65 protein-coding genes (1 of these 65 only partly in view) are annotated in these 53,910 nt (G+C 68.2%); 31 read left to right on the top strand and 34 right to left on the bottom strand.

The annotated features are described in order from the left end of the window. Nucleotides 1-667, top strand: partial view of an NAD(P)/FAD-dependent oxidoreductase gene (locus tag V6M45_RS00355; RefSeq protein ID WP_332653207.1) — the 3' portion only. The gene continues 446 nt to the left of window position 1, outside the view; only the last 667 of its 1,113 coding nucleotides appear in the window; its start codon lies off the left edge, out of view; it ends in the stop codon at nt 665-667. Continuing rightward, nucleotides 660-1,205, top strand: a complete 546-nt coding sequence (locus tag V6M45_RS00350; protein ID WP_332653206.1) for a GNAT family N-acetyltransferase — start codon at nt 660-662, stop codon at nt 1,203-1,205. The genes V6M45_RS00355 and V6M45_RS00350 overlap by 8 nt, the downstream gene beginning before the upstream one ends. 85 nt (nt 1,206-1,290) lie before the next feature. Here V6M45_RS00350 and V6M45_RS00345 read toward each other — a convergent pair whose 3' ends face one another. From V6M45_RS00345 to V6M45_RS00330, 4 genes are all read right to left on the bottom strand, one after another. Then, on the bottom strand, nt 1,291-1,785 hold the full coding sequence (locus tag V6M45_RS00345; RefSeq protein ID WP_332653205.1) for a hypothetical protein: 495 nt from the start codon (nt 1,783-1,785) through the stop codon (nt 1,291-1,293). Between the two features lie 180 nt (nt 1,786-1,965). After that, a complete protein-coding gene (locus tag V6M45_RS00340) occupies nt 1,966-2,298 on the bottom strand; it encodes a hypothetical protein (RefSeq protein ID WP_332653204.1) in 333 nt (110 codons plus the stop codon). Nucleotides 2,299-2,329: 31 nt separating this feature from the next. Then, on the bottom strand, nt 2,330-2,989 hold the full coding sequence (locus V6M45_RS00335; protein WP_332653203.1) for a Panacea domain-containing protein: 660 nt from the start codon (nt 2,987-2,989) through the stop codon (nt 2,330-2,332). Between the two features lie 88 nt (nt 2,990-3,077). Then, nucleotides 3,078-4,022, bottom strand: a complete 945-nt coding sequence (locus V6M45_RS00330) for an IS1595 family transposase (protein WP_332653202.1) — start codon at nt 4,020-4,022, stop codon at nt 3,078-3,080. Between the two features lie 89 nt (nt 4,023-4,111). Here V6M45_RS00330 and V6M45_RS00325 point away from each other — a divergent pair, with 89 nt between their 5' ends. The 11 genes from V6M45_RS00325 (at nt 4,112) to V6M45_RS00275 (ending at nt 13,674) form a co-directional block, all read left to right on the top strand. Next, nucleotides 4,112-4,627 (top strand): GNAT family N-acetyltransferase, encoded by a 516-nt coding sequence (locus V6M45_RS00325; protein ID WP_332653201.1) that lies wholly within the window; start codon nt 4,112-4,114, stop codon nt 4,625-4,627. 125 nt (nt 4,628-4,752) lie between these two features. Continuing rightward, nucleotides 4,753-4,935, top strand: a complete 183-nt coding sequence (gene rpmF / locus V6M45_RS00320; protein WP_332653200.1) for a 50S ribosomal protein L32 — start codon at nt 4,753-4,755, stop codon at nt 4,933-4,935. A gap of 96 nt (nt 4,936-5,031) precedes the next feature. Continuing rightward, nucleotides 5,032-5,631, top strand: coding sequence for a hypothetical protein (locus V6M45_RS00315; protein ID WP_332653199.1), 600 nt, complete (start codon nt 5,032-5,034; stop codon nt 5,629-5,631). An 81-nt stretch (nt 5,632-5,712) separates the two neighbouring features. Next, nucleotides 5,713-6,990, top strand: a complete 1,278-nt coding sequence (eno, locus tag V6M45_RS00310) for a phosphopyruvate hydratase (protein WP_332653198.1) — start codon at nt 5,713-5,715, stop codon at nt 6,988-6,990. A 104-nt stretch (nt 6,991-7,094) separates the two neighbouring features. Beyond that, complete coding sequence (locus V6M45_RS00305; protein ID WP_442880504.1) at nt 7,095-7,412, top strand: FtsB family cell division protein; 318 nt, start codon at nt 7,095-7,097, stop codon at nt 7,410-7,412. A 113-nt stretch (nt 7,413-7,525) separates the two neighbouring features. Then, entirely contained in the window at nt 7,526-8,554 is a 1,029-nt protein-coding gene (pdhA, locus tag V6M45_RS00300) for a pyruvate dehydrogenase (acetyl-transferring) E1 component subunit alpha (RefSeq protein ID WP_324775568.1), read from the top strand. 3 nt (nt 8,555-8,557) lie between these two features. Then, nucleotides 8,558-9,925, top strand: coding sequence for a pyruvate dehydrogenase complex E1 component subunit beta (locus V6M45_RS00295; protein WP_332653196.1), 1,368 nt, complete (start codon nt 8,558-8,560; stop codon nt 9,923-9,925). Further along, nucleotides 9,922-10,239, top strand: a complete 318-nt coding sequence (locus V6M45_RS00290; protein ID WP_332653195.1) for a DUF5076 domain-containing protein — start codon at nt 9,922-9,924, stop codon at nt 10,237-10,239. Before V6M45_RS00295 ends, V6M45_RS00290 begins: the two co-directional genes overlap by 4 nt. Then, on the top strand, nt 10,236-11,516 hold the full coding sequence (locus V6M45_RS00285) for a pyruvate dehydrogenase complex dihydrolipoamide acetyltransferase (protein ID WP_332653194.1): 1,281 nt from the start codon (nt 10,236-10,238) through the stop codon (nt 11,514-11,516). Before V6M45_RS00290 ends, V6M45_RS00285 begins: the two co-directional genes overlap by 4 nt. 10 nt (nt 11,517-11,526) lie before the next feature. Beyond that, nucleotides 11,527-12,930 (top strand): dihydrolipoyl dehydrogenase, encoded by a 1,404-nt coding sequence (gene lpdA / locus V6M45_RS00280; protein ID WP_332653193.1) that lies wholly within the window; start codon nt 11,527-11,529, stop codon nt 12,928-12,930. A 51-nt stretch (nt 12,931-12,981) separates the two neighbouring features. Further along, nucleotides 12,982-13,674: a VIT1/CCC1 transporter family protein gene (locus V6M45_RS00275; RefSeq protein WP_332653192.1), complete on the top strand. Its 693-nt coding sequence runs from the start codon at nt 12,982-12,984 to the stop codon at nt 13,672-13,674. Here the strand turns inward: V6M45_RS00275 and V6M45_RS00270 are convergent. The 4 genes from V6M45_RS00270 to V6M45_RS00255 form a co-directional block, all read right to left on the bottom strand. Continuing rightward, nucleotides 13,671-13,853, bottom strand: a complete 183-nt coding sequence (locus V6M45_RS00270) for a DUF3606 domain-containing protein (RefSeq protein ID WP_013269402.1) — start codon at nt 13,851-13,853, stop codon at nt 13,671-13,673. The genes V6M45_RS00275 and V6M45_RS00270 overlap by 4 nt on opposite strands. 104 nt (nt 13,854-13,957) lie before the next feature. Further along, nucleotides 13,958-14,722, bottom strand: a complete 765-nt coding sequence (locus tag V6M45_RS00265) for a hypothetical protein (protein WP_332653191.1) — start codon at nt 14,720-14,722, stop codon at nt 13,958-13,960. 2 nt (nt 14,723-14,724) lie between these two features. Next, on the bottom strand, nt 14,725-15,594 hold the full coding sequence (locus tag V6M45_RS00260; protein WP_332653190.1) for an NAD(P)-dependent oxidoreductase: 870 nt from the start codon (nt 15,592-15,594) through the stop codon (nt 14,725-14,727). A gap of 8 nt (nt 15,595-15,602) precedes the next feature. Next, the gene (locus V6M45_RS00255; RefSeq protein WP_332653189.1) at nt 15,603-16,103 is read right to left on the bottom strand and encodes a flavin reductase family protein; all 501 of its coding nucleotides are present in this window, start codon (nt 16,101-16,103) and stop codon (nt 15,603-15,605) included. Nucleotides 16,104-16,246: 143 nt separating this feature from the next. Between V6M45_RS00255 and V6M45_RS00250 the strand changes: the two genes are divergently transcribed. Beyond that, the gene (locus tag V6M45_RS00250) at nt 16,247-17,149 is read left to right on the top strand and encodes a flagellar motor protein MotB (RefSeq protein ID WP_332653188.1); all 903 of its coding nucleotides are present in this window, start codon (nt 16,247-16,249) and stop codon (nt 17,147-17,149) included. Between the two features lie 120 nt (nt 17,150-17,269). Then, nucleotides 17,270-18,004 (top strand): arginyltransferase, encoded by a 735-nt coding sequence (locus V6M45_RS00245; protein ID WP_442880503.1) that lies wholly within the window; start codon nt 17,270-17,272, stop codon nt 18,002-18,004. Here V6M45_RS00245 and V6M45_RS14300 read toward each other — a convergent pair. From V6M45_RS14300 to V6M45_RS00210, 7 genes are all read right to left on the bottom strand, one after another. Continuing rightward, nucleotides 18,001-19,026: a M48 family metallopeptidase gene (locus V6M45_RS14300; protein ID WP_442880501.1), complete on the bottom strand. Its 1,026-nt coding sequence runs from the start codon at nt 19,024-19,026 to the stop codon at nt 18,001-18,003. The genes V6M45_RS00245 and V6M45_RS14300 overlap by 4 nt on opposite strands. Nucleotides 19,027-19,029: 3 nt before the next feature. Further along, nucleotides 19,030-19,608 carry a LemA family protein gene (locus V6M45_RS00235; RefSeq protein ID WP_332653187.1) on the bottom strand — a complete coding sequence of 193 codons (579 nt, stop codon included), beginning with the start codon at nt 19,606-19,608 and terminating at the stop codon, nt 19,030-19,032. An 88-nt stretch (nt 19,609-19,696) separates the two neighbouring features. After that, nucleotides 19,697-21,898: a DNA topoisomerase IV subunit A gene (parC, locus tag V6M45_RS00230; RefSeq protein ID WP_332653186.1), complete on the bottom strand. Its 2,202-nt coding sequence runs from the start codon at nt 21,896-21,898 to the stop codon at nt 19,697-19,699. A 172-nt stretch (nt 21,899-22,070) separates the two neighbouring features. Beyond that, on the bottom strand, nt 22,071-22,367 hold the full coding sequence (locus V6M45_RS00225) for a hypothetical protein (protein WP_332653185.1): 297 nt from the start codon (nt 22,365-22,367) through the stop codon (nt 22,071-22,073). 267 nt (nt 22,368-22,634) lie between these two features. Then, nucleotides 22,635-23,366 (bottom strand): DNA repair protein RecO, encoded by a 732-nt coding sequence (gene recO, locus V6M45_RS00220; RefSeq protein WP_332653184.1) that lies wholly within the window; start codon nt 23,364-23,366, stop codon nt 22,635-22,637. Between the two features lie 43 nt (nt 23,367-23,409). Continuing rightward, nucleotides 23,410-23,871 carry a nuclear transport factor 2 family protein gene (locus V6M45_RS00215; protein ID WP_332653183.1) on the bottom strand — a complete coding sequence of 154 codons (462 nt, stop codon included), beginning with the start codon at nt 23,869-23,871 and terminating at the stop codon, nt 23,410-23,412. 61 nt (nt 23,872-23,932) lie between these two features. Next, nucleotides 23,933-24,544 carry a flavodoxin family protein gene (locus V6M45_RS00210; protein WP_332653182.1) on the bottom strand — a complete coding sequence of 204 codons (612 nt, stop codon included), beginning with the start codon at nt 24,542-24,544 and terminating at the stop codon, nt 23,933-23,935. 126 nt (nt 24,545-24,670) lie between these two features. On the opposite strand from V6M45_RS00210, the gene V6M45_RS00205 reads away from it, so the two are divergent. From V6M45_RS00205 to V6M45_RS00175, 7 genes are all read left to right on the top strand, one after another. Continuing rightward, nucleotides 24,671-25,018, top strand: coding sequence for an ArsR/SmtB family transcription factor (locus V6M45_RS00205; protein ID WP_332653180.1), 348 nt, complete (start codon nt 24,671-24,673; stop codon nt 25,016-25,018). After that, the gene (locus V6M45_RS00200; RefSeq protein WP_332653179.1) at nt 25,002-25,505 is read left to right on the top strand and encodes an SRPBCC family protein; all 504 of its coding nucleotides are present in this window, start codon (nt 25,002-25,004) and stop codon (nt 25,503-25,505) included. The genes V6M45_RS00205 and V6M45_RS00200 overlap by 17 nt, the downstream gene beginning before the upstream one ends. Nucleotides 25,506-25,545: 40 nt before the next feature. Further along, a complete protein-coding gene (locus V6M45_RS00195) occupies nt 25,546-26,025 on the top strand; it encodes an SRPBCC family protein (protein WP_332653178.1) in 480 nt (159 codons plus the stop codon). Nucleotides 26,026-26,100: 75 nt separating this feature from the next. Then, on the top strand, nt 26,101-26,544 hold the full coding sequence (locus V6M45_RS00190; RefSeq protein ID WP_332653177.1) for a VOC family protein: 444 nt from the start codon (nt 26,101-26,103) through the stop codon (nt 26,542-26,544). Continuing rightward, on the top strand, nt 26,541-27,470 hold the full coding sequence (locus V6M45_RS00185) for an alpha/beta fold hydrolase (protein WP_332653176.1): 930 nt from the start codon (nt 26,541-26,543) through the stop codon (nt 27,468-27,470). Before V6M45_RS00190 ends, V6M45_RS00185 begins: the two co-directional genes overlap by 4 nt. Nucleotides 27,471-27,493: 23 nt before the next feature. Continuing rightward, nucleotides 27,494-28,186 carry a dihydrofolate reductase family protein gene (locus V6M45_RS00180; protein ID WP_332653175.1) on the top strand — a complete coding sequence of 231 codons (693 nt, stop codon included), beginning with the start codon at nt 27,494-27,496 and terminating at the stop codon, nt 28,184-28,186. Then, nucleotides 28,183-28,584, top strand: coding sequence for a YybH family protein (locus tag V6M45_RS00175; RefSeq protein ID WP_332653174.1), 402 nt, complete (start codon nt 28,183-28,185; stop codon nt 28,582-28,584). Before V6M45_RS00180 ends, V6M45_RS00175 begins: the two co-directional genes overlap by 4 nt. 49 nt (nt 28,585-28,633) lie before the next feature. Here V6M45_RS00175 and V6M45_RS00170 read toward each other — a convergent pair whose 3' ends face one another. From V6M45_RS00170 to lepB, 4 genes are read right to left on the bottom strand one after another with little or no spacing between them, the layout of a single operon-like run. After that, nucleotides 28,634-29,863: a serine hydrolase domain-containing protein gene (locus tag V6M45_RS00170; RefSeq protein WP_332653173.1), complete on the bottom strand. Its 1,230-nt coding sequence runs from the start codon at nt 29,861-29,863 to the stop codon at nt 28,634-28,636. 4 nt (nt 29,864-29,867) lie between these two features. After that, on the bottom strand, nt 29,868-30,815 hold the full coding sequence (gene era, locus V6M45_RS00165) for a GTPase Era (RefSeq protein WP_332653172.1): 948 nt from the start codon (nt 30,813-30,815) through the stop codon (nt 29,868-29,870). Continuing rightward, nucleotides 30,812-31,531, bottom strand: a complete 720-nt coding sequence (rnc, locus tag V6M45_RS00160) for a ribonuclease III (protein ID WP_332653171.1) — start codon at nt 31,529-31,531, stop codon at nt 30,812-30,814. Before rnc ends, era begins: the two co-directional genes overlap by 4 nt. Then, nucleotides 31,531-32,415, bottom strand: coding sequence for a signal peptidase I (lepB, locus tag V6M45_RS00155; RefSeq protein WP_332653170.1), 885 nt, complete (start codon nt 32,413-32,415; stop codon nt 31,531-31,533). Before lepB ends, rnc begins: the two co-directional genes overlap by 1 nt. Here lepB and V6M45_RS00150 point away from each other — a divergent pair, their 5' ends adjacent. Beyond that, nucleotides 32,416-32,748, top strand: a complete 333-nt coding sequence (locus V6M45_RS00150; RefSeq protein ID WP_332653169.1) for a hypothetical protein — start codon at nt 32,416-32,418, stop codon at nt 32,746-32,748. A gap of 5 nt (nt 32,749-32,753) precedes the next feature. Here the strand turns inward: V6M45_RS00150 and acpS are convergent, their stop codons facing one another. From acpS to folK, 7 genes are all read right to left on the bottom strand, one after another. After that, entirely contained in the window at nt 32,754-33,155 is a 402-nt protein-coding gene (gene acpS / locus V6M45_RS00145; RefSeq protein ID WP_332653168.1) for a holo-ACP synthase, read from the bottom strand. Then, nucleotides 33,152-33,889 (bottom strand): pyridoxine 5'-phosphate synthase, encoded by a 738-nt coding sequence (locus tag V6M45_RS00140; RefSeq protein WP_332653167.1) that lies wholly within the window; start codon nt 33,887-33,889, stop codon nt 33,152-33,154. Before V6M45_RS00140 ends, acpS begins: the two co-directional genes overlap by 4 nt. A 9-nt stretch (nt 33,890-33,898) precedes the next feature. Continuing rightward, entirely contained in the window at nt 33,899-34,483 is a 585-nt protein-coding gene (gene pyrE, locus V6M45_RS00135; RefSeq protein WP_332653166.1) for an orotate phosphoribosyltransferase, read from the bottom strand. Nucleotides 34,484-34,532: 49 nt separating this feature from the next. Next, nucleotides 34,533-35,312, bottom strand: a complete 780-nt coding sequence (locus V6M45_RS00130) for an LOG family protein (protein ID WP_332653165.1) — start codon at nt 35,310-35,312, stop codon at nt 34,533-34,535. Further along, nucleotides 35,309-37,465: a RelA/SpoT family protein gene (locus tag V6M45_RS00125; RefSeq protein WP_332653164.1), complete on the bottom strand. Its 2,157-nt coding sequence runs from the start codon at nt 37,463-37,465 to the stop codon at nt 35,309-35,311. The genes V6M45_RS00130 and V6M45_RS00125 overlap by 4 nt, the downstream gene beginning before the upstream one ends. 137 nt (nt 37,466-37,602) lie before the next feature. Continuing rightward, entirely contained in the window at nt 37,603-37,962 is a 360-nt protein-coding gene (gene rpoZ, locus V6M45_RS00120; protein WP_324810146.1) for a DNA-directed RNA polymerase subunit omega, read from the bottom strand. 85 nt (nt 37,963-38,047) lie between these two features. After that, nucleotides 38,048-38,605: a 2-amino-4-hydroxy-6-hydroxymethyldihydropteridine diphosphokinase gene (gene folK, locus V6M45_RS00115; protein WP_332653163.1), complete on the bottom strand. Its 558-nt coding sequence runs from the start codon at nt 38,603-38,605 to the stop codon at nt 38,048-38,050. On the opposite strand from folK, the gene V6M45_RS00110 reads away from it, so the two are divergent. From V6M45_RS00110 to V6M45_RS00100, 3 genes are all read left to right on the top strand, one after another. Then, complete coding sequence (locus V6M45_RS00110) at nt 38,604-39,173, top strand: LabA-like NYN domain-containing protein (RefSeq protein WP_332653162.1); 570 nt, start codon at nt 38,604-38,606, stop codon at nt 39,171-39,173. The two genes, folK and V6M45_RS00110, sit on opposite strands and share 2 nt — an antisense overlap. After that, nucleotides 39,170-39,811, top strand: a complete 642-nt coding sequence (locus V6M45_RS00105) for a uracil-DNA glycosylase (RefSeq protein ID WP_332653161.1) — start codon at nt 39,170-39,172, stop codon at nt 39,809-39,811. The genes V6M45_RS00110 and V6M45_RS00105 overlap by 4 nt, the downstream gene beginning before the upstream one ends. A 131-nt stretch (nt 39,812-39,942) precedes the next feature. Next, nucleotides 39,943-40,137, top strand: a complete 195-nt coding sequence (locus tag V6M45_RS00100; RefSeq protein WP_332653160.1) for a hypothetical protein — start codon at nt 39,943-39,945, stop codon at nt 40,135-40,137. Between the two features lie 7 nt (nt 40,138-40,144). Here the strand turns inward: V6M45_RS00100 and smpB are convergent, their stop codons facing one another. Next, nucleotides 40,145-40,615: an SsrA-binding protein SmpB gene (gene smpB, locus V6M45_RS00095; protein ID WP_332653159.1), complete on the bottom strand. Its 471-nt coding sequence runs from the start codon at nt 40,613-40,615 to the stop codon at nt 40,145-40,147. Nucleotides 40,616-40,808: 193 nt separating this feature from the next. After that, on the bottom strand, nt 40,809-41,693 hold the full coding sequence (gene dapA / locus V6M45_RS00090) for a 4-hydroxy-tetrahydrodipicolinate synthase (RefSeq protein WP_332653158.1): 885 nt from the start codon (nt 41,691-41,693) through the stop codon (nt 40,809-40,811). A gap of 113 nt (nt 41,694-41,806) precedes the next feature. On the opposite strand from dapA, the gene V6M45_RS00085 reads away from it, so the two are divergent. Beyond that, entirely contained in the window at nt 41,807-43,840 is a 2,034-nt protein-coding gene (locus V6M45_RS00085; RefSeq protein WP_332653157.1) for a lytic transglycosylase domain-containing protein, read from the top strand. On the opposite strand, the gene V6M45_RS00080 is transcribed toward V6M45_RS00085, so the two are convergent. From V6M45_RS00080 to V6M45_RS00065, 4 genes are read right to left on the bottom strand one after another with little or no spacing between them, the layout of a single operon-like run. After that, nucleotides 43,831-44,613 (bottom strand): ABC transporter ATP-binding protein, encoded by a 783-nt coding sequence (locus tag V6M45_RS00080; protein ID WP_332653156.1) that lies wholly within the window; start codon nt 44,611-44,613, stop codon nt 43,831-43,833. The two genes, V6M45_RS00085 and V6M45_RS00080, sit on opposite strands and share 10 nt — an antisense overlap. After that, entirely contained in the window at nt 44,601-45,596 is a 996-nt protein-coding gene (locus V6M45_RS00075) for a FecCD family ABC transporter permease (RefSeq protein WP_332653155.1), read from the bottom strand. The genes V6M45_RS00080 and V6M45_RS00075 overlap by 13 nt, the downstream gene beginning before the upstream one ends. Then, nucleotides 45,593-46,399, bottom strand: a complete 807-nt coding sequence (locus V6M45_RS00070) for an ABC transporter substrate-binding protein (protein WP_332653154.1) — start codon at nt 46,397-46,399, stop codon at nt 45,593-45,595. The genes V6M45_RS00075 and V6M45_RS00070 overlap by 4 nt, the downstream gene beginning before the upstream one ends. Further along, the gene (locus V6M45_RS00065) at nt 46,396-47,079 is read right to left on the bottom strand and encodes a TetR/AcrR family transcriptional regulator (RefSeq protein WP_332653153.1); all 684 of its coding nucleotides are present in this window, start codon (nt 47,077-47,079) and stop codon (nt 46,396-46,398) included. Before V6M45_RS00065 ends, V6M45_RS00070 begins: the two co-directional genes overlap by 4 nt. A gap of 175 nt (nt 47,080-47,254) precedes the next feature. Here V6M45_RS00065 and V6M45_RS00060 point away from each other — a divergent pair, with 175 nt between their 5' ends. The 4 genes from V6M45_RS00060 to V6M45_RS00045 all read left to right on the top strand — a co-directional run bounded on the left by V6M45_RS00060 (nt 47,255) and on the right by V6M45_RS00045 (nt 51,544). Beyond that, nucleotides 47,255-48,625 carry a glycosyltransferase family 2 protein gene (locus tag V6M45_RS00060; RefSeq protein ID WP_332653152.1) on the top strand — a complete coding sequence of 457 codons (1,371 nt, stop codon included), beginning with the start codon at nt 47,255-47,257 and terminating at the stop codon, nt 48,623-48,625. Beyond that, the gene (locus tag V6M45_RS00055) at nt 48,597-49,487 is read left to right on the top strand and encodes a class I SAM-dependent methyltransferase (RefSeq protein ID WP_332653151.1); all 891 of its coding nucleotides are present in this window, start codon (nt 48,597-48,599) and stop codon (nt 49,485-49,487) included. The genes V6M45_RS00060 and V6M45_RS00055 overlap by 29 nt, the downstream gene beginning before the upstream one ends. Then, nucleotides 49,484-50,281, top strand: a complete 798-nt coding sequence (locus V6M45_RS00050) for a TrmH family RNA methyltransferase (RefSeq protein ID WP_332653150.1) — start codon at nt 49,484-49,486, stop codon at nt 50,279-50,281. The genes V6M45_RS00055 and V6M45_RS00050 overlap by 4 nt, the downstream gene beginning before the upstream one ends. Before the next feature lie 87 nt (nt 50,282-50,368). Further along, nucleotides 50,369-51,544 carry a S41 family peptidase gene (locus V6M45_RS00045; protein ID WP_332653149.1) on the top strand — a complete coding sequence of 392 codons (1,176 nt, stop codon included), beginning with the start codon at nt 50,369-50,371 and terminating at the stop codon, nt 51,542-51,544. Nucleotides 51,545-51,547: 3 nt separating this feature from the next. Here V6M45_RS00045 and V6M45_RS00040 read toward each other — a convergent pair whose 3' ends face one another. Both V6M45_RS00040 and dnaE read right to left on the bottom strand, forming a co-directional pair. Then, nucleotides 51,548-51,904, bottom strand: a complete 357-nt coding sequence (locus tag V6M45_RS00040) for a GFA family protein (RefSeq protein WP_332653148.1) — start codon at nt 51,902-51,904, stop codon at nt 51,548-51,550. Next, on the bottom strand, nt 51,904-53,910 hold a 2,007-nt coding region (gene dnaE / locus V6M45_RS00035; RefSeq protein WP_332653147.1), incomplete at its 5' end, for a DNA polymerase III subunit alpha. The genes V6M45_RS00040 and dnaE, both read right to left, overlap by 1 nt.

Here is a 53,910-nt window from a genome sequence, read left to right as displayed (position 1 = left end):
CCACGGCTACATGCTGGCCCTGCAAGGCGGGATCGAGGATGCGGGCGGCTCGGTCGTCGTCTCCACTCCGTTCGAGCGGGCCGAGCCGCTGGCCGGAGGCGGCTATGCGGTGACGGCCGGGGGGGAGGGCGGGGCGACCCTGACCACCCGCCTGCTGGTCGCGGCGGCGGGACTGGCGGCGCAGGATGTCGCCGGCCGCATCGACGGCTATCCCGCGGACCGCACCCCGGCAGGGCATTTCGGCAAGGGGGTCTATTTCCGGCTCATGGGCAAGGCGCCGTTCGAGCGGCTGATTTACCCGCCCCCGATTCCGGGAGCGCTGGGCACCCACTACCGCAAGGACCTGGGCGGGCAGGCCGTATTCGGGCCGGACCTCGTCTACGTCGAGCGTGAGGACTATTCGGTCGATCCGGGCAAGGCCGCCGAATTCGAGCGCTATGTTCGCCGCTTCTGGCCGGGCCTTCCGGACGGCGCGCTGACTCCGGACTATGCCGGCATCCGGCCCAAGCTGCACGGGCCGGGCGAACCCCAGCCGGACTTTCAGATTCACGGACGCGACATCCACGGCCACGAGGGCATGATCGCCCTGTTCGGCATCGAGAGCCCGGGCCTGACCAGTTCGCTGGCGATCGGGGAAGCGGTCGCCGCGGCCTTGCTCGATGACTGACATCGCCTTCCGGGACGCCGCGCCCGCCGACATTCCCGTCCTGCATCGGCTGATCGAGAGCGCCTATCGCGGCGAGGGGTCACGCGCGGGCTGGACTACGGAAGCGGACCTGCTGGCGGGCCAGCGCACGGACCCTGACGAGTTGGCGGCGATCCTGGCGGATCCGGATCAGGCGATGCTCACCGCCTGGCGCGACGGCGATCTGGTCGGTAGCGTCCTGATCGCGAACCGGGGCGAGGAGACGGGCTATTTCGGCATGCTGTCCGTCAGCCCGACCCTGCAGGGCGCGGGCCTTGGCCGTCGACTGGTCGAGGCGGCCCATGCCGCCCTCTCCGAACGATTCGGCGCACGTCGCGTGCGTATCTCGGTCTTTCCGCAGCGCGAGACGCTGATCGCCTGGTACCGGCGGCTCGGCTATGCGCCGACCGGCGAGACCCTGCCATTCCCTTATGGCGACACCCGATTCGGCCTGCCGCTGAGGGACGATCTGCATTTCATCGTCATGGAACGCACCCTGGCTTGGGGATTATGCACTTGACGTACCACACACAAAATAGGGATAAGGGCCATGCGTGACAGGCCGGACGAAATCGAGATTACGGAGGAGATGATCGCTGCTGGCGTCAGTCGGCTACTGGATCTTCCTCAAGCCGAAATAGGCTCAGCTTACGTGGTTGAGGAGGTCTTTCGGGCAATGGCCGCTCGTCAGCCTCGCCCCGGCTCCTGATGGACCCCCACAGGAATATTGAATGCCAATAGAGGGTCTCGATATCACGGGCCGTCTTTGAAAGTTCCTCCGCCGTGAGAGCAAAATCCCACGTGGTGGGGGTGACGGCGGTAGGCTCCTTGCGGAAGCTATGGCGACCGTCATTCAGCAAGCCCAGGTACCGGGAATGCGCGATGATGTTTCGGTTTTCGGTGCAGATGTTGAAGCACTTGAGGGCGTACGCCATGGCCTCCACATCGTCGGGAGCGGAGTCCTCGGCCAACCGCCGAAGCAGATCGACGCGGCCCTTATTGTTGAGGGTGTCGAATAGGAGCGAGCGTATGCTGTTCGGGACGTGGAGGTAGTGGTGAAAAAAGACAAACAGGCTACTGGCAAGCTCGTTGTGGAGCATGACGACCTCGCCAATCGCCAAGCGAACCGAAGCGGGCGGGTAATCCACCGTTTCCCATGCGTAAGGATCACCCTGTGAGCGAGACACCCGAACCCCCTAAACCCGACGACGTTCTCCGCCGCATGCTGGCGATGAAGCCGAAGCCGAAAGAGAAGCCTACGCCGCGCGAAGGCGTCAGCACTAGTCAAGGTGACGGGAAAGAAGATCGCACAAGATAGCCCGTTCGGCCTCCGGCAGGACCGGCGTTGCGGCGAGGTGGTCTAATAGGCCCTGAAGAAATATGTCGTTCACGGTGCAGACCACTTTTGCCCGCTTGGAAAAGTCAGTTTTCCGGATGATCCGTCCAGCGGAGATGTAGCTGACGAAATTGGGAACGCCGTGGCAGTCCGCATTGCGGATCGCGAAATCGTGCTCATACCCGTTGGAGCATATGAAGAGGTAAGCGCCCTCTCTGCCGCAGATGCAGAGGTGGTATTTCTTCTTTCGAGGGCCTCGCACGAGATCGCCCGTCATCTCATAAACGACGTCCCCCGGATTGTGCATTTCAGTTGCGGGAGATGTACGCGAGATCGTCCGCGAGCTGATCGCCATCGCGCTCGATCATAAGGTCGAGACGCATGAACTTGCCCTTTTGGCCCGGGGCTTTTGAGGACCACGCTTCCTTGTAGGCGGGATTATCGTGCGTCAGCCGGTGCAGCTCTTCCCGGGGAGTATTCAGGACTTTGTCCAGCCCGAGGTCCAGCGCCTCCAAGTCGGTCTTGGACAGGTATTCCAGACGAGGGAGGCGGTTAGCTGTGAACTCGTTTGCGTCTGGATTGCTGCCCCTCGGAATCGAAGTCCACGGACGATCTGACCCCATGAGTTGAGAGTAGTCTTTCTCAGGCTTTAGAGCGTCGTAAGCGAGGCTCGGCACTGGCCCCTTTTGCATCGCCGTGTAGTTGTCGAATGTCACTGGCCGACCGAAACGGTTCAGGTGCTCCATGTCGGCGAAGTAGAGGGCCTTTCCGATTTGGAATTGCGTCAGCCCTTCCCTCCTTTTCAGGAGATACAAGATCGATTCCTCGATCTTTCGCTTGTCCTCTTTGAGGACCCTGCGCGCGTCGGATGACCCAATGATCATTAGCACCGAACGATACAGTGCGTCGGACCGTTGCGCCAGCAGATCGGCCAGCGCGGATAAAGCGGGTCGATGCATGGAGAACATATAGCGAACTTTTGGCTATATGTCTCGCACTGATCACCAGTCGTCCCGCGTTATCCAGCGCGACTTGTAGCGGCGCTTTCGCGTCTGCTTAGGCGGCGCAGGTAAGGCCGTCAGTCCGCCGATAGGTCAGGCGCTTCCCGGTGATCATCGACAGGACTTTGGCGGCGCGAGCGGTGTCGTCGATGCCGAGGGCCATGCGGTTCGTGTAGCGGAAATCAAACTCCGCCAGATAGCGATGCAGGTGGCGCTTGGCGCAGTGCTGGTACACGCCGCGCATGCCGCGCTTGAAGATCGAGAAGTAGCCCTCAATCGTGTTCGTGTGGATGCTGGTATCGACCGGCGACACGTACTCGTCGCGCTGGTGGTTCACGACGCCATGGGCGTTCCAGCGCCAGAAGATCGACTTGTAGAAAGCGGCGGCGTCGGTCATCACGCGCGCTTCGCGGGCAATGTTGGCGTTCAGGATGGGGAAGAGCGTCGAGATTTGCAGGTTGTCCACGACGTACGACTTGGCGCGCCCGCTCTCGCGGTCCACCAGCGACAAGACCTTCATCTTCATGCCGGTGCGGATGCGCTGGCCCGGCTCCGGGCGATGGTCCGGGTCAAAGCCGATGAAGGCCTCATCGACCTCGACCGGCGTACCTTCGCCGCCCATGGGGAACGGGGTGTCGTCGCGCATGGCTTCGCGGATGCGATGGGCCATGAACCACGCGGTCTTATAGGTCACGCCAAGCGAGCGCATAAGCTGGTGGCTGCTCATGCCCTTCTTGCTGGACGACAGCAGGTGAACCGCCAGAACCCACTTGTTGAGCGGCACGTGCGAGCGCTCAAACAGGGTGCCGACCGTGACGGAGAAAGGCTTGCGGCAATCGCGGCACTTATAGACGCCGGGACGGGTGCTCTTGCCCTTCAACTCGACCGAGTTGTCCACCGTTCCGCAGTGCGGGCAGACCCGACCATCCGCCCACTGGAGGCTTTCCAGATGAGCGCGGGCCGCGTCGGCGTCGGTGAAGATTTTGTCGGTCAGGTTCATAGCCAGACACTACATCGTGGGCGTGGTACGTCAAGTGCATAATCCCCCCTGGCTTGACGGGCCCGGCGTCAGGCCGCACTCCGCCGGACATGGATATCCTCACGCCCCGGTTGACCCTGCGGTCCGCACGCCCGGACGATCTGGAGGCGATGCACGCCGTCCTGTCGGACCCGCGCGCGACCCGCTGGTGGTCGACTCCGCCGCATGAGAGCCTCGACCAGACCGCGACCTGGCTGGAGGGCATGATCGCCAACGGCCCCGATCAGCCGGATTTCGTCATCGAGCGCGACGGCCGCGTGATCGGCAAGGCCGGGTTCTGGCGCCTGCCGGACGTCGGCTACATCCTGCACCCCGACTACTGGGGACAGGGGTTTGCGGCCGAGGCCGTGGGGGCGGCCGTCGACCATGTCTTCGCCACCCGGGATCTCGATGAACTGACCGCCGACGTCGATCCGGAAAACGCGGCGTCGATTCGGCTGCTGGAGCGGCTTGGCTTCGTCCGGACCGGCTACGCGAAGCGGACATGGAACGTGGGCGGGGAATGGAAGGACAGCCTGTACTATGGACTTTCCCGGGCCGGCTGGAGCCCGCGTCTCGACACTTGAACTCCCCGACGGGTTGAGGCATAAGCCCGCGCTCACGTGGCGGCTCTCTCGGGGGCCGCCGCAGTTGTTTTCGCGCTTTCGGTCTCCGGACCCGGGCGCCCGACCTTAAGAAGATTGAGACGGACATGGCCGTTCCGAAGCGCAAAGTATCGCCCTCGCGTCGCAACATGCGCCGCGCCCACGACTCGCTGGGCGCGAACGCCTACGTCGAGGACAAGGACACGGGCGAGCTGAAGCGCCCGCACCACATCGACCTGAAGACCGGCACCTACCGCGGCCGCCAGGTGCTGACGCCCAAGGAAGACTAGGTCCTTCCAGGGTTTCGACTGAACGGATTGACGGCGCGCGGTTCACCGCGCGCCGTTTTCATGCGTTGATGGTCCCGACCCGAACGGAGCCGCGCCATGATCCGCCGCCTGCTGCTGACCTCCGCCATCCTCGCGCTCACCGGCTGCGGCGCGCCTGATCCGGTCGAGCCTGAAACCGCCCCCGAGCCGACGCCGCCGCCCGCGGCCACCTCGACCGTCGCCCACCTGACCCCCGAGGGCTGGGGCCCGCTGCGCATCGGCATGACGCGCGCCGAGGTGGTGGCGGCCGTCGGTGAAGACGCCAATCCCGCGGCGGTCGGCGGGACCGATCCCGACAGCTGCGACGAGTTCCGGGCGACCGGCGCCCCCGAGGCGATGCTGCTGATGATCGAGGCCGGGCGGCTGACACGCATATCCCTGACCGCTCCCTCGGAGGTGACGACCGACCGGGGCTACGGCGTCGGCGATTCGGGCGACGGCATCCAGGCCGCCTACGGCGCGGAGGCGCGGTCCGAGCGCCACAAATACGAACCGGCGCCCGCCGGCTACATCACCGTCTGGAGCCGCGGCGGCGGGGCCGGCTATGTCCAGAACCCGGACGCCCGCGGGCTGGTGTTCGAGGTCGGACAGGACGGAGCCGTCAAGGCCATCCGCGCCGGCGGCCCCTCCATCCAGTATGTCGAGGGCTGCGCGTGACACGAACGGGAGCGCACCGGTTGGCTTATCGGCAGGGGCTGCGGTAAACCCCGCCGATCCTTCTGACAGCAGAGCGCTTCCATGACCGACATCGCCGACATCGTCGCCCGCCAGATTCTCGACAGCCGCGGCAATCCGACGGTCGAGGTCGATGTGATCCTGGATGACGGCAGTTTCGGCCGCGCCGCGGTGCCGTCCGGCGCCTCGACCGGGGCGCATGAGGCGGTCGAATTGCGGGACGGCGACAAGGACCTGTGGGGCGGCAAGGGCGTCGGCAAGGCCGTCGACGCCGTCAACGGCGAGATCTTCGACGCGCTCAGCGGCATGGACGCCGAGGACCAGCGCCGCATCGACGAGGCGCTGATCGGCCTCGACGGCACGCCCAACAAGTCCCGCCTCGGCGCCAACGCCATCCTGGGCGTCAGCCTGGCCTGCGCCAAGGCCAGCGCCATCTCCTCGGGCCTGCCGTTGCACCGCTACCTCGGCGGCGTCTCCGCCCGCATCCTGCCGACGCCGATGATGAACATCATCAACGGCGGGGCCCACGCCGACAATCCGATCGACATCCAGGAGTTCATGATCCTGCCGACGGGCGCCGACAGCTTCTCAGAGGCCCTGCGCATGGGGGCCGAGATCTTCCACGCCCTGCGCCAGCAGCTGAAGGACGCCGGCCACAACACCAATGTCGGCGACGAGGGCGGCTTCGCCCCCAACCTCGCCTCGGCCGAGGAAGCGCTGAGCTTCATCACCAAGGCGGGGCAGGCGGCCGGCTATCTGGCCGGCGAGGACTTCCACCTCGGTCTCGACGTGGCCGCGACCGAATTCTTCAAGGACGGCAAATACGTCATGGCCGGGGAGGGCAAGACCCTCGAGGCCGACGCCATGGTCTCCTACCTCGCCGACCTGTGCGAACGCTTCCCGATCGTCTCGATCGAGGACGGCTGCGCCGAGGATGATTTCGACGGCTGGAAGCTGCTGACGGATCGGCTCGGGGACCGCATCCAGATCGTCGGCGACGACCTGTTCGTCACCAATCCGGCCCGCCTCGCCGCCGGCATCGGCGAGGGCCTGGCCAATTCGATCCTCGTAAAGGTCAACCAGATCGGGACCTTGTCCGAGACTCTGGACGCCGTGGATATGGCGCACCGCGCCGGCTACACCGCTGTGATGAGCCACCGCTCGGGCGAGACCGAGGATTCGACCATCGCCGACCTGGCGGTCGCCACCAACTGCGGGCAGATCAAGACCGGGTCGTTGGCCCGCTCGGACCGGACCGCGAAATACAACCAGCTGCTCCGCATCGAGGAGATGCTGGGCGACCAGGGCGCCTATTACGGCGACGGCATGCTGCTGAAATAGGGTCAACCGCACCGGTCAAGCTACGGTTCGTTAGGCATTTTCGGTCAGGATTCATTGATTGTGAGTCCCCGCTCAGAAGGAGCGTCCGTCAAGTGCCCGAGCGGATGAAGCCGTATTTCCCGTCAGCCATGCTGCTGCTGTTGATCGCCTATCTGGGCGTGCAGGCCCTGACCGGCGAGCGCGGCCTGCTGAGCGGCGGCGAGCGCGACGCCATGCTGGCGCGCCGCGAGGCCCAGCTGGCCAGCATCCTGGAGCAGCGCCGGGATCTGGAAATCCGCGTCCGCTACCTGCGAACCGACAGCCTGTCGCGGGACCTGCTCGAAGAACGGGCCCGGGCCGTGCTCGGCTTCGCCGACCCGCGCGACTACGTCATCCCGGTGTCCACGCCCGCTTCAGAAGTGACGCCCGCACCGAAGGCGTGAACTTTCGTTACAGCGTCACCGGGGCGCTTTGCCTTTCGGGAACGAAGGCTGCTAAAGCCCCTTTCCGTAACGACAAGAGGTCCTGGATGCGGGGCCCAGCCGGGAGATGACGGATGGCGAAAGCCCCCGCCGCCAAAGCTGATTCCAGCAAGGCGACCAAACTGCCCAACACGCCGACGGCGTCGAAAGAAGACCTGCTGCGCTTCTATCGCGAGATGGTGCTGATCCGCCGTTTCGAGGAGCGCGCGGGCCAGCTGTACGGCATGGGCCTGATCGGCGGCTTCTGCCACCTGTACATCGGCCAGGAGGCCGTCGCCGTGGGCGTGCAGGAAAGCGTGCGCCAGGGCCACGACAAGATCATCACCGGCTACCGCGACCACGGACACATGCTGTGCGCCGGCATGGACCCGAAAGAGGTCATGGCCGAGCTGACCGGCCGCATCGGCGGCTCGTCCAAGGGCAAGGGCGGGTCGATGCACATGTTCGACACCGCCACCGGCTTCTACGGCGGCCACGGGATCGTGGGCGCGCAGGTCGCGCTAGGCACGGGCCTGGCTTTCGCCGGGCGTTACCGGGGGGATGACTCGGTGGCGTTTGTGTATTTTGGCGATGGGGCCGCCAACCAGGGCCAAGTCTACGAGAGCTTCAACATGGCCCAGCTGTGGAAGCTGCCGGCCATCTACATCATCGAGAACAACCAGTACGCCATGGGCACGAGCATCGAGCGCTCGTCGTCGACGACCCAGCTGAGCGAGCGCGGGGCCAGCTTCGGCATCCCGGGCGAGCAGGTCGACGGCATGGATGTGCTGGCTGTGCGCGATGCGGTCGCGAGGGCCGTCAAGCGGGCGAGGGAAGGGGGCGGCCCCTTCATCCTCGAGATGAAGACCTATCGTTACCGCGGCCATTCCATGAGCGATCCGGCCAAATACCGGACCAAGGAAGAGGTCGACCAGGTCAAGACGACCCGCGACCCGATCGATCACATCAAGACCCTGCTGGCCGCCGCAAAGGCGACCGAGGACGAGCTCAAGGCCATCGACAACGAGGTCAAGGCCATCGTCGCCGAAGCCGTTCAATTCGCCCAGGAAAGCCCGGAGCCGGATCCCTCCGAGCTCTACACCGACGTCTACGTGGAGGCCTGACCCGTGACCGACATTCTCATGCCGGCGCTGTCGCCCACGATGGAAGAGGGCACGCTGACCAAATGGCACATCAAGGCGGGCGACACGGTGTCGGCCGGCCAGGTGATCGCCGAGATCGAGACCGACAAGGCGACCATGGAGGTCGAGGCTGTCGATGAAGGCGAGGTGCTGGAAATTCTCGTGGCCGAGGGCTCCGAGAACGTGAAGGTCAACACGCCGATCGCCCGTCTGGCGGGTGAAGACGGAGCCGCGGCGCCGGGCCCCAAGGCCGACACCCCGACCGCGGATACGCCGAAGGTCGAGGCGAAGGCCCCGGCCGAGGGCGCGCCTGCCGACGCCCCCGTCAAGCCGAAGACCGAGTTGCGCGATCCGGAGATTCCGGCCGACGCCAAACTGGTCAAGACCACCATCCGCGACGCCCTGCGCGACGCCATGGCCGAAGAGATGCGCCGCGACGAGGGCGTCTTCCTGATCGGCGAGGAGGTCGCCCAGTACCAGGGCGCCTACAAGGTCAGCCGCGAACTGCTTCAGGAGTTCGGCGACAAGCGGGTGGTCGATACCCCGATCACCGAGCATGGCTTCGCCGGCCTGGGCGTCGGCGCGGCCATGGCCGGGCTGAAGCCGATCGTCGAGTTCATGACCTTCAACTTCGCCATGCAGGCGATCGACCACATCATCAATTCGGCGGCCAAGACCCTGTACATGTCGGGCGGCCAGATCCGCGCCAGCATCGTCTTCCGCGGGCCCAACGGCGCCGCCAGCCGCGTCGGCGCCCAGCACAGCCAGGACTACTCGGCCTGGTACGCCCAGGTCCCCGGCCTGAAGGTCATCGCGCCGTATGACGCGGCCGACGCCAAGGGGCTGATGAAGTCGGCCATTCGCGACCCCAACCCCGTCGTCTTCCTCGAGCATGAGATGATGTACGGGCTGGAGTTCGACGTGCCCGAGGTCGAGGACTGGCTGGTTCCGATCGGCAAGGCCAAGGTCCGCCGCGAGGGGACCGACGTCACCATCACCGCCCATAGCCGTATGGTCGGCTTCGCCCTGCAGGCCGCCGAGAAGCTGGCGGAAGAGGGGATCTCCTGCGAGGTCGTCGACCTGCGCACCCTGCGCCCGCTGGATCACGAGACCATCGTGGAGAGCGTCAAGAAGACCAGCCGTCTGGTCAGCGCCGAAGAGGGCTGGGGACCGATGGGCGTCGGCGCCGAGGTCGTGGCCCGGGTCATCGAGCACGCCTTCGACTACCTGGATGCGCCGCCGCTGCGGGTTTGCCAGGAGGACGTGCCTCTGCCCTACGCCGCCAATCTCGAAGCCCTGTCGCTGCCGGGCGTGGACAAGATCATCGCCGCTGTGAAGCAGGTGATGGCATGAGCGAGTCCGACGACTATCAGCTGAAGACCCCCGATAGCGTCGCCGCCGACGCCGGGGCCGTCGAAATCCTGCGCATGTGGTGGTCGCAGGGCGAGCCGGTCATGTCGGTGAAGCCCGCCTTCAACGACCCCGTCCAGTTCGGCCACATGTTGGCCTACGCCGCCAAACACATGGCCCATGGCTATGCGGTTCGGCACGGCCATGACGAGCGTCAGGCCTATCACCGCATCCTGCAGGGCCTCTCTGACGTGATGAAGGCTGACAACGTGCAGACGGTGACCGAGCCCGACACCAAGCCCGGGAGCGTGCAATGACTGACATCCTGATGCCCGCCCTGTCGCCCACGATGGAAGAGGGCGTGCTGGCCAAATGGCACGTCAAGGTCGGCGATGTGGTCAAGGCCGGCGACGTTATAGCCGAGATCGAGACCGACAAGGCGACCATGGAGGTCGAGGCCGTCGATGAGGGCGAGGTCACCGACATCCTCGTGGCTGAAGGCTCCGAAGGCGTGAAGGTCAACACCCCGATCGCGCGTCTGAAGGACGAGGGCGGCGCGACCGTCCCCGCCCCGAAGGCCGCTGCTACCCCCGCTACGGCCGTCCACGCCGAGCCGGCGAAGCCTGAGGCCGCACCGGCGCCCGCCGTCGCGCAGAAGTCCGCCTCCGCTCCCGCGAAAGCCGATGGCGAACGTGTCTTCGCCTCGCCCCTGGCGCGGCGCATCGCGGCCCAGAATGGCGTCGATCTGAAATCCATCAAGGGCACCGGCCCGCATGGCCGCATCGTCAAACGCGATGTGGAGGGTGCAAAGGGCGGAGCCCAGCCGACGGCCGCATCGACCGCCCCGGCTCTGGCCGGCGAGGCCCGCAAGGTCCAGTCGCTGGCCCAGATGGGCATCCCCGACGGCAGCTACGACCTCGTTCCGCTCGACGGCATGCGCAAGGCTATCGCCCGGCGACTGACCGACAGCTTCCGCGACGTGCCGCACTTCCCGCTGACCATTGACTGCGAGATCGACGGCCTGCTGGCCGCGCGGGCGCGGGTCAACGCCATGCTGGAGAAGGACGGGATCAAGGTTTCGGTCAACGACTTCATCATCAAGGCCAGCGCCATGGCCCTGAAGGCCGTGCCGGAGGCCAACGCCAGCTATTCGCCCGAGGGCATCGCCCTGCACCACAACGCCGACGTGGCGATGGCGGTGGCGATCGACGGCGGCCTGATCACCCCGATCATCCGCAAGGCCGAGACCAGGACCCTGTCGCAGATCGCGACCGAGTCGAAGGACCTCGCCAAGCGCGCCCGTGACCGCAAGCTGAAGCCCGAGGAGTTCCAGGGCGGCACCTTCTCGGTCTCGAACCTCGGCATGTTCGGCATCAAGGCCTTCGCCTCGATCATCAACGAGCCCCAGGGCGCGATCATGAGCGTGGGGGCAGGGGAGCAGCGCCCGGTCGTTAAGAACGGCGCCCTGGCCGTCGCCACCGTGATGACTGTCACCCTGACCTGCGATCACCGCGTGGTCGACGGCGCCATCGGGGCGAAATTCCTGCAGGTCTTCAAGGCGATGATCGAAGAACCTGTGACTATGCTGGCGTAGGAACGACACCGTGGCTGAATTCGACCTCATCGTCATCGGCTCAGGCCCGGGCGGCTATGTCGCGGCGATCCGCGCCAGCCAGCTGGGCCTGAAGACGGCCATCGTGGAGCGCGAGGCGCTGGGCGGCATCTGCCTGAACTGGGGCTGCATCCCGACCAAGGCGCTGCTGAAGTCGGGCGAGAAGTACGAGAGCCTGTCGCACCTGAAGGACTACGGTCTGTCGGCCGAGAAGGTCGGGTTCGATTTCGACGCCATCATCCAGCGCTCGCGCGGGGTGGCCGCCCAGATGAACAAGGGCGTCGCCTTCCTGATGAAGAAGCACAAGATCGAGGTGATCGAGGGCTCGGCGAAGCTGGAGAAGGGCAGGGACGCACCGAAGGTGGTCATCGCCCTCAAGGCGGGCGGTTCGCGCACAGTCGAGGCTAAGACGGTCATGCTGGCGGTCGGGGCCCGGGCCAAGGCCATCCCGCAGATCGGCCTCGAGGCTGACGGCGATCGCATCTGGGCCTATCGCGAGGCCATGGCCCCCAAGAAGATGCCGGCCTCTATCGTGGTCATCGGCTCCGGCGCGATCGGTGTGGAATTCGGCAGCTTCTACAGGGCCTTGGGCGTGGACGTTACGATCGTGGAAGCGGTCGACCGGATCATGCCGGTCGAGGACGAGGAAATCTCGAAGGCGGCGCAGAAGGCCTTCGAGAAGCGCGGGATGAAGTTCCGCACCGGCTGCAAGGTCACCAAGGTCTCCAAGGGCGGGAAGGGGGTCCAGGTCGCCATCGAGGCCGACGGCAAGGCCGAGACCCTGGAGGCCGAGGTCTGCATCTCGGCGGTCGGCATCACCGCCAACACCGACGGCATCGGCCTGGAGGCGCTGGGCGTCAACATGGACCGCGGCCACATCACCATCGACGGCCACTGCCAGACGAACGTCAAGGGCCTGTACGCCATCGGCGACTGCGCCGGTGCGCCGTGGCTGGCGCACAAGGCCTCTCATGAGGGCATCCACGCGGCGGAGCACATCGCCGGCTTCAAGACACCGAACATCCATTCGCCGATCGCCGGCTGCACCTACGCCCAGCCGCAGGTCGCTTCGGTCGGGATCACGGAGCAGGGGGCCCGCGAGGCCAAACGCGAGGTCAAGGTCGGCCGCTTCCCGTTCCGGGTGAACGGCAAGGCCGTGGCGGCCGGCGAGATCGAGGGCTTCGTCAAGACCATCTTCGACGCGAAGACCGGCGCACTCATCGGGGCCCACATGATCGGCGCCGAGGTCACCGAGATGATCCAGGGCTATGTCACCGCCATCGCCATGGAGGCGACGGAGGAGGAGATGCACGGCATCGTCTATCCGCACCCGACCATGTCCGAAGCCATGCACGAGGCGTCCCTGGACGCCTATCAACGGGTGCTGCACCTGTAGGGCGTCACGTCAGGGCTTGCGCCGGCGTCGAACGTCGCGCTCACTGCCCGCATGAGAAGCCATCGCGAAACCCATCTGATCTCCCGCGTCGGCTGGATGCGGGCCGCCGTGCTGGGGGCCAATGACGGGATCGTCTCGACCGCCAGTCTGATCGTCGGCGTCGCAGCCGCCGGTTCGTCCAAGTCGGCCATCCTGGTGGCGGGCGTCGCCGGACTGGTCGCCGGGGCGCTGTCGATGGCGGCCGGGGAATATGTCTCGGTCAGCTCCCAGTCGGACACCGAGAACGCCGACCTGGCCCGGGAGCGGGCCGAACTGGCCTCGGCGCCGGAAGCCGAACACCGGGAACTGGCCGACATTTACGTGGGACGCGGCCTGACTCCGGATCTGGCGGACCAGGTCGCCACCCAGCTGATGGCGGCCGACGCCTTGGGGGCCCATGCGCGGGACGAGCTGAATATCTCCGAGATCACCACGGCCCGGCCGCTGCAGGCCGCCTGGACCTCGGCCCTGACCTTCGCCATCGGCGCCGCGGCGCCGCTGGCGGCCGTGGCGCTGTCGCCGACGGCCTGGATCGTGCCGGCGGTCAGCGTTCTGTCGCTGTTCTTCCTGGCGGTCCTGGGGGCGCTCGGCGCCGGCGCCGGCGGCGCGGCGATGCTGCGGCCGGTGATGCGGGTGGTGTTCTGGGGCGCCGTCGCCTTGGCGGTCACCGCCGGCATCGGGCGCGTGTTCGGCGTGGTGGCCTAGCGCTTCTTGCCCAGTTCGGCGGCGATGTCCTTGACCATCCGGCCGGCCTTGCGGTGGGCGGCGGTGATCTGGTCGCGAGTGACGCCCCAGCGCTTCATCCAGTATTCGACGGCCTGACGCTCCGACAGATCGAGACGGTCCTTGTCGATGAAGCCGCGCTTGTCCTTGAGGCCCGCCATGATCGCTCCTTGTCCGCGGGAATCCGTAGCGCGAGGAGAGCCGGATGGCGAGGCCCCGACGGCGCATCAGAAATGCGCCTAAGATATATTATGTGAAATCCGAATCAGAGATCGGACACCTCGGCGGATCTCCGCTTGCCCAGCTCAATGATCGCCTGCGCGAAGGCGAGCACTATCACAGGCGCTGCATCTTCAGCGAAAACAGGTGACCGCTTCATCGGCTTCGTGTTTCCCGCGCCGCCATGCCGGCCGTCGATGCTGGTGAGCGCCGGATTGTTGATGGTGCCCCTGAAGCGCTCCGTAAACCCGCCCGAAGGAGCTTGCCCTTCACGATCGACGGCGTCAGGCCCCCAGCCAAGCTGCGCCTTCATAAACTCGCAGAGCTTGTAGAGTTCCGCGCCGGTCGGACCGTGTCGACCGAGCGACTGCAACCGATGCTGCAAAGCTTCGTCGTTCCGGGCCAGAAATATCGCGGAGTCCACAAGCGACCCGGACAGCATGTCCGCCTGCGATTTACGAAGCGGCGAACGCAGGACCGCGCCATCGAAAGGACTGACGCGCCAGTCTCCACTGAAATGCGCAGTCCGCCCCCCGCTGCCGGAAAGCGCACCGGGACTCACCGAGGGAAAATCGGGTCCGTACCCGGCGATCATTGCTCCGTGCCACAGGGCCAAAAGCGCACTGGCCCGATCCTCGACGTGCCGGACAACCTCCAGCGATTCCAGATGCGGGGAGGCCCAATGGTAACTGGAAGGGCCGTCTTCGACCTGCTCCCAAACACTGATGTCGATACCTGCGCAGTGCCGCATGTAGCCGTTCACGGCCGCATTGGGGACAGCGATCTCGGCTTGCCACTTGAAATGCCGCATTGTCAGCCCTTCGGTCGGGGCCGCTGAAGCCGCGCCGCAAGACTGGAGGTGTCCCAGCGCGATCCGCCCATGGACTGCACTTCGGAATAGAACTGGTCGACCAAGGCCGTGAGCGCCAGGTGGGCGCCGTTGGCGCGGGCCTCGTCGAGCACCAGCCCCAGATCCTTGCGCATCCAGTCGACGGCGAAGCCGAAGTCGAACTGGCCAGCCGCCGCAGTCTTCCAGCGGTTGTCCATCTGCCAGGACTGGGCCGCCCCCTTCGAGATCGCCTCATAGACCGCATCGGTGTCCAGACCGGCGGTCTGGGCGAAATGAACGGCTTCGGCGAGGCCCTGGACCACGCCGGCGATGGCGATCTGGTTGACCATCTTGGTCAACTGGCCGGCGCCGGACGGGCCCATCAGCTTCACGGCCTTCGCGTAACACATGAGGATCGGCTCGACCCGCGCCAGCGCCGCCGCGTCGCCCCCGGCCATGACGCTGAGCTGGCCGTTCTCGGCCCCCGCCTGGCCTCCGGAGACCGGCGCATCGATGAAACAGGCCCCCTGCCCCGCGGCCAGCTCCGCCATCTCGCGGGCCACACGGGCCGAAGTGGTGGTGTGATCGACGATGACGGCGCCGGGGCCCAGCGCCGGCAGGGCCGCGGCGACGACCGCCCGCACGTCGTCGTCATTGCCGACGCACAGGACGAAGAGCTCCGCGCCCGCGGCCGCGTCCCCGACCGTCGCGGCGAACCGACCGCCCGTGGCCTGCGCCCAGGCCTGCGCCTTGCCGGGCGAGCGGTTGTAGCCGGAGACCTCGTGGCCGCCCTCGACCAGATGGCGCGCCATGGGCCCGCCCATCACGCCCAGCCCCGCGAATCCGATTTTCATGTTGCGCCTCAGCTCGTCGGTTCGATCGCGGCGCCGTAGCGGCCGCGGTAGTAGGTCAGGGCGTCGCCGGGCCGGGTCTCGAACCCCTTGACCTCGCCGACGATGGTCAGATGGTCGCCCATGATGATCCGGTCGCGGGCGACGCAGTCCAGCCGCGTCAGGGCGTTCTTCAGCCGCGGAGGCTCAGGACTGGAGCTGTCGAACTCGTCGGAGGACAGCTGGCAGACGCCCCAGGCGAAGCGGTCGGACAGCTCGCGATCCTCGACCGGGAGGACATGGACGGCGAACCGTTCGGCGGTGGCGAAGGCGTCGTGGCGCCAGGAGGCCCGGTCGAGGCACCACAGGATCAACGGCGGGCGCAGCGAGACTGAGGTGAAGGAGTTGACGGTGATGCCGAACGGCCCTTCGTCAGTCTGGGCCGTGACCACGCAGACGCCGGTGGCGAAGCCGCCCAAGGCCTGCCGGTAGGCGGCGACATCGAACGCGTCAGGGGTCGCTGAAGGGATCACCCGGAACGACTAGGCGAGGCCCCGCGCGGCGGCAAGTTCAGATTCTTGACGGCCGGCCGAACGTGGCGAACGCGTATCGCAAACGGGTTCTTAACGCCGACTGCCGACTCTGGGAGCAACCAGCTGTTTCGCGAGTCCCGCCCATGTCCATGAGCGATCGTCCGATCCTCATCAAGAAGGTCAAGAAGGTCGCCGGTCACGGCCACCACGGCGGCGCCTGGAAGGTGGCCTATGCGGACTTCGTGACCGCGATGATGGCCTTCTTCCTGCTGATGTGGCTGATCAACACGACCGATCCGGAGCAGAAGCGCGGCATCGCCGAATATTTCGCTCCGGCCAGCGTGTCCGCGACCAGTTCCGGGTCCGGCGGCATCCTCGGCGGCACCTCGCTGGGCGACGACGGCGCCAAGGGGTCCGGGTCCCAGTCGATCATCAGCCAGCTGGCTCCGGAAGCCCCGCCGGACGCGCCGCAGGAGGCCGGCCAGAGCCAGAGCCTCGCCGCCGCCAGCGAGGCGGCCCTGCGCGACGAGATCGCCCGCCGCGAGGCGGCCGAGTTCTCGTCGGCGGCCGAATCCCTGCGCCAGGCCATGCAGTCGATGCCGGAGCTGGCGGAACTGTCCAAGCAACTGATCATCGACCAGACCCCGGAGGGACTGCGCATCCAGCTGGTCGACCAGGAAGGCCGCTCGATGTTCGAGACCAATTCGGCCCGCCCGAACCCACGGGCGCAGCTGCTGCTGCGGGCCATCTCGAAGGTCATCAACCAGCTGCCCAACCGCATCTCGGTGACCGGCCACACCTCGGCCGCGCCCGGATCGAGCCGCGCCAGCGGTCCGAACGACTGGACCCTGTCGTCCGCGCGAGCCAACGCGTCACGGCAGATCCTCCAGGCCGCCGGAGTCGATCCCGACCGGGTCTACCAGGTGTCCGGCAAGGCCGGATCGGATCCGCTTTATCCCGACGATCCGACCCTGGCCGGCAACCGCCGCATCGCCATCGTGCTGCTGCGCGAGGCTCCGGTGCTGCCGACGGACACCAGCCTGTGATCGCGCTCGGGTCACACGGGCGCCGAAGGGACTTGCCTGACGGCGCGGCCGGGAGTCAGATCGGCTGATGTCCAGACGGGCGCCAAACTGTTGTCGGAATTGGGTGGGGAGCTGCCGCCCGTGACCCAGTTCGTACCGACGCGCCAGCTTCGCTTCTACATGACCTCGGTGGCTCCGTGCCCCTATCTGCCGGGCCAGACCGAACGGAAGGTGTTCGCCAACCTGCCGTTCAGCGAAGGAGCGCACGTCAATGACGAACTGACCCAGGCGGGTTTCCGGCGCAGCCAGAACATCGCCTATCGCCCGGCCTGCGAGGGCTGCGACGCCTGCGTCTCGGTCCGGTTGCCCGTGGCCGAATTCAGCTTCTCCAGGTCCGAACGCAGGACGTTGAGGCGCAACGAGGATCTGACCCGAGACCTGGTCGAGGCCGAGGCGACCGTGGAGCAGTTCGACCTGCTGCGGCGCTATCTGAACGGCCGCCATCCAGGCGGCGGCATGAGCACCATGGGCTGGATCGACTACGTGGCCATGGTCGAGGACACGGCGGTCCGGACGCATCTGATCGAGTATCGACTGCCCTCGCCCGACGGCGGACCGGGCGATCTGGTCGGCGTGTGCCTGACCGACCTGCTCTCGGACGGGCTGTCGATGGTCTACAGCTTCTACGATCCGGCGCTGGAGGCGCGCAGCCTTGGGCGGTTCGCCATCCTGGATCATGTGCGGCAGGCCGCGGCCGTCGGCCTGCCATTCGTCTACCTGGGCTACTGGGTCCAGGGCTCGCAGAAGATGGACTACAAGGCCGGATTCCGGCCGCTGGAGCAGCTCACCCGGATGGGCTGGGAGCGCTTGCCCTAGCCGGTCATCGGCACGGAGGCGTCGGAACGCGAGACCCCCTCCCCGCCCGACCAGGGCCCCGGATCGCGGCCGCCGCCGAACTTCACCAGGGCGTCGATGCGCTTGCCGATCGGCGGATGGCTGGCGAACAGCCCCTCGAGGCCGACGCCGTCGGGCTGGTTGTCGAGAAACAGCTGCTGCACCTCGTCCGGCCCCTTGAGCGAGGAACGGCCTTCGATCTTGCGCAGGGCCGAGATCATGGCGTCCGGGTTCTTGGTCAGCTCGACGGCGCCGGCGTCGGCGACAAACTCGCGGGTGCGCGACAGCATCATGCGGATGACGAAGGCCAGGACGAAGCCGATCACCGCGAAGGCGATCCCGATCAGGATGAGCGGGCCAGCGTTCTTGTTGTCGCGCCGGCCGCCGCGACCGGAATAGACGAGGCCCCGGAACACCAGTTCAGCAATGACGCTGATGATGCCGGCGAAAATCGAGGCGATCACCATGGTCCGCACGTCCTTGTTGATGACGTGGGTCAGCTCGTGGGCGAGCACCGCCTCGATCTCGTCGCGGCTAAGGGTGTTCACCAGGCCGCGGGTCACGGTGACGCTGTAGCGGCCTTCGTGCAGACCGGTGGCGAAGGCGTTGAGGCTGTCGCTCTCGATGATGCGCAGGGTCGGGGTGCGAAGGCCGCGCGAGATGGCGAGGTTTTCCAGCAGGTTATAGAGTTGGGGTTCGGTCCGCCGCTCGACCTTGCGGGCCCCGGTCATGACGTCGATCATCGCCTGATTGCCGAAATAGGCGATGGCGAACCAGATCGCGGCGATGACGAACGCCGTCGGCACGGTCCAGCCCAGCCAGGAGGCCGCCAGGGCCATGTCGTCGCCCAGACCCCGGCCCGTGCCGGGCAGGAAGCCCAGCCCCATCAGGATCAGCTGCACCCCGTACAGGATGAAGACCATCAGCACGGGGAAGCCGGCCAGCAGCAGGATCGAGCGGGTGTTGTTCGCCCAGATGTGGGTCTGGAGCCCGACGGCGCCCATGGATCAGGCCTGGAAATTCACCGTCGGCGGGGCGGCGGTCATCGTGGCGCGATCAGCCTCGCCCACATCGAAGAACGGCTTGTCCGAGCCGAAGCCCACCATGGCCGCGAACAGCACCGTCGGGAACTGCCGGCGCACGGCGTTGAACTCGCTGACAGCATTGTTGAAGAAGCGGCGCGCGGCGGCCAGCTTGTTCTCGATGTCCGACAGCTCGGCCGAGAGCTGCTGGAAATTGGTGTTGGCCTTGAGGTCCGGATAGGCCTCCGACAGGGCGAACAGCCGCCCCAGGGCGCCGGTCAGCATGTTCTCGGCCTGGACCTTGTCATTGACCGAGGTCGCGCCGGCGGCGGCGGCGCGCGCCTGGATGACCGAGTCGAGCGTGGCCCGCTCATGGGTGGCGTAGCCCTTCACCGTCTCGACCAGATTGGGGATCAGGTCCTGGCGCTGCTTCAGCTGGACGTCGATATCGGCGAACGACTGGTCGGCGCGCTGATCGAGGGCGACCAGCCGGTTGTAGGCTCCGACGACGAGGAAAAGGACGACGGCGACGATGACGCCGATGACGATCAGGGTCGTGAGCATGACGATCTCCAATCCCGGCCGGGCTCCGGCCACAGGGGAATATGGGGCCGGCGTCGGGCGACGGATAGTGAAATCGGCGTTAGCCCCTTCACCGGAACTTTCTCAGCCCCCGCGGGCCCTGCCGCCCGGCCCCGGCGCGCTTGCCGAGCCAGTCCTTCCAGTCGGGCCAGTTGCGGCGACGGCCGCCGCCGTCGACCCAGTCCGGGCCCGTTTCGGCGTTGAACACGGTCACGTCGGCCAGGCCGCCCTGTTTGTAGGACTGCAGCTTCACGCCCTTGCCCCGGCCCATCTCGGGCAGGTCCGCGAGCGGGAAGATCAGCGTCTTGATGTTGTCGCCAATCGTGGCGACGTGATCCCCGGACACCCGCAGGGCCGCCAGCATCTCGCCGTTCAGCACCTGCTTGCCGCCGCGCTTCTGGGCCAGCAGCTCGTCCTCCGGAGCGATGAAGCCATAGCCGGCCTTCGAGGCGATCAGCAGCTTGCCGCCCGGCTGGTGGGCCAGCAGGTTGACGATGTCGGCCTTCTCGTCGAGGTCGATCATCAGCCGCAACGGCTCGCCGTGGCCGCGGCCCGAGGCCAGCTTGTCGGCCCCGACGGTGAAGATGCGCCCGTCCGAGGCGGCGACCAGCAGCTTGTCGGTCGTATAGCCGGGCACGAGGAAGGCCAGGCTGTCGCCCTCCTTGAACTTGAGTTCCGACGGATCGTCGACCTTGCCCCTGGCGGCGCGGATCCAGCCGCGTTCCGAGAGGATGACAGTGATCGCCTCGCGCGGGATGAAGGCCTCGATCGAGGCGATGGCGGCGCTGTCGACGGCCTCGGCGATGGTGGTCCGGCGGGGCGAGATCAGGGCCTTGCGGACCGCCTCGAGATCCTTGCCGATCTGCTTCCACTGCTTCGCCGGCGAGGACGACAGTGATTGCAGGGCCGCAAGTTCGTCGGACAACGCTTTGTATTCATTTTCAATCGCCATCTCCTCGATCCGCGCCAGCTGGCGCAGGCGAGTGTCGAGGATGTAGTCGGCCTGGGCCTCGGTGAGGCCGAAGCGGGCGATCAGGACGGCCTTGGGCTGTTCCTCCTCGCGGACGATGCGGATCACCTCGTCGAGATTGAGGAAGACGATCCTCAGGCCCTCCAGCAGGTGCAGCCGCTTCTCGACCCGCTCGATGCGCCACTGGGCGCGGCGGACCAGAACCTCGCGCCGGTGATCCAGGAAAGCCTGCAGACAGGCCTTCAGCCCCATGACCCGCGGCGTACCGGTGGCGTCCAGCACGTTCATGTTGATCGGGAAGCGGACCTCGAGGTCGGAGAGCCTGAACAGGCTCTCCATCAGCACCTCCGGCTCGATGGTGCGGGACTTCGGCTCCAGCACCAGCCGGATGTCCTCGGCCGACTCGTCGCGGACGTCACCCAGCAGGGGCGCCTTCTTGTGCTCGATCAGGTCGGCGAGGTCGGCGATCAGCTTCGACTTCTGCACCTGGTAGGGCATTTCGGTGACGACGATGCGCCAGACGCCCCGGCCGAGGTCCTCGGTCTCCCAGCGCGCGCGCAGGCGCACGCCGCCGCGGCCGGTCTCATAGGCGTCGAGGATGGAGGCGTGGCCCTCGACGGCGACGCCGCCGGTCGGGAAGTCGGGCCCCGGTACGATCTGGGCCAGTTCCTCCGTCGTCGCCTCGGGACGCTCCAGCAGCAGGTGACAGGCATCGATCAGCTCGCCCGCATTGTGCGGCGGGATCGAGGTGGCCATGCCGACGGCGATGCCCGACGAGCCGTTGGCCAGCAGGTTGGGGAAGCCGGCGGGCAGGACGACCGGCTCCTCGTCCTGGTCGTCGTAGGTGGCGCGGAAGTCGACCGCGTGCTGGTCGATGCCGTCCATCAGCAGGACAGCGGCGTGCGTCAGCTTGCACTCGGTGTAGCGCATGGCCGCGGCGCTATCGCCGTCGATGTTGCCGAAATTGCCCTGGCCGTCGACCAGCGGATAGCGTTGTGAGAAGTCCTGGGCCAGGCGAACGAGCGCATCGTAGATCGAGGCGTCGCCGTGCGGATGGTAGCCGCCCATGACCTCCCCGACGACCTTGGCGCATTTGCGCGCCGCCGCCTGCGGGTTCAGCCGCATCTGGTGCATGGCGTACATGATGCGCCGGTGCACAGGCTTGAAGCCGTCGCGCACGTCCGGAAGGGCCCGGTTGGTGATGGTCGACAGCGCATAGGCGAGATAGCGGCGCGACAGCGCCTCGCTCATCGGCTCGTCTATGATGCGTCCGCCCTCGGGCGGCGGGGTGTGAACGGTCATGGGGTCCGAATCGGAAATCTGAGCCCCGGAGTCTAGCGGGCAACCGTCCCGCTCGGGCTAAATTTCGGGGGACGCTTCATCCCTTCGGCGCCCGACTCATCCCGCCCGGCGCGCGGAAGACGCCCTGGCCGGTGGCCAGGGCGTCCGTCAGACTGGTCTCCAACCGAATAGATCAGCACCTGTTCGCGATTCTCATCCAGTCGGTATAGCTCTCCAGCCAGTAACGATTTCCGGTCGATCTGTAGCGGGCCAATGCCGCCCGGGCCTGCGACAAGGCGAACCCGCAGACATCCATGGGCATGTTCGTCGTGGCGTCGTCGTCCAGCGGCATGAAGTCCCCGGAAGGCGGAGCCGTCGGGTCAATGGCCCCGGGCGCCGCCTCTTGGGCGGCGGCGGGCACGGAGCCCAGCAGCGAGGCCGCAACCAGGGCGGCGGCGGTCAGGGCGGTGAGTTTCCTGTGTACGATCATGGTCGAGAGGCTCTCCAAAGGGAGGAGCGATTTTGCTCCCGGCTCCCGAGCCAATAGCGCCGCGCAAGACCGGTCAACCGCGCAACATAGTATATAGCATACCTATTGTAGTTTAAAATGCTTAACCACTGCAATATATCGGCAATACATCGCTCGCCGTTATACCATCGAGAAAGATCATATCTTCCGCGTTACAGTTCACTCACATTTCCGTGGAACTATTCACCCGGCACGAACCGCCGCGCACCTCCCGGCCGGGGCGCCGATCTAGAGCCGACCCGCCTCGCCCAGCTTGTCGATCATCCAGACCCGCGCCGGCGGGATCGGCCGGTTCTGTGGGTGGAAGACGAATTGTTCGAGGAAGTGGCCGGTCAGGGCCAGGCCGGCGCCGACGTCCCCCTGCCCCAGTCCGGCCTGGGCGCCGAGCATGAAGGGCGGCAGGGTCAGCAACTTGTCGGCATAGGGCTCTCCGGCCTCGCGGCCGACCGCGCGGCCGGTGCGGGGGCTGACCCAGACGAGGTCGTCCATGGTGCCGGTGACGGCGCAGCGGGACAGATCGAGGCCGAAGCCCAGATCCTCGAGCAGGCCCGCCTCGAAGCGCACGAAGATGGCGGGCCAGACCTCCGGCAGGGCGAAGGCGCCCATCAGGGCCTCGAAGGCGAGGAAGGCGCCGGGGTGCGGCTCGCGTTCGGGCAGCGCGCCCTGGGCCACCGAAGCGGCGGCGGCGAGGCCCGTCAGGGCCAGCGGGTCGTCGAAAAGGGCGCTGGGCCCCTCCCCCACCGGCTCCAGTCGAGCCGAGCCGAGATGGTCCGAGGTGCGGGCCCGATAGTCGGCCGTCACACGGGCTCCGGCCTGCAGGAAGGGTTTCATCCGCCGCGACGCCCCGCCCGCGACATAGGCCGCGCGGCGGCCGTGCTCCCCGGTCAGAAGCTCGACGACCACGCCGGTGTCGCCGTGGGCGCGGGCGGAAAGGACGAAGGCGTCGTCGGTGAAGTCCATCGTCTCCGTTAGCCCGGCGCGTGGAAGTTGGCCATACGTTCCGCTATTCCGTCGGCTTGATCGCCTCCACCACGGCGCGCGCGCGGTCGTTCGGCACGGCGAAGCTGAGGACGTACTGCTCGATCTTCCAGCCCGTACGCGTCTTGCGCAGCACGCCCGAGCCGCGGGTGACGCCATAGGACTCGCTGTCGAGGACCTCGTCGAACCAGGCGATGCACAGGCAGGCGATGGGGGCCAGGGTCACCGTCCGTTCGACCGGGGTGTAGGTCCAGCCCTGGCCGCGGGCGAAATACGGTTCGGCGTAGGCGCGAAACTCCGACAGCGTCCAGCGCTCCGCGGCGTCGGTGCCGATGAAACGGGCGTCGGGCGTGAACAGGGCGAAATAGGCTGGCCCGTCCGCTCGCGACGCCGCCGCGTGCAGGGCGTCGATGGTGGCGGCGACCTCCGCCTCGGGGGTTTCGACCGGGGCCAGGGCGAGGGCGAGGGCGGCGACGAGTTCCAGCATGACGGGCTCTCCGATGGATCGACCAGAGCTAACCCAGTGGCGCCCCGCGCGGAAGCCCGCGCTATTCCGCGCTCTCGGGAACCGGGTAGGTGTCCGGCCGGAGCACCTTCGCCAGGGCGAGCAGATTGCGAGCGGCGTTGCGACCAACCCGGTCGGAATAGTCATGACCCTTGTCGGTCTCGACATAATCGGGGCCCGGGCCGGGACCCAGATGCCAGTAGGTCCAGCTCTGACCCGGAATGGTGAAGCCCATGTCGATCAATCCCTGACAGACGGTGGCGACGATGTTGTGGGCGCCGTCCTCGTTGCCGGTCACGACCACCCCGGCGACCTTGCCGAACGCCACGGGCCGGCCGCTGTCGTCAGTCTCGGAGAAGAGTGCGTCGAGGCGCTCAAGCGCGCGCAGGCAGACGCTGGACATCTGTCCCAACCAGGTCGGCGTGGCCATGATCAGGATGTCGGAGGCCATCAGTTTCGCGTGCACGGCAGGCCAGTCATCGCCCTCGCCTTCGTCGGTCCGCACGCCCGGCTTGAGGTTCAGGTCGACCAGACGAACCAGTTCGACGGCGACCCCGCCGCTCTCCAGCTCGGCCATCACGACCCGGGCCAGGGCTTCCGTGCTTGAAGTCTCCGGGGAGGCTTTCAGGGTGCAGTTGAGGATCAGGGCCTTCATCGCGTCTCTCCGTTCCGGGAGGCAACACCGCCCGTGCCCGGCTGTTCCGATGGTTACTTAACCGGTCGGTTGACAAGGGGGCCCATGCGGTGCATTTAACCTAACAGTTAGATAAGAAGCGGAGCCATGCAGACCGATCCCCTCAGCGCCAAGTTCGCCGCCCTGGCCGACCCGACCCGTCGGGCCATCCTGGCGCGGTTGTGCGAAGGCGAGGCCAGCGTCAACGACCTGGCCGAGCCGTTCGACATGAGCCTGCCGGCCGTATCGAAACATCTGAAGGTGCTGGAGAAGGCCGGCCTGATCAGTCGCGGCCGCGAGGCGCAATGGCGCCCCGCCCGCCTCGAACCGATGGGGCTGAAAGGCGTGGCCGAATGGCTGGAGCACTACCGCCGCTACTGGGACGCCAGCTTCGACCGCCTCGACGCCTACCTAAAGAAAATCCAGAAAGGAGACCCCGATGGCCAAGGACACTGAAGACAACCTCTGCCACACCGATGGCGTGGCGCACGAGCATGTACTGACCCTGCGCCGCGTCCTCGACGCCACGCCGGAACGGATCTGGAAGGCCTGGATGACGCCCGAGCTGCTCCAGCAGTGGTTCGCGCCCAGGCCGTGGACGATCTCGGATGTGCAGCTCGATCCACGCCCCGGCGGCGTGTTCAACTTCGTCATGCACGGGCCGGACGGCGAACGCTTTCCCAACAGCGGCATTTTTCTGGAGGCGATCCCGAACCGCCGCTGGATCACGACCGACGCCCTTACCCCCGACTGGCGGCCCGCCGGCCAGCCCTTCATGGTCGGCACGGTCGAGCTGACCCCGCGCGAGGACGGCAAGACCGACTATGTCGCCACGGCGCGCCACTGGAACGCCGAGACGATGAAACAGCACGAGGCCATGGGCTTCCATGAAGGTTGGGGCACGTGCGCCGACCAGCTGGCCGAACTGCTGAAGACCCACTGAGCCTCCCCGGCCGCGACCGGACCCGTTGAAGAGCCTGCCCATGACCCTGGTAGAAAACGTCGCCAGTCGGCCCACCCTGCGGATGCAGCGCCATTTCGATGCGCCGCGAAGCCTGGTGTGGCGGGCCTGGACCAATCCGGAGATCATGGTGCTGTGGCTGGGTCCGGTCGAATGGCCGGCGGTCAGCGCCACACAGGACCTGAGGGTCGGAGGGGAATGGCGGGCCTGCCTGCGCTCACCGGCCACCGGCCAGGACCTGTGGCAGGGCGGCGTCTACCGCGAGATCGTCCCCGAGGAGCGGCTGGTCTTCACCTTCAAATGGGATGAGTCGCACGAGGACGGGCCGCCGGTGGACACGCTGGTGACCGTGGTGCTGAGCGACGCGCCGGACGGCGGCGCCCTGATGGACTTCACCCACGAGGGGCTGAAGTCGGAACAGAGCCTGACCGGCCACAAGCACGGCTGGACCAGCACCTTCGAACGGCTGGAGGCCTTCCTGGCGCAAGGCGGGGCGGACTGAGACCGCTCCGGACACAGATCAGTAGAGACGCCCCGGCGTCACGCGTTTGGTTCAACCGGCTCGAGGAGCAAGACCATGAAGATCGTGACCAGCCTGAGCTTCCGCGGACAGTGCCGCGAAGCCTTCGAATTCTACGCGAAAGTCCTGGGCGGCGAGATCACCGCCGCCATGCCCTATGGCGACGCCCCGCCCGACATGCCGATCAGCGATCCCAGGTACAAGGACTGGCTGATGCACTGCTGGCTGCAGGTCGGCGACCAGGCGATCATGGGGGCCGACATGGACGTCGACTGGGCCCCCGGGATCGACAAGCCCAGGAACGGCTTCGACGTGACCCTGCACACCGAAGACGCGGCCGAGGCGAAGCGCTGGTTCGACGCCCTGTCCGAGGGCGGCAAGGCCGTGATGCCCTTCGCGGAGACCTTCTGGTCGCCAGGCTTCGGGGCGCTGGTCGACAAGTTCGGCGTGCCGTGGATGGTCAACACCATCCCCGCGACCGACGGAAATCCGGGCCAATGAGACTGTTCCTGCTGACCGCCGCCGCCGCACTGGCGTTGGCCCTGCCCGTCTCGGCGCAGACGGGCGGGGCGGCGACTGTCGTCGCGAGCGCCCAGGCCTCGCCGCGCATGGACTCGGCCCCGGTCGACGGCGGCGAGATCCGATATTTTGTCCACGGCGACCTGGCGTCGGGCAAGACGCCTCTGCTGGTGCTGCACGGCGCCTTCATGAGCTCTGACGCAATGAAGCCGCTGACCGACCTGATCACCGACCGCCCCCTGATCGTGGTCGATCAGCGCGGCCACGGCCGCACTGGCGATCTTCCGGGTCCGATCACCTATGAGGCGCTCGCGGACGACGCCGCCGCCGTGCTGGCCGACGCCGGCGTGCCGAAGGCCGACGTGATGGGCTATTCGATGGGCGCGGCCGCGGCCCTGCAACTGGCCCTGCGGCACCCGGAGCGGGTCGATCACCTGGTGCTGGCCTCGACCAGCTTTAACGAGGCCGGCAACCTGCCCGGCTTCGTCCAGATGATGGATAGCGTCACGCCCGAGGTGTTCGCCGGCACGCCGATGGAGGCCGAATTCAAACGGCTGGCCCCGAACCCCGACGCCTTCGCCTCGGTGGTTGGGAAGATCAAGGTCATGGACCACGGCCAGGACTGGCCGACGGAGCAGATCCGCGCCCTGACCTCGCCCACCTTCATCATCGTCGGCGACCACGACATCGTCCGGCCCGAACACGCCGTCGAGCTGTACCGGCTGCGCGGCGGCGGCGACACGGCCCGCGCCTCCCGGCCCTTCCTGACCGAGGCCCCGCCGGCGAGGCTGGCCATCCTCCCCGCCAGTTCGCACGTCGAGGTGTTCGGCGATCCGGTTCTGCTGGCGGCGATGATCCTGCCGTTCCTCGATGACCAGACCCGCCCCCCGCCTCCGGGCTTCTTCTGAACACCCGACGCGGAGCCTCGACCATGCGCAAGATCAGAACCGCCACCTTTGTCAGCCTGGACGGCGTCATGCAGGCGCCCGGCGGCCCCACCGAGGACCCGACCGGCGGCTTCGCCTTCGGCGGCTGGGTGTGGCCCTATTTCGACGAGAAGGCCGGCGGGCTGATGGGGGAGGCCATGGGTGAGGACTATGACCTGCTGCTGGGCCGCCGGACCTATGAGATCTTCGCCGCCTACTGGCCGTACCGGGACGACGAGATGGCCCGCACCTTCAACGCCATCGACAAATACGTCGCGGCGGGGCCGGAGACGCCGCTGACCTGGGCTCGCAGCCACAGGCTGGAAGGCGATCTGGCCGAGGCGGTGCGAGCCCTGAAGGCGACCGAAGGCCGCGACCTGCTGATCCAGGGCTCCAGCGAGGTAATCCACACCCTGCTGGCCCACGACCTGATCGATCAGCTGACCCTGCTGACCTTCCCGGTGATCCTGGGCTCGGGCAAGCGGCTGTTCGATGCCGGTTCGCGACCCCACGCCTGGACGCTGACGAAGACCCGGCAGTCCGGGTCGGGGGTCGTGGCCCACACCTACGAACGCACCGATCAGCCCCCGCAGACAGGCACGTTCGGCGAGATCGAACCTGGCGAGGCCGAGCTGGCGCGGCGCGAGCGGTGGGCGCTGGAGGATCGGGCCTCTGGCGCGGCCGGAGATGGATCATGACCGATGACGAAGCGGCGATCCGTTCGCTGATCGATCGTTGGGCCAGGGCAGTTCATGCCGGCGACATGGACGCCGTTCTCGCCGACCATGCCGACGATATCGTGATGTTCGACGTGCCGCCGCCGAATGAGGTCCGTGGCAAGGCCGCCTATCGCGACACCTGGCCGCCCTTCTTCGAGTATCAGAGGCAAGGCGCCGTGTTCGATATAGACTCGCTGCACATCACGGCCGGAAGCGATGTCGCCTTCGCTCACGCCCTGCTCCGTTGTGGAACAGAAGAGGGGTTCCGCCACGACCCGGACAACCGGCTCCGGCTCACCATCGGATTGCGGAAGCTGAACGACCGCTGGACGGTCACACACGAACATCATTCCTTCCCGCTCAGTGATCCCGGCTGACGTCCGGCGCCGTCACGGCGCTCGCGGGCCCTGTTGGCGAGGGCCGGGCCTAGCGGTTCATCGCGGTCGGAAACGACCGGCCGAGAGCCTCGGCCATGCCCTGCTGCGACAGCAGGAAGACGGCCTCGCGCTGATGGAAATTGTTCGACAGCACGATCACCGTGACGTCCGCGTCCGGCTGGTGGGTGATCAGGTTGCGGAACCCCGACCAGCTGCCGGTGTGGTAGATCTGGCGGTCGAGGAAGTCGGGTCGCACCTGCCGGCCAAGGCTGTTGGTGAACAGGCCGTAGCCCCAGTCGCGGCGGGGCCGTCCCCGCTCGTCGGGCGTGTCTGCCGGGGCATGATCGGCGATCATCTGCGCATAGCTTTCCGGGCTCAGCAGCCGGCCGCCGTGCAGGGCGCGGTTCCATACCAGCAGGTCGTCCAGGGTCGAATACAGGGCGCCGGCCGCGAAGATGATGCTGACGTTGTGGTCCGGCTGCGGGGTCGGGCCTCCGCCGCCCAGGTTGGCGTAGCCCATGACCACGTCCGACGCGTCGTCCTCGACACCCGTATCGGCCATGCCAAGCGGCGCGAAGAAGGCGTCACGCAGATAGTCCCCGAGCGGAAGACCGCTGGCCTTCTGGACCACATGCCCCAGCAGATTATAGGCCGCGTTGTTGTAGCGAATCTTCGTGCCCGGCGGAAACTGCAGGCCGTACTGCATGGATTCAGCTGTCAATTCGTCCGGCGTAGCAGCGGTGACGCGGCGCAGACCCCAGCCGGGGCGCGCCATCAGATCGGGGATGCCGGAGGTGTGCGACAGCAGGTGGTGCAGCCGGATGGGCGCCCAGGCTTCCGGACAGGCTTCCACCCATCGGCACAGCGGATCGTCGACCGACAGCACCCCCTCGTCCTGCAGCCGCAGGATGGCGGCGGCCGTGAACTGCTTGCTGACCGAGGCGAGGCGGAAGCGGGAATCCAGCGCCAGCGGCTTGCCCAGGCTGCGGTCGGCATAGCCATAGACCTGGCGGAACAGGACCTGGTCGCCCTTCGCCACCAGCACCCCGCCGGTGAAGGCCCCGGATCCGCCCCAGCGCTCCAGCTGTTCGGTCAGCTGCGGCAGGTCCTGCACCACGACCAGCGGCGGCCGCGGCGGCGGAGCCTCCGCCGCCGGGGTCTCGGGCGGCGGCCGGACCGTCGTCCAGCCGATCAGGCCGGCGACGAGGATCAGCAACAGGGCGAGGAAGGCGATCGCCAGGCGGGGGTGACCGCCCGAGTGTCTGGGAACGTGGAACAAGAGCCTAGACGTCGTAGTCCAGCCCGAACTGGGCGTAGAGGGCGCGGCTGTCCTGCCACTTGGGGTCGACCTTGACCGTCAGGAACAGGTGCACGGGGCGGTCCAGCAGCTCGGCCAGTTCCTCGCGCGCTTTCTGGCCGATCCATTTCAGCGTCTGGCCGCCCTTGCCGAGGACGATGGGCCGCTGGCTCTCGCGCTCGACGTAGATGGTCTGTTCGATCCGGGCCGAGCCGTCCGGCCGGTCCTCGAAAGCGGTGGTCTCGACCGCCGCCGAATAGGGCAATTCCTCGTGGACCCGCAGATAGACCTTCTCGCGGGTGATCTCGGCGGCCAGCACCCGCATCGGCACGTCGGCGGACTGGTCTTCCGGATACAGCCACGGTCCCGGCGGCATGGCGCGGGCGAGACGTTGCTTCAGGTCGTCGACGCCGTCGCCGCTCAGGGCGGAGATCATATAGACCTCGGAGTAGACGCCGGTCTCGAACAGCCGCTGGGACAGGGCCAGCAGGGTGTCGCGGCGCATGCCGTCGATCTTGTTGAGGGCCAGGATGACCTGTTTCCCGGCGGCCTTGAGGGCGGCGATGATGGTCTCTGTGTCCTCGGCCGAGCGCCGGTCGGCGGCCTGGCCTTCCTTGCCCTCGGCGGCGATGTGCGAGGCCGCGTCGATCAGGTGCACGACCACGTCGGCGTCGTCGGCGCCGCCCCAGGCCGAGGCGACCATGGCCCGATCCAGACGCCGGCGCGGCGTGAAGATGCCGGGGGTGTCGACCAGCACGATCTGGGCGTCGCCTTCCATGGCGATGCCGCGCACGGGGAAGCGGGTGGTCTGGACCTTCTGGGTGACGATCGAGACCTTGGTTCCGGTCAGGCGATTGACCAGCGTGGACTTGCCGGCGTTGGGCGCGCCGATGATGGCGGCGAAGCCGGCACGCTGGTTTTGGGGTTCGGTCAAATCACGCCTTCACGCTGCAGCAGGCCGACGGCGGCCGCCTTCTCCGCGTCCTGACGCGAACGGCCCTGCGCGGTCAAGGGCGGATATCCGGCCACGCTGGCTTCGACGGTGAATGTCGGGGCGTGATCCGAGCCGGTCCGCTCGACGATCCGGTAGGTCGGCAGGGGTTTTCCCTGCCCCAGCGCCCATTCCTGCAGGGCCGATTTCGGATTGGTCAGCGACCGGCGCGGCGGCGCGGCCAGTTCGGCGGCCCAGGCGCGCTCGAACACAGCGCCGGCGGCCTCGATGCCGCCGTCCAACCAGGCCGCGGCCAGGATCGCCTCCATGGCGTCGCCAAGCATGCCCTCACGGCGGCGGCCGCCCTGTTTGGCCTCGCCGGGCGACAACCGCATGGCGTCGCCGACGCCCAGGGATTCAGCCGCGCGGGCGCAGGTCGCCTTGTCGACAAGGGCGTGCAGCAGCGAAGACATCTCGCCCTCGTCGGCGGCGGGGTAGTCGCGCATCAGCCGGTCGGCGACCAGCAGACCGAGAACCCGGTCGCCCAGGAACTCCATCCGCTGGTTGTCGAGAAACGGCCGGCCGCGGGCGTCGCGCTCGGCCCCCTCCCCCACGCTGGCGTGGGTCAGGGCCTGATCCAGCAGCGATGGATCGCGGAATTCGTGGCCGAGTTTGCGCGCCAGCGCCGCGACAGCCTGCGCCCGCCGGTCAGCCGCCATCAGTTCAGGATGGTGAAGAACCGGCTCGGACGGACCTTCGACCAGCTGAGAGGGTTCCACAGCGAGGCGCCGGGCTTCCACGAGAACAGGATGATCTCGGCCTTGCCGATCAGGTTTTCGGCCGGCACCAGGCCGACGCCGTTGGCGTTCTGGTCAAACCGGCTGTCGACAGAGTTGTCGCGGTTGTCGCCCATCATGAAGTAGTGGCCCTCCGGCACCTCGAACACGTCCGTGTCGTCCGCGACATTGCCCGGACCGAAGTCCTGAATGGTGAAGGTCTTGCCTTCCGGCAGGGTCTCGCGCGCCGTAATCACGGGCATGCCGAACATGGTCGATGCGTCGTCGCCGCTGATGACCAGGTCGCGCACGGGCTGGCCGTTGATGTGCAGCACATTGTTGATCATCTGCACGCGGTCGCCCGGAAGGCCGATCAGGCGCTTGATGTAGTCGGTTTGGTTGTCACGCGGCAGTTTGAACACGACGATGTCGCCGCGCTCGGGCTCCCGGGCGAAGACGCGGCCGTCGAACACCGGCGGGCTGAACGGGATGGCGTGCTTCGAATAGCCGTAGCTCCACTTCGACACGACGATGTAGTCGCCCTCGTAGAGGTTGGGCTCCATCGAGGCCGACGGGATGGTGAAGGGCTGGAACAGCAGCACCCGCAGCACGAAGGCGATCAGCAGGGCGAAGAAGACGGTCTTGATGATCTCGAAGGTCTCGTTGCCGCCGCTCGACTTGCCCTTCTTGCGGTCCTTCTTGCCGCGCGCATAGACGGGCGTGGCGTCGACGTCCTCGAACGGGGCGTCGCCGGAGTCGCTCCACACCGGCGATTTCGAAGCGGCGGCGGCCGCCCCGGCGGCGACGGTCGCCTCGGCCGGGGTCACATGGGCGTCGTGATGGTCATGAGCATCATGGGCGTCCGCCGCATGACCGTGATCCGCGTGATCGTCGGCCGCAGGCTCGTCGTGACGGGCGTGCACGTCGTGGGCGTCGTGCCCGTGATCGGCGTGGTGGCCGTGGTCGTCATGACCGTGCGCGTCTGCGGCAGGCCCGGAATGCGCCTCGTGGCCGTGGACATCGCCGACCGGCGGCGCGTGGTCGTCGTGACCGTGCCCGGCGTCGTGGCCGTGGTCGTCGTGCGGCTTGTGCTCGTCGCTCATCTTGACCCTGTTCCCCCAGCCGCTGTTCGCGGTCTTTCAGCGGCAAAACCGGTATAACGTGATTAAGCCATCGGCAAGGCTTCGATCACCACGAAGGCGAGTGCATAGGGGTGTTCGTCGCTGAGGGTCAGGTGTATCCGCGCTTCGTGACCAGCTGGCGTCAGCCGCGCGAGGTGCTCCGCGGCGTGGCCGGTCAGGGCCATGGTCGGCTGGCCGGACGGCAGGTTCACCACCCCCATGTCGCGCCAGTAAACGTCCCTGCGCATGCCGGTGCCCAGCGCCTTGGCGCAGGCCTCCTTGGCCGAAAACCGCTTGGCGTAGCTCCAGGCCGGGTCCGGCTTGCGGTCCGAGCGGGTCCGCTCCAGCTCGGTGAAGCAACGCAGCCTGAAGCGGTCGCCATAACGGTCCAGCGACGCCTGGATGCGGCGAATGTCGGTCAGGTCGGCGCCGACGCCGACGATCACGCGGCGGCGTCCATGGCGGCGCGCATCCGGTGGATGGCCGCGGTCAGACCGACAAAAACGGCCTCGCCGATCAGGAAGTGGCCGATATTGAGCTCGCGCACCTCGGGGATGGCCAGCATGTCCGCCGCGGTGTCGTAGTCCAGCCCGTGGCCGGCGTGCACCTCCAGACCCAGGTCCACGGCCCGACTGGCCGCGGCTTGCAGCCGCGCGAACTCGACCGCCCGCTCGTCTCCCGACAGATGGCAGTAACGCCCGGTGTGAAACTCGACGACATGGGCGCCGACGGCGCGGGCGGCATCGACCTGCTCCAACGCCGGCTCGATGAACAGGGAGACGCGGACGCCGGCTTCCGCCAGGGCCTTCGCCACCGGCGCGATCCGCGCCTCGTGCCCCGCCACGGCGAGACCGCCCTCGGTCGTCACCTCCTCGCGCCGCTCGGGCACCAGACAGGCGGCGTGCGGACGATGGCGCAAGGCGATGGTCAGCATCTCGTCGGTGACCGCCATCTCGAGATTGAGGGGGCGGCCGGCGACGGCGCAGAGCTCGCTCAGGGCCTCGATGTCGGCGTCGGTGATGTGGCGCCGGTCCTCGCGCAGGTGGGCGGTGATGCCGTCGGCCCCGGCGGCCAGCGCCTCGCGCGCCGCGCGCGCCGGATCCGGATGGGTTCCTCCGCGGGCGTTCCGGACCGTGGCGACATGGTCGATATTGACCCCAAGACGCACCGGCGAGACCATGGCCTTCTCCTACTTCGCCAGCCGGCGGCTGCCCGGATCCTCGACCGGCAGGGCCGCCAGTTCGGGCGGCAGGGCGTCCGCCGGATACGCGGGCACGTCCAGCGTCGCCAGCGCCACCAGCGGCACGCCGACATCGGCCCGCCCGCCGGAGCGGTCGACGATGCAGGCCGCGGCCACGACGTCGCCGCCCGCGGCGCGGATCGCCGCGATGCATTCGCGCGAGCTCAGGCCTGTGGTGACGATGTCCTCGACCATGACCACCTTCTGGCCCGGTTCGACGTGGAAGCCGCGGCGCAGTTTGAACTCGCCGCCCTCGCGCTCGACGTACATCGAGGGGACGCCGAGCCAGCGGGCGGTCTCGTATCCGGGGATAATGCCGCCGACGGCGGGCGAAATGGCCACGTCGACCGGCCCGACGGCGGCGGTGATCTTCTCCGCCAGCGCCTTGCACAACCGCGCGCAGCGCGCCGCGTCCATGAACACGAGGTTCTTCTGCAGGAAGACGGGGCTGTGCAGGCCGGAGGACAGCACGAAATGGCCTTCGCGCAGGGCGCCGGCGGCGCGGAATTCGTCGAGAACGTCGTCTGAGGTCATGCCGGGCTGTCTAGCGCAGCCGTAACCGGGAAAGAAGACGCCGCCCGTGTCATTCGATGCTCTCGTGTGGTTTCAGCCCGCCCGCTAGCAGCGCGGCCCACACCCCTTCGGCGTCCTCGGCGAAGTGGAACAGCTCCAGATCCTCGGCCCGGATCATTCCGTGTCCCACCAGCACGTCGAAATTGATCACCGAACGCCAGTAGGTCTCGTCGAACAGGACGATGGGGATGCGCGGCGACTTGTCGGTCTGGCGCAGGGTCAGGATTTCGAACAGTTCATCGAAGGTGCCGAAGCCGCCGGGAAACACCACCAGCGCATTGGCCCGCATAGCCAGGTGCATCTTGCGCATGGCGAAATAGTGGAAGCGGAAAGTCAGCTCCGGCGTCGACCACGGGTTCGGCGCCTGCTCGTGCGGCAGGGTGATGTTGAAGCCGATCGACGGCGCACCGACGTCCGCTGCGCCCCGGTTGGCGGCGCCCATGATCCCGGGCCCGCCGCCGGTGGCGATGACATTGTCCCGGGGCTGGCCATTCGGGCTCAGCATCGCCCCGCCGCGCTCCGACGCAAGCCGCCCGAAGGCGCGGGCCTCCGCGTACCAGCGTCTGTGCTCGCCGTCGCCGTTCTCGCCGATCCGGGCGCTGCCGAAGACCACGATGGTCGAGCGCACGCCCCAGGCGCGCAGGGCCTGCTCGGCCTTGTCGTACTCCATCATGAAGCGCACGCCGCGCATGGAGTCGCTGAGGATGTATTCGCTGTCCAGGGCGGCGAGACGATAGGACGGCGAGGCCAACTGGGCCGCGTTGGAGCCCTCGTCCCCGACGTCGTTCACCCGCGCGCCCGTTCGACGGTGTCGACCGAGGGATTGGTGCGCAGGGCGGCCATGATGGCGGTGGCGTGTTTGGCGTCCTCGACCTCCATGTCGATGTCGACGTCGAAGAAGTCCTGCTGCCGGTGGCTCATCACCAGGTTCAGGATGTTGCCGCCCGCCTCGCCGATGATGGTCGCCACCTGGCCCAGCACGCCGGGCGCGTTCTTGATCGTGGCGCGGATGCGGGCCGAGGCGACAGCCCCCTGCTCCGCCTGCGGCGTCCACTGCAGGTCCTGCCAGACCGAGTCGTCGTCGGCGAACTCCTCCAGCCGCTGGCAGTCGATGGTGTGCACGGTCAGGCCGGCCTCGGGCTCGAGGATGCCGACGATGCGGTCGCCGGGCACCGGCGAGCAGCAGTGGCCGAAATGGACGCTGACGCCGGGCGTCAGGCCGCCGCCGCGCACGAACAGCCGTCCCTGCTCGTCGCCGATGCGCTTGCGGTCGGGCCCGGCCTTGAGCCGGCCCTTCAGGGCGGGGAACAGTATCTCGCCGATCTTCGCCGCCGACACCCGCCCGCGACCGATGCCCTCATACAGGTCTTCGTCGTTGGCGAAGCCCAGCTGCTCCAGCGCCGGCCGCAGGGTCAGTTCGGCGTCGGCCTTGCCCGCCCGCGTCAGGGTCTGTTCCAGCGTCGCCCGGCCCAGCTTCTGGAACTCCCCGCGCTCAGAGGTGCGGATATGGCGGCGGATAGCCGAGCGGGCCCGGCCGGTCACCGTCAGCGAACGCCAGTCGACCGGGATCTCCCGCTTGGCGCCGCGGATAATCTCGACCACGTCGCCGTTCTGGAGCTGGGTCCGCATCGGCTTCAGCTCGCCGTTGATCTTGGCCCCGACGGCCGTGTCGCCGACCTCGGTGTGGACGGCGTAGGCGAAGTCCAGCGGCATGCCGCCGCGCGGCAGGGTGATCAGCGCGCCCTTGGGCGTGAACACGAACACCTGGTCGAGATACATCTCCAGCTTGGCGTGCTCGACCCAGTCCTCGCCGCCCTCGCCATGCTCGATGACCTGCACCAGATGCCGCAGGTTCTGCAGCGGATCGCGCCCGCCGTCCTTCTCCATGGCTTCCTTGTCGAAGCCGTAGGCGTGGTTCTTGTAGGCCCAGTGCGCCGCCACCCCGTCCTCGGCCACCCGGTCCATGGCGTCGGTCCGGATCTGCATCTCGATGCGCAGCCCCGACGGTCCAACCACGGTGGTGTGCAGCGAGCGGTAGTTGTTCGACTTGGGCGTCGAGATGAAGTCCTTGAACCGCTCCGGCACCATCGGCCAGGCGCGGTGGATCACCCCGAGGGCGCGGTAGCAGTCGTCCTCGGCCTCGACGATGACGCGGAAGCCATAGATGTCCGACAGGGACGAGAAGCCCACCGACTTGCGCTGCAGCTTGCGCCAGATCGAGTACGGCGTCTTCTGCCGACCGAACACCCGGGCGTGGACCCCCGCCTCCTCCAGCACCCGCTCGACCTCGCGGGCGACGCCGTCGATGGCCCGGCCGTGCTCGAGCTTCAGCGCCTCCAGTCGCCGCTCGATCGCGGTGCGGGCGGTCGGGTTGAGGTGCTCGAAGGCCAGCTCTTCCAGCTCGGAAGCGATCGAATGAATGCCGATCGACCGGCCCAGCGGGGCATAGACCTCGAGCGTCTCGCGGCTGATCCGCTCGCGCTTCTCGGGCTTCACATGTTTCAGCGTCCGCATGTTGTGCAGACGGTCGGCCAGCTTCACCAGCAGGACGCGGACGTCCTTCGAGATGGCGAGGATGAATTTGCGCAGGTTCTCGGCCTGGCGCGTGTGCTCGGCCTGCAGCTCCAGCCGCGACAGCTTGGTCACCCCCTCGACGAGGGAGGCGATCTCCTCGCCGAACATGCCCGCGATGTCGTCGCGGGTAGCCGAGGTGTCCTCGACCACGTCGTGCAGCAGGGCGGTGACGATGGTGGCCGTGTCCAGCCGGTAGTCGGTCAGAATGCCGGCGACCTGGATCGGATGGGCGAAATAGGGATCGCCCGAGGCCCGCAGCTGCGAGCCATGCATCTTCATCGCATAGACATAGGCCCGGTTCAGCAGGGCCTCGTCGGCGGTCGGGTCATAGGCCCTGACCGCCTCGACCAGCTCGAATTGCCGCAGCACCCGGGCCTTCGAGGGCTCGGGTGCGTCGGCCGCAGGACGATCGCCCTCCGGGTCGTTGAGATTGGCAGCTTTCAGAGGCGGCGCGGGCGGCGAGGTCCGCGCCGGCAGGATGGTGATACCGTTGGCGGGTTCGGCCTTCAGTACCGCTCCTCCTGCCCGCCGTCGCGGTCGCTTTGCAGCGCGCGGATCAGCTCGGCTTCCGCCATGTTCATGTGCTGCGGCTCGGCCAGCAGGGCGACGACTTCGGCCTCGTCCTCGGCTTCGGTGCGCTCATCGACGCGCTGCAGGGTGACGATGATGTTTTCCTGCAGCTCGTCCGGGCTGACGGTGTCTTCCGCCAGTTCGCGCAGGGCCACGACCGGGTTCTTGTCGTTGTCGCGGTCGAGCGTCAGGGCGGCGCCGTTGGCGATGGAACGGGCGCGGTGCCCGGCCAGCAGAACCAGACCGAAACGGTTCGGCACCTTCTCGATGCAGTCTTCGACAGTGACGCGGGCCATGAAATTCCTCGAGCGCGGGGGAGAACCGCACAAAATATAGGGTTGGACGTCATTGTGCAACGCCGCATGGGCGGGAATGAGGCGATCAGCGCGTCGGAGCGGCGTCCCGCCCGATCGCGGCCGTCTCCGCCAGTCCCGCGGCATGGCCGCCGGCGGGATGTTCCCATGTCGCCGCGATCTCCGCCAGCGGGCCCATGACGAACTTCCGTTCCGCCGCGCGCGGGTGCGGCAGGATCAGCCCGTCCAGGTCGCCGCTCCGCCGTCCGTAGGCGATCAGGTCGAGGTCCAGGGTCCGGGGCGCATTCCGGGCGCCGCGCCGACGGCCGAAGGCCTCCTCGATCCGGCCCAGCGCCGCCATCAGGGCGTGCGGATCGTGGTCGGTGCGGACAATGACCACGCCATTGAGGAAGGGCGGATCGTCCGGATCGGGCCAGGCGGCCGAGCGCCACCACGACGAGCGCCTCACCACATCGATCCCCTCGGCGCGGAACCGGGCCAGCGCGGCCTCCAGGGCCTCGGTGCAATCCCGCCACGCCCCCTTGTCATTGCAGCCCAGCGCGACGATGACGGCCTCGTCCAGATCGAGGGCGTCGTCCATTTCGACGGCGACCGGGACGTCCATATTTTCGGAATCGATTTCCATGACGCCTTATCCGACCGAGCGCATCGCCCTGTTCATCGACGGGGCCAATCTCTATTCCGCGGCCAGGGCGCTGAACGCCGACCTCGACTTCAGCAAACTGCTGGAAGTGTATCGCGCGAAAGGCGTTCTGGTTCGCGCCTATTATTACACCGCCGTGATTGAGGGCGAGGAATTCTCGCCGATCAAGCCGCTGGTCGACTGGCTGGGCTACAACGGCTTCAGCGTGGTGACCAAGCCGGTCAAGCGTTTCACCGACGCCCAGGGCCATTCACGGACCAAGGGTAATATGGACATCGAGATCGCCGTCGACATGCTGGAGCTGGCCCCGCACCTCGATCACATGGTGTTGTTCAGCGGCGACGGCGACTTCCGGCGACTTGTCCAGGCGGTTCAGGCCCGGGGCGTGCGGGTCACCGTCGTCTCGACCCTGAAGAGCCAGCCGCCGATGATCGCCGACGAGCTGAGACGGCAGGCGGACGTCTTCGTGGAGCTGAACGACTTGTTGCCCGAGATCGCCCGGCCGCGGGCGCCGGCCGCCGCTCCGAACAGCCGGGTGTTCGATCAATGAGCGCCTGGCCTCCGGAGGCGCCGCGCGATTGCCCGCTCTGCCCCCGCCTCGTCGACTACCGGCTGGAGAACGCCCGCCAGAACCCCGGCTGGTTCAACGGCGCCGCCCCGTCGTTCGGCGATCCGGAGGCGCGGCTGCTGGTCGCCGGCCTCGCCCCCGGCCGCACCGGGGCCAATCGCACCGGCCGGCCCTTCACCGGCGATCACGCCGGCTGGCTGCTCTACGAGACCCTGCTGACGACGGGATTCGCCCGGGGGCGCTACGACCCGAACGGCGACGACGACCTCGAACTGGTCGACTGCATGATCACCAACGCGGTCCGCTGCGCCCCGCCGGGCAACAAGCCCCTGCCGGCCGAGGAGGCGACCTGCCGGCCGTTCCTTCAGGCCCGGCTCGCCGCCCTGCCCCGCCTCAGGGTCATCATCACCCTCGGCGACGTCTCGCGGCGCAATGTGCTGAAGACCCTCGGCAAGCCGGCCAGCGCCATGCCGGCGGGCCACGGCTCCGAAGCAGCGGTCGGGCCCTATGTCCTCCTCAACAGCTACCATTGCTCGCGCCTCAACACGAACACCGGACGGCTCACCGCGTCGATGTTCGAGGAGGTGTTCCGGCGCGCTCGGACCCTCGTCGAAAATTGATCGAACGCCGGTCGCCCGCGAGGCGACTGTGCTTCCCGCGCCACGCGAATCACGGGGCTGAGGGTGTAACCTTCTTCCTTAGGAACAGCGTCACCAAACCTGCGTTGAATGGGCGGGATCGGGAGGTTGTTATGCGTGAAACGGAGCGGGGTGCGTTCAGCCACGAGGAACGGAAGGCGGCGGTCTGGGCGCTGCTGATCGCGGCCATGGTCGCGATCCTCGGATTGATGATCCAGCAGATGACCGGACCCTCGCTGGGCCCCTGGGGCGCCGAACAGGCGGCGGCCTCGTTGCCGGACGTGCTCGAAGCCCAACCGGTGGCCTGAAGGCGGGTTACCCCCGCTCCTTCATCAGCCGCGCCTTGTCGCGCTGCCAGTCGCGCTGCGCCGTGGCCTCGCGCTTGTCGTGCAGCTTCTTGCCCTTGGCCAGGGCGATCTCCAGCTTCGCCTTGCCCGCCTCGTTCAGATACAGCCGGACCGGAATGATGGTCTGGCCGTCGCGCTGGACCGCCCCGATCAGCTTGTCGATCTGCTTGCGGTGCAGCAGCAGCTTCCGCGGCCGCCGCGGCTCGTGGTTGAAGCGGTTGGCCTGTTTGTAGGGCGGGATGTCGGCGTTGATCAGCACGATCTCGCGCCCCTCAACCGCCGCATAGCTCTCGGCGATGTTGGCCCGGCCGTCGCGCAGCGCCTTGATCTCGGTGCCCAGCAGCTGGATCCCGGCCTCGATGTAGTCCTCGAGGAAATAGTCGAACTTCGCCCGGCGGTTCTCGGCGATGATCTTGGTCTTGGGTTTCTCGGCGGCCATTCCCGCCCTCCTACACGCTCCGTTCGTCGCCGCGAAGCCGTCGCCGGGCGCTACGTCCGATTCTGACGCAGGGCGATGCTATGCTGCGGCCATGTTCCGCCGGTTTCTGTCACAGTCGAGCTGCCCAGCTTCCGAAGCGAACGGATCGGACGGATCGGACGGTTCGGACGGTGATTTCTGTTTTTACCCGGGTTTAAATCCCCGCCTCGGCCATGGCCCGGTCGATGGCCGGCTTCACGGCGTCGGCGGTCGGGGCCAGAGGCAGACGCACCTCCTCGGTGCACAGGCCGAGGCGGGCCAAGGCGTATTTGGTCGGCGAGGGCGAGTTGTCGAGGAACAGCCCCTTGTGCAGGCCGATCAGCCGGTCCTGCCAGTCGCGGGCCGCCGCGTAGTCGCCAGCCGCCGCCGCCTCGTGCAGCGCCACCATGGCCTCCGGGGCGACGTTCGAGGTCACCGAGATCACCCCGACCCCGCCCTGGGCGTGGTAGCCGAGATAGCTGGGATCGTCGCCCGAGATCAGATCGAACTGCTGGTCGCGAATGTTGGCCCGCATCCAGCTGACCCGGGCCAGATCGCCCGTGGCGTCCTTGATGCCGACGATGTTCGGATGCGCGGCCAGCCGGGCCACAGTCTCGTTGGCGAGGTCGACTCCGGTCCGCCCGGGAACGTTGTAGAGCAGCACGGGCAGCTGGACGGCCTCGGCGATGGCCTCGAAATGGGCCGCCATCCCCGCCTGCGAGGGCCGGTTGTAATAGGGCGTCACCACCAGGGCCCCGTCGGCCCCGACGGTCTTGGCGTGACGGACCAGCTCGATCGACTTGTCGGTGGCGGACGAACCGGCCCCCGCGATGACCCGGACGCGCCCGGCGGCGACCTCGACACACAGCTCGACGACCCGCTTGTGCTCGTCCAGATGCAGGGACGCGCTCTCGCCGGTCGTGCCCATCGGAACGACGCCGTGAACCCCGGCCGCTATCTGGCGTTCCAGCAGCGTCCTGAAGGCGGCTTCGTCCACCTTTCCGTCACGAAGTGGTGTGATCAGGGCGGTGATCACGCCCTTGAACAAAGGGGCGGTCATTGAAACGATGGTCCTGCGTGGGAAAGGGGCGAGTTCGCCCTGAAGCGAAGCGCGGGAGGTTAGGTTGCCGGCGTCGTCGCCGCAACTCTCACGGAATGGGAATTGGACACGGCATGATCGCAACCAGCCTCGCGGCCGCCCTGGCTCTCCTCGCCCCCGCGCCCGAAACGCTGGTTCCGTCACAGACGCCCTATTCAGCCGTCGCTCCCCAAGGGACCCAGGCCCGGCTGCTGAACGATCAGGACACCGCCCTCTTCCGCCAGGGTCTGGCCCAGGCCCGCGCCCGCGATGTCGTCGGCGCGCGCTCGACGGCCTCGCAGATCGGCGATCCCGCCGCCCGCAAGCTGGTCGAATGGGCCCTGCTCGACACCTCGGCCGAACAGATGTCGTGGAGCGACCTGTCGGCCGCCCAGACCGCCTTCGCCGGCTGGCCCCGGGGCGACAGCCGTCGCGAGGCCGCCGAGCGGGCGCTGGACCTCGCCTATGCGGGTCCGGACGCCGCCCTCGCCCTGTTCGCCCAGACGCCGCCGACCACGGCCCAGGGCGCCGTCGCCCTCGCCGACGCTCTCGAGCAGCGCGGTCGCCGCGACGAGGCCCGCGCCCTGATCACCGACTGGTGGCGGACGCGCTCGTTCGACGAGGCGCTGCAGACCCGCATCCTGACCCGCTGGGGCGGCTGGCTGACCCAGGCCGACCACGAGGCGCGGCTGAACATGCTGCTGCTCGGCCCGCACGGACCGGCGACCCGCGCCATGGCCGGGATGGTCTCGCCGGAACGGCGCGCGGTGGCCGAGGCGGCGATGGCGCTGCGCACCGCCTACAGCCCCGACGCCGTCGTGGCCGGCCTGAGCCCGGCACAGGCGATGGACCCGGCTGTCGCCCTGGAACGGGTGCGCATCCTGCGTTCGCAGAGCCGCCAGTCCGAGGGCTTCGCCCTGCTGGCCGCCCTGCCCCCGGCGCCGTCCCACACCGAGGGGCAGAACACCCTGTGGAGCGAGCGCCGCAACTATTTCCTCGACGCCCTCGAGCGCCGCAACTGGCAGGCCGCCTATGACGCCATGGCCGGCCACGGCTTCCCCTCGGGCGAGCGCAAGGTCGACGCCGAATTCTTCGCCGGCTGGGTCGCCCTGACCAAACTCAACGACCCGGCCCGCGCGGCCAGTCACTTCGAGATCCTGCGCCAGTCGTCATCGACGCCCATCACCCAGGGCCGGGCGATGTACTGGCTGGGACGGGCGGCGGAAGCTCGGGGCAATACGCCCGCGGCGGTCGAATTCTATCGCAACGGCGCCCAGCACATCCAGACCTTCTACGGCCAGCTCGCCGCCGAGAAGGCCGGGATCACCACCCTGACCCTGCCCGGCGATCCCGCCCCGTCCGACCGCGAACGCGCCGCCTTCGAGGCCAATGAAGTCGTCCGCGCCCTGCGCGTTCTCGGCGAGACCGGCGAGGCCAGCCTGTTCCGGGTCTTCGCCTACCAGCTCGACGACGACCTGCCTGGGGCCTCCGAACTCGCCCTGCTGATGGACCTCTCGCGCGCCTACGGCGAGGGCTTCACGGCCATGATGGTCGGCCGCGCCGCCAGCCAGCGCGGCTTCCTGATGCCCGAGCGGCAGTATCCGGTCCGGATCCCGCCGCAGGTCGGCGGGGCCGCTCCGCTGGCCTTCACCCTCGCCATCACCCGTCAGGAATCCAGCTTTGACCCGCGCGCCCGCTCGGGCGCCGACGCCCGCGGAATGATGCAGTTCCTGCCCTCCACCGGAGCCATGGTGGCCCGCCAGCTGGGCATGCCCTTCTCGGACGAGCGGCTGTGGGATCCGGACTACAATATGACGTTGGGCAGCTATCACCTCGGCGACCTGACCAACCGTTTCGGCGGCTCGATGCTGCTGACGACAGTCGGCTACAATGCAGGTCCGGCGCGGCCCCCGCAGTGGATCGCCCGCTGCGGCGACCCGCGCGGCGGCCAGGTCGACCCGATCGATTTCATCGAGTGCGCCCCCTTCACCGAGACCCGCAACTACATGATGCGGGTGATGGAGAACATGTCGGTCTACAAGGCCCGGCTGAACGGCGGCTCGGCCCCGCTCACCCTGTCGAATGACCTCCGCGCCGGCGCGCCGGCGGGGCCCCGGCCTTACGAGTGAACCGGCGACGGAGCCCGGCGGCCCGCTGACAACAGGGGCCCGTCGGGGCCCTCCACCCAGCGGGCCGTCAGGCCGAACACGGCAGAAAGGATGTCCGGGGTCAGGGCCTCCAGCGGCGCCCCATCCGCCGCAACCTGCCCATGATCCAGCACGATCACCCGGTCCGCGAACCGGACCGCCAGCGGCAGGTCGTGCAGGCTGGCCAACACCGCCTGTCCCGCATCGGCCCGCGCCCGCAGGCGCTCCAGCACCATCAGCTGGGCCTCCGGATCAAGCCCGGCGATCGGCTCGTCGACCATCAGGGCCGCCGCCTCCGTGGCCAGCGCCCGCGCCAGCAGCACCCGGGCCCGCTCGCCCCCCGACATCTCGGCCACGCCGCGATCGGCCAGATGCGCGGCCTCGACCTCGGCCAGCGCCCGCCGGGCCCGCTCCAGCGCTTCGCCGGCCTGAAGGAAGGGCGCGCCCAGCGCCGCCACCTCGACCGCCGGCAGGTTCCAGGCGATGCGCCGCTCCTGCGGCAGATAGGCCGCCCGTCCGGCCCGCTCGCGCGGGGACAGGGCCGCGACATCCGTACCGCCCAGCAACGCCCGACCGCCGGACAGGGGCAGCAATCCCACCAGGGCCCGGATCACACTCGACTTGCCCGCGCCATTGGGACCCACGAGCGCCACGAACTGCCCCGCTCCCACCGACAGCGACACCCCGTCCAGCACCGTCCGTCCGCCCAGACGGGCCGTGGCGGTCTCAAGCGCCAGCCCGCTCACAGTCGCCACTCCCGCGCCGCTCGCCACGCGATCAGGGCGAACAGCGGCGCTCCGACCAGGGCCGTGAAGACGCCCAGCTTCAGTTCCTGATCCGTCGGCGTCAGCCGGGCCAGCAAATCCGCCAAGACCAGCATAAGGCTCCCCGCCAGCGCCGACGGCAGCAACAGCCGCGCCGGATCGCCCCTTACGGCCGCGCGCACCAGATGCGGCGCGGCCAGGCCGACGAAGCCAATCACCCCCGCCACCGCCACCGCCGCCCCCGTCGCCAGCGCCGCCGCCAGCAGCGCCAGCAGCCTCAGCCGGGCCATGGGCAGTCCCGAGGTTCGGGCCGTTTCCTCGCCGAGGCTGAGCATGCGCAGGCCGGGCGCGGCGAGCGCCGCCAGCGCGGCGGCCGCCAGCACCGCCGGCGTGACCCAGGCGACGTCGATCCAGCTGCGGTTCTGCACCGAGCCGAGCAGCCAGCTCATGACCTCGGCTGTGGCGATGGGCGACGGCGACAGGTTGAAGATCAGCGCCGTGGCGGCCCCGGCGAAACTGGACACCGCCACCCCGAACAGGATCAGGGCTTCGGGCGAGCGAACCCGGGCCGAGAACAGCACCAGCAGAGCGCCGGCCAGTCCGGCCCCGACCAGGGCCGCAATCTCGACCGCGCCCGGGAACGCCGCCCAGCCCAGCACGATCGCGCCCGCCGCACCCAGCGCCGCCAGCGCCGACACGCCCAGCACGCCCGGATCGGCCAGCGGATTGCGCAGCAGCCCCTGCATCACGGCGCCCGACAGGCCCAGAGCCGCTCCGACCATCAGCGCCGTGGCCGCACGCGGGGCCCGCACTGTCCATAACACTTCCGCGGGACCCGACGTGGGCGCGGTCAACGCCTGCCCCAACTGGCCGATGCTGAAGGCCGTCTCGCCCAGCAGCACAGCCGCCACTGTCGCCAGAGCGACCAACCCCGCCAGAACAAGGCACAGCCGCCTGGGACCGACGCTGGTCATCCCCGCCCTTTCAGCATCACCGCCGCATCCGCCGCGAACCAGGCCGGACAGGTCAGGCTGGCGGCCGGCAGTCGGGCCGCGATGCGGCCCTGCGCTGCCCTCATTATAGCTGGGTGCCGACCCGGCCCGCGCCAGTCGCCCCGGGGCTGGTCGAAGAAACCGAGCACGAACCACGCAGGCCGCCACATCACGATGCGCTCGACGCTGACCGGGGCGAACCCGGGAGCCTTGACAACATTGGCCAGGCCGGCGGCGGCCAGGATGGCGTCCACCAGGGCGCCGCGGCCCGCCGTGAATCCCCCGGCGGTCAGATACAGGGCTGACCGCTTCACGGCGTCCGGCGCGGGGGCCGCTTCGCGAAGTCGGGCATCCATCCGGGCGATCAGCATGTCGCCCCACGCCCCGGCGTCAAGTGCACGCGCCGCCGTCCGGATATTCTCCCGGACCCCGTCGAAATCCGTGGCGTCGGCGATCGTGACGATGCGAACACCGTCCGCCTCCAGCCGCGCCAGGAGGCGAGCGTCACCGCCCCAATAGCGGAGAACGACGTCGGGCTGGAATCCGATCGCCGCCTCCAGGGTCGGCCGAATCCGGCGATGGCCCGCAGCCGCCTCGCGCATCCAGGAATCGGGATCGTCGGCGCGCGGGGACAGGGCCAGCTCCGCATCAGGGGCGAGCGCCAGAGCGTACTGGTCGCCGCACTGGTCCAGAGACATCACTCGCAGCGGACGGGTCTCGACTGCGGTCGCCGGCCCGCCGGCGATCGTCAGGGCCAGCGCCAGCACCGTTGTCGCCAGTCTCACGGTTTCATCAGACCCGCGAACAGCCCGTCCAGCAGCGCCGTGACCAGGGCGTCGCGATCGACCCAGTCGAAATAGGGTTTGCTGATCACCAGGGACACGACGCCGTGGCAACCGGCCCACAAGACCTGGGCGGTCGTCCGCGCGTCCCCACGCAGCAAGCCCTGCGCCTCGGCGTCCTCGACGACCTGTTCGAACGACCGGAAGAGGCCCGCCCCAAGCTCCTGCGCCGCCGACTGGGGCCCATCCTGCAGCTCAACCGGACGGGTCATGTAGACCAGACGATAGGCGTTGGGATTGGCGAAGCCGAAGTCGATGTAGGCCAGCATCATCCGGCGCACCCGTTCCAGGGGTGCGGCGGACTCGGCCACGACGGCAGTGTTCAGATCGAGCAGGGCGGCGAAGGCCTGGCGGCAGATCTCCTGCAGGATCTCGCCCTTCTCCGCGAAATGCATGTAGAGCGCCGTGGACGACAGCCCGACCTCGTCCGCGATCTTGCGGATGGTGGCTCCCTCGTAGCCGTGCTCGACAAAGATCCGCTCCGCGGCGGCCAGAATCTCGGCGCGACGGGCGTGGCCCTCGCCCTTCGGCTTGCGCCGGGATCGCGGATTGAGGGCGGCGGGGGCGGTCACGTAGGGCGAGACTCCGAACTGCCGCCCCTGAATAGCGGCATTCTCCGCCATGCGCCAATCGCTTGCCGTCCGCGAATCAGCGCGTTAACCATTCTGAATGGGAAGGGCGGGGATCAGCGATCTTCGTGATCGCGAGCGCGAGGCAGCGCGCCAAGGACCACCACGCGCGAGCAGCGCCGCGTGGCGCGGTCTGTCCGCCTTCCAGTGGTTCGTCCTTGGCGACGTCGTGGCGGCGGCCGGCCTGCTGCTGTGGTTCCGCCCGGACAGCCTTACGCCGCTTGCGGTGGCTGTCGCCGCGGGGATCTTTCTGGCCGTTTCGATGTGGCGGGCGCTGCTGGTGATGGTCAGTGCTCCCGCACGGGGCCCGGAGCCGCTCGTCGGCGCCCTGCCCCGCTATACGATCCTCGTCGCCCTCCATGACGAGGCGGAGGTGATGGAGCAACTGGTCGGTCGTCTGGCGCGGATCGACTATCCGTCTGACCGTCTGCAGGGCCTGTTGATCCTCGAGGCCGGCGACCATCACACGATCGCGGCGGCGCTCGCCGCCCCGCGACCGCACTGGCTGGACGTCTTCGTCGCGCCGCCGGGCCTGCCGCAGACCAAACCCCGGGCCCTCAACTGCGCCCTGCCCCACGTGACCGGGGAACTGCTGACCGTCTATGACGCCGAGGACGAGCCCGATCCGCTCCAGTTGCGCGAGGCCGCCGCGCGCTTCGCCGTCGACGCGAGCGGCCGCCTGGCTTGCCTGCAAGCGCCGTTGCGGATTCGTCCGGGGCGTTCCGGGCACGAGGCCTCCCCCTTCCTGGACCGCCAATTCGCCGCCGAGTATGCAAGCTTGTTCGAGACCGTACTGCCCGGGATGACACGGCTGGGCCTGCCCTTTCCGCTCGGCGGGACGAGCAATCATTTCCGGGTCGACGTGCTGCGCAAAGTCGGAGCTTGGGACGCCTTCAATGTCACCGAGGATGCGGACCTCGGCTTTCGCCTGTGGGCCGGCGGCTGGCGCCTGGGCGTCATGAACCGGCCGACATGGGAGTCCCCGCCGGGTCTGATTTCCGACTGGCTGCCCCAGCGAACACGATGGCTGAAAGGCTATATGCAAACCTGGGGGGTTCATACCCGGCGGCCGTGGCGGCTGGGCGTGCGAGGCGCACTCGCCCTGCTGATGACGGTCGGCGTGGGCGTCGCCTCGGCATCGGTGCACGGGCCCTCGCTCGCCTGGGTCGCGGCGACGGTGCTGGTGGCCGCGATGGCCGGATTGTCGCCGGAGACCCCGGCGCTGGCCCTGAGCGTTCTGGTTCTCGGCGCCGCGTCGGCGTGGCTGTCCTGCGCCATTGGGGCGCGGCGCGCAGGCGTGCCCTACGGCGTGACGGACATGATAACCGCTCCCGCGTACTGGGCGCTACAAAGCCTGGCGGCCCTCCACGCCGGGTGGCGGCTGGTTCGTGAGCCCTTCGCCTGGGACAAGACCCGCCACCGGCGCGACGCACCCGTCACCGAAGCGGCGGCGGCGACCCCGGCCCACGCCGCGCTGGACGAGACGGCGCCGAACCGCCTATCAGCGGGCCATGCCGCCGCGCCTCAACCCGTCGCCTGAGACCCTCGTCACCCGCGCATGGGCCGACTACGCCCTGCTGGACAGCGGCGACGGCCGCAAGCTGGAGCGCTACGGCCCCTACACCGTCGTGCGGCCCGAGCCGCAGTGCTTCTGGTCGCCGCGCGATCCGGCCGCCTTCAATTCCGCCGACGCCGTGTTCGACCCGACCGACGAGGACGAGAGCGGGCGCTGGCGGTTCGCGGGAAAGCCGATAGACACCTTCCCACTGGCCTGGCGGGACGTGCGCTTCACCAGCCGGTTCACGCCGTTCCGGCATCTGGCCTTCTTCCCCGAGCAGGCGGCCAACTGGGACTGGCTGGACGGGCGAATCCGGCGCCTGAAGCAGCCGAAGATCCTGAACCTGTTCGGATACACCGGCGTGGCCAGCCTGGCCTGCGCGGCGGCCGGGGCCGAGGTTACTCACGTGGACGCCTCCAAGAAGTCGGTGGCCTGGGCGCGCGAGAATGCCGAGCTTTCGGGCATGGCTGACCGGCCGATCCGCTGGATCGTCGAGGACGCGCGGAAATATGCGGCGCGCGAGGTTCGGCGGGGATCGAAATACGACGGGATCATCCTCGACCCGCCGAAATACGGGCGGGGGCCGACGGGCGAGGTTTGGCGGTTGTTCGAGGACCTGCCGGGGCTGCTGAAGGACTGCGCGGCCCTGTTGTCAGGGGACGCGTCCTTTCTGCTGCTGAATGCGTATGCGGCGCGGATCTCGGGCTTGTCGCTGGCGCACCTGATGGCCGAGGCCACGTACGACAGGGGCGGCGTCATCGACTGGGGCGAGTTGGCGTTGGCCGAGGACGGACCGGACGGGCGGGCCATCGGGCTGAGCTTTTTCGCGCGGTGGTCGGCGTGAGCGACCGGCTGATCACCTCCCTGACCAATGACACGGTCAAGGCCGTGCGGGCGCTGCACATGCGCAAGGAGCGCGAGGCGACAGGGCGTTTCCTGGCCGAGGGACTGAAGTTCATCGGCGAGGCGCTGGATCAGGACCGGGCGCCGAAGCTGCTGCTGGTCGGGGAGGACGCGCGGCCGCATCCGATCCTCGATCGGGCGCGGGAGGCGACGCGGGCGGCGGGCGGCGAGGTGGTGGCGGTCACCCACGCCATCCTCGAGAAGATTAGCCGACGGGAAAACCCGCAGACGGTGCTGGGGGTTTTTGAGCAGGTCTATACGCCCCTGTCGGCGGTCCGGCCCGAGACGGCGCCGTGCTGGGTGGCGCTGGAGCAGGTGCGCGATCCGGGCAACCTGGGGACCATCATCCGGACGGCGGATGCCGCGGGCTGCGGCGGGGTGATCCTGGTCGGTGACTGCGTCGATCCCTATTCGGTCGAGGCCGTCCGGGCGACCATGGGCTCGGTGTTCGGCGTGGCGATCGCCCGGACCACGCCGGCGGAATTCCTGGCGTGGCGGCAGAGCTGGCCGGGAAGCGTCATCGGGACGCGGCTTGACGCCTCGGTCGGCTATCGCGAGGCCGATATCCAGCGGCCGGCCCTGATCCTGATGGGAAACGAGCAAGCCGGACTGACGGATACCCTGGCCGCCGCCTGCGACGTCAACGTCAAGATTCCGATGCGGGGCCGGGCCGACAGTCTGAACCTGGCGATCGCCACGGGGATCATGGTCTATGCGGTGACCGACGCAGTCTGAGGGTCTGTCGCCGATGACGACGGATTCACTTGCGGCGCGCAGCGTGACGGACGAGCTTTGCCGGACATTAAGACGCTTGGTCCATGCATGCGATCCCTGTCTGTCCTTCTCCTCGCCCTTCTGACGAGTCCGGTCGCCGCGCAGACGGGACCGACCGACCCGGGGCCCGAAGACTTCCGACAGGACGCTCTGTCGATCGAACAACTGGTCAACCGCCAGTACGCCTATCCCGAGCGCTTCCCCGGCCATGCGATGCCGATGAGTCCGATCCTTCGCGCCGAGGCGGAGGCAGTCCACGATCAACCCGCCCTGCTGCGCTACGCCGAGCATGCGATCACGGCCCTGGCCGATCACCACGCGATCACGGGAGCCTCTTTCGCTAACAGCTGGAGCCTTGTTCCGAGCTACAGCGACCTGTGGATTGAACCGGAAGGCGAGGTTTGGCGCATCACGGCGGTGCGGGACGAGTCCCCGGCCGCGCGGGCGGGAGTCCGGCCCGGCGACCAGCTGATCGCCGTCGGCGGTGCGCCGACGGCCGAAGTCGTGGCGGCCTTTTGGGCGGAGATCGGTCTGACGCCCGACGGTGACCGGGCGGGATATGGCGCGCGCGTCGTCGCCGCTGGCCGGCGGGACAGGCCCCGGGACCTGACCGTCCGCGACAGCGCCGGACTTGAGCAGCGGCTGTCGCTGCCGAACCTTTACACGGACGGCGGCGGCGCCAGACCGCCGGTAACGGCGCGCGAGGCGGACGGCGACCTGGTCATCCGCTTCAACGACTCCCTCGGCGACGGGGCGAGCGTCGCGGCGTTTGATGCGGCGATGGCGGACGCACGGCCCGGGCAGCGGATCGTGATTGACCTGACCGACACGGCCAGCGGCGGCAATACGACCGTGGCGCGGGCGGTCATGGGCTGGTTCGTCGACAGGCCGACCGCCTACCAGATCCACAATCTGCCGTCGGAGGAGCGGGAGACGGGCATTCCGCGCCAGTGGATCGAGCAGGTCCTGCCGCGGGCGGGAAAACGTCACCATGGCCCGGTCATGGTCAGGGTCGGACGCTGGACGGGCAGCATGGGCGAGGGTCTCGCGATCGGCCTGGACGCCTTGGGGGCCGAGGTGACCGGCGGGCCGATGGCCGGACTGCTGGGCGCCGTCTATGACCATCGGCTGGAGCATTCCGGCCTGGTCCTGAAACTGCCGACAGAACGGCTGATGAGCGTCGATGGGACCCCGCGCGAGGCCTTCCGGCCGCGCCCGGAGTGACCGTCAGAAGCTGCGGCCGTCGACGCGCCGGGCGGTCCAGCTCCACGGCTCGATGTCCGTCAGAGTGCGGACGTTGACGGCGACCATCTCGGAGCCGTCGGGGGCGACGCCGCGGGCGAAGGTCTGGACCCCGCAGGTCTCGCAGAAGCGGTGCCGTATCTTGTGGTTATTGAACAGGTATTCGGTCTGCGCGCCCTCGGCCTTGAGGCGGAAGGCGTCGGGCTGAACGAAACCGAGGACGAAGCCTTTCCGGTAGCAGTGCGAGCAGTTGCACTCGATCAGACCGTCGAGGCTCATCTCGACCTCAAAGGCCACCGCGCCGCAGTGGCAGGAGCCGGTATGGGTCTTCACATCCGTCATCACGCATCCTCCAGCAGCACCACCCCGGGCGCCGATTTGAGCGCGCCGCGCAGGGCGCCGTCCAACCGGTAGCGGCCCGGCAGTTTCAGTTCGACCTCGCGGCGGCCTTCGAGCGAGGCGACCAGCGAGACCTCCCCGCCCTTGCCTTCGGCCCGGGCCCGGTCGAGGCGGGCCCTGAGGGCGGCGGGATCGGCGGCCTTTGAGGAGACGTGGATACGCAGGCCCATGGCCCCGTCGTCGATCAACGCATCCAGCTTGCTGGCGTCGTCGCCGAAGAAGCGCACCTCGCCGTCGGACGACTTGGCCCGCACGCGCACCATGATCGAGGCCCCGACCTCGAGCACCTCGCGGCATTTGCGCAGCTGTTCCGGCGGGAACAGGCATTCGAACTCGCCGGTCGGGTCAGAAAAGGTGACGAAGGCGAATTTTTCACCGGTCTTCGCGCTGGCACGCTCCTGGCGGCGGCGGACGACGCCGGCCATCAGGAAGGCCTCGTGGCCGCTCTCGGCCAGGGCCGTGGCCTCGGCCACGAAGGTGACGCGCTTGCGCTTCAGCGCCGGGGCCATGTCCTCCAGCGGGTGGCCGGACAGGTAGAAGCCGACCGCGGCCAGCTCCTGGTCCAGCTTCTCCGGACCGACCCATGGCTCGACCGGACGCAGCCTCGGCCGCCCGGCCCCGACCTGGTCGCCGCCGAACAGGGAGACCTGCGACGAGGCGCGTTCGGCGGCCACGCTCTGGCAATAGGCCATCAGGGTGTCGGCCTGCTCGACCAGCTGGCGGCGGTTGGTGTGGAAGCTGTCGAAGGCGCCGGCGCGGGCGAGGTTCTCGAGCGCGCGCTTGTTGACGAATTTCGGATCGACCCGTTCGAGGAAGTCGAAGATGTCGGTGAACCGGCCGCCGGTCTCGCGCACCTCGACGAGGTGTTTCATGGCCTCCAGACCGACGTTGCGGATGGCGCCGAGGGCGTAGAGGACGGAGCCGGTCTTCTCGCCGTCCGCCCCCTCCTCCCAGGCGACATCGAAGTCGGCCGAGGAGCGGTTGACGTCGGGAGCCTTCACCGGCACCTCGAAGCGTCTGCAATCCTGATAGAAAACCGCGAGTTTGTCAGTATTGCTGAGATCGAGACTCATGGACGCGGCCATGAATTCGACCGGATGGGTCGCCTTCAGCCAGCCGGTCTGGAAGGAGATCAGGGCGTAGGCGGCGGCGTGCGATTTGTTGAAGCCGTAGCCGGCGAACTTGGCAACGAGGTCGAAAATGCCGCCCGACTGTTCTTCGGGCACGCCCTTTTCTGAGGCGCCCTTGATGAAGCGCGCCCGCTGGAAATCCATCTCCTCCTTCTTCTTCTTGCCCATGGCCCGGCGGAGAAGGTCGGCCTCGCCGAGGCTGTAGCCGGCCAGGATCTGGGCGATCTTCATCACCTGCTCCTGGTAGATGATGACGCCGTAGGTCTCGGTCAGAACCTCTTTCAGCGAGGGGTGGAGGTAGTCGACTTCCTGGCGGCCGAACTTCCGGTCGATGTAGGTGTCGATCATCTCCATCGGCCCGGGCCGGTAGAGTGAGATCAGGGCGGTGATCTCCTCGATGGAGCCGCAGCGCATCTTGCGCAGGGTGTCGCGCATGCCCTGGGATTCCAGCTGGAACACCCCGACGGTCTGGCCCGAGGCCATCAGCTCATAGGTGCGGGCGTCGTCGAGCGGCAGGCCGTTCCAGTCAGGGGCGGCGCCGCGCCGCTCCAGATACTGGCGGGCGCGGTCGAGCACGGTCAGGGTCTTGAGGCCGAGGAAGTCGAACTTCACCAGACCGGCGGCCTCGACCCATTTCATGTTGAACTGGCTGGCCGGGATGGTCGAGCGCGGGTCCTGGTACAGCGGGGCCAGTTCGATCAGCGGACGGTCGCCGATGACGATGCCGGCGGCGTGGGTCGAGGCGTTGCGGTACAGCCCCTCCAGCTCCAGCGCCGTCTCCAGCAGGGCCGCGACATTGGCGTCGCTGTCGCGCGCCTC

Source organism: Brevundimonas sp., from assembly GCF_036676055.1.
In the GTDB taxonomy this organism is placed as follows: Bacteria; Pseudomonadota; Alphaproteobacteria; order Caulobacterales; family Caulobacteraceae; genus Brevundimonas.
This window is presented reverse-complemented; position numbering and strand designations above follow the sequence as displayed.

Bases quoted from the DNA above. Each gene is read 5' to 3' on its own strand.
- V6M45_RS00250 (WP_332653188.1), top strand. From the start codon at position 16,247: ATGTCCATGAGCGATCGTCCGATCCTCATCAAGAAGGTCAAGAAGGTC.
- V6M45_RS00085 (WP_332653157.1), top strand. From the start codon at position 41,807: ATGATCGCAACCAGCCTCGCGGCCGCCCTGGCTCTCCTCGCCCCCGCG.
- V6M45_RS00335 (WP_332653203.1), bottom strand. From the start codon at position 2,989: ATGTTCTCCATGCATCGACCCGCTTTATCCGCGCTGGCCGATCTGCTG.
- V6M45_RS00200 (WP_332653179.1), top strand. From the start codon at position 25,002: ATGGCCAAGGACACTGAAGACAACCTCTGCCACACCGATGGCGTGGCG.
- V6M45_RS00285 (WP_332653194.1), top strand. From the start codon at position 10,236: ATGACTGACATCCTGATGCCCGCCCTGTCGCCCACGATGGAAGAGGGC.
- V6M45_RS00105 (WP_332653161.1), top strand. From the start codon at position 39,170: ATGAGCGCCTGGCCTCCGGAGGCGCCGCGCGATTGCCCGCTCTGCCCC.
- V6M45_RS00190 (WP_332653177.1), top strand. From the start codon at position 26,101: ATGAAGATCGTGACCAGCCTGAGCTTCCGCGGACAGTGCCGCGAAGCC.
- V6M45_RS00210 (WP_332653182.1), bottom strand. From the start codon at position 24,544: ATGAAGGCCCTGATCCTCAACTGCACCCTGAAAGCCTCCCCGGAGACT.
- V6M45_RS00325 (WP_332653201.1), top strand. From the start codon at position 4,112: ATGGATATCCTCACGCCCCGGTTGACCCTGCGGTCCGCACGCCCGGAC.
- rpoZ (WP_324810146.1), bottom strand. From the start codon at position 37,962: ATGGCCCGCGTCACTGTCGAAGACTGCATCGAGAAGGTGCCGAACCGT.
- recO (WP_332653184.1), bottom strand. From the start codon at position 23,366: ATGGACTTCACCGACGACGCCTTCGTCCTTTCCGCCCGCGCCCACGGC.
- V6M45_RS14300 (WP_442880501.1), bottom strand. From the start codon at position 19,026: ATGGGCGCCGTCGGGCTCCAGACCCACATCTGGGCGAACAACACCCGC.
- V6M45_RS00205 (WP_332653180.1), top strand. From the start codon at position 24,671: ATGCAGACCGATCCCCTCAGCGCCAAGTTCGCCGCCCTGGCCGACCCG.
- V6M45_RS00215 (WP_332653183.1), bottom strand. From the start codon at position 23,871: ATGCTGGAACTCGTCGCCGCCCTCGCCCTCGCCCTGGCCCCGGTCGAA.
- V6M45_RS00305 (WP_442880504.1), top strand. From the start codon at position 7,095: ATGAAGCCGTATTTCCCGTCAGCCATGCTGCTGCTGTTGATCGCCTAT.
- V6M45_RS00290 (WP_332653195.1), top strand. From the start codon at position 9,922: ATGAGCGAGTCCGACGACTATCAGCTGAAGACCCCCGATAGCGTCGCC.
- V6M45_RS00345 (WP_332653205.1), bottom strand. From the start codon at position 1,785: ATGCTCCACAACGAGCTTGCCAGTAGCCTGTTTGTCTTTTTTCACCAC.
- V6M45_RS00150 (WP_332653169.1), top strand. From the start codon at position 32,416: ATGGGCGTCGTGATGGTCATGAGCATCATGGGCGTCCGCCGCATGACC.
- smpB (WP_332653159.1), bottom strand. From the start codon at position 40,615: ATGGCCGCCGAGAAACCCAAGACCAAGATCATCGCCGAGAACCGCCGG.
- eno (WP_332653198.1), top strand. From the start codon at position 5,713: ATGACCGACATCGCCGACATCGTCGCCCGCCAGATTCTCGACAGCCGC.
- V6M45_RS00315 (WP_332653199.1), top strand. From the start codon at position 5,032: ATGATCCGCCGCCTGCTGCTGACCTCCGCCATCCTCGCGCTCACCGGC.
- V6M45_RS00350 (WP_332653206.1), top strand. From the start codon at position 660: ATGACTGACATCGCCTTCCGGGACGCCGCGCCCGCCGACATTCCCGTC.
- V6M45_RS00340 (WP_332653204.1), bottom strand. From the start codon at position 2,298: ATGACGGGCGATCTCGTGCGAGGCCCTCGAAAGAAGAAATACCACCTC.
- V6M45_RS00055 (WP_332653151.1), top strand. From the start codon at position 48,597: ATGCCGCCGCGCCTCAACCCGTCGCCTGAGACCCTCGTCACCCGCGCA.
- rpmF (WP_332653200.1), top strand. From the start codon at position 4,753: ATGGCCGTTCCGAAGCGCAAAGTATCGCCCTCGCGTCGCAACATGCGC.
- V6M45_RS00065 (WP_332653153.1), bottom strand. From the start codon at position 47,079: ATGGCGGAGAATGCCGCTATTCAGGGGCGGCAGTTCGGAGTCTCGCCC.
- V6M45_RS00275 (WP_332653192.1), top strand. From the start codon at position 12,982: ATGAGAAGCCATCGCGAAACCCATCTGATCTCCCGCGTCGGCTGGATG.
- pyrE (WP_332653166.1), bottom strand. From the start codon at position 34,483: ATGACCTCAGACGACGTTCTCGACGAATTCCGCGCCGCCGGCGCCCTG.
- V6M45_RS00100 (WP_332653160.1), top strand. From the start codon at position 39,943: ATGCGTGAAACGGAGCGGGGTGCGTTCAGCCACGAGGAACGGAAGGCG.
- V6M45_RS00180 (WP_332653175.1), top strand. From the start codon at position 27,494: ATGCGCAAGATCAGAACCGCCACCTTTGTCAGCCTGGACGGCGTCATG.
- V6M45_RS00110 (WP_332653162.1), top strand. From the start codon at position 38,604: ATGACGCCTTATCCGACCGAGCGCATCGCCCTGTTCATCGACGGGGCC.
- V6M45_RS00225 (WP_332653185.1), bottom strand. From the start codon at position 22,367: ATGATCGTACACAGGAAACTCACCGCCCTGACCGCCGCCGCCCTGGTT.
- V6M45_RS00260 (WP_332653190.1), bottom strand. From the start codon at position 15,594: ATGAAAATCGGATTCGCGGGGCTGGGCGTGATGGGCGGGCCCATGGCG.
- rnc (WP_332653171.1), bottom strand. From the start codon at position 31,531: ATGGCGGCTGACCGGCGGGCGCAGGCTGTCGCGGCGCTGGCGCGCAAA.
- V6M45_RS00265 (WP_332653191.1), bottom strand. From the start codon at position 14,722: ATGCGGCATTTCAAGTGGCAAGCCGAGATCGCTGTCCCCAATGCGGCC.
- V6M45_RS00075 (WP_332653155.1), bottom strand. From the start codon at position 45,596: ATGACCAGCGTCGGTCCCAGGCGGCTGTGCCTTGTTCTGGCGGGGTTG.
- parC (WP_332653186.1), bottom strand. From the start codon at position 21,898: ATGACCGTTCACACCCCGCCGCCCGAGGGCGGACGCATCATAGACGAG.
- V6M45_RS00235 (WP_332653187.1), bottom strand. From the start codon at position 19,608: ATGCTCACGACCCTGATCGTCATCGGCGTCATCGTCGCCGTCGTCCTT.
- V6M45_RS00330 (WP_332653202.1), bottom strand. From the start codon at position 4,022: ATGAACCTGACCGACAAAATCTTCACCGACGCCGACGCGGCCCGCGCT.
- V6M45_RS00195 (WP_332653178.1), top strand. From the start codon at position 25,546: ATGACCCTGGTAGAAAACGTCGCCAGTCGGCCCACCCTGCGGATGCAG.
- V6M45_RS00140 (WP_332653167.1), bottom strand. From the start codon at position 33,889: ATGGTCTCGCCGGTGCGTCTTGGGGTCAATATCGACCATGTCGCCACG.
- V6M45_RS00270 (WP_013269402.1), bottom strand. From the start codon at position 13,853: ATGGCGGGCCTCAAGGACAAGCGCGGCTTCATCGACAAGGACCGTCTC.
- dapA (WP_332653158.1), bottom strand. From the start codon at position 41,693: ATGACCGCCCCTTTGTTCAAGGGCGTGATCACCGCCCTGATCACACCA.
- folK (WP_332653163.1), bottom strand. From the start codon at position 38,605: ATGGAAATCGATTCCGAAAATATGGACGTCCCGGTCGCCGTCGAAATG.
- pdhA (WP_324775568.1), top strand. From the start codon at position 7,526: ATGGCGAAAGCCCCCGCCGCCAAAGCTGATTCCAGCAAGGCGACCAAA.
- V6M45_RS00040 (WP_332653148.1), bottom strand. From the start codon at position 51,904: ATGACGGATGTGAAGACCCATACCGGCTCCTGCCACTGCGGCGCGGTG.
- V6M45_RS00185 (WP_332653176.1), top strand. From the start codon at position 26,541: ATGAGACTGTTCCTGCTGACCGCCGCCGCCGCACTGGCGTTGGCCCTG.
- V6M45_RS00175 (WP_332653174.1), top strand. From the start codon at position 28,183: ATGACCGATGACGAAGCGGCGATCCGTTCGCTGATCGATCGTTGGGCC.
- V6M45_RS00045 (WP_332653149.1), top strand. From the start codon at position 50,369: ATGCGATCCCTGTCTGTCCTTCTCCTCGCCCTTCTGACGAGTCCGGTC.